This is a genomic window from Pannonibacter sp., assembly GCF_051860505.1.
Lineage (GTDB): Bacteria > Pseudomonadota > Alphaproteobacteria > Rhizobiales > Stappiaceae > Pannonibacter.
On record NZ_JBHYDX010000032.1, the window covers coordinates 1 to 54482 of the forward strand.

Below are 54482 nucleotides of genomic sequence, written 5' to 3' on the forward strand. Positions count from 1 at the left end.
CTCTCTCAAGACCCGACCGCGCAAGAACAACGCCGACCACGCTTCCCTTCCTTCAAAACATAAATTGTCAAAGAACCTAACCACTTAACTGGTTAGCCGTCCGAAAGAACGAGGCCGCTTATCCGGTACATCGCACCGGCTGTCAAGCCGCATTTTCCAGAATTTTCGGGAAGCAACTCCCCGACGCCGGCGACGTTGCCGCCGTCGTTGAGCCAGCTTATAGGGGGCGACAGACCCAACCGTCAATCGCAAATTTTGAAAAAAGTCGCGCCGCGCAAAAATTTCTCCGCCCGGTCTGTGGATAAGACACTAACGGCAGCCTGAGTAACGAATTGAAATAAAATAGAAAAATCTTAGGCTGACTTATCAACACTCTGAGCAAAAGAAAATGTGCGGCGCTGCACGGTCCCCGGGGGCCTGGCAAAGATACGGAGGTCTTGTGCCTCGCCCCCTTGTCAGAAGCGGACAGAACGAGGTGTCCGGCATCCGGAATGGCAACGTATCAGGCTGTTTCGAACGCAACAGCGGTGGCAAGGCCGCCAACGGCCGCAATCGCGGCCAGCCCCCGTGTCCCTCCCCGCATCGCGGTCAGCTCCCGGACAAGGCGGACGGCCAGGATCGCGCCCGACGCCCCGATCGGATGCCCCCGCGCCAGCGCTCCGCCGCCGGCATTCACCGCCGCGCTGGCAAAGCCGAAGCCGGACAGGCAGGCCAGCGCCTGAACGGCAAAGGCTTCCATCAGTTCGACACGTCCCAAAGACGCAGCGGTCCAGCCGAGACGCTGAAGCAGGTCCGCCATCGCCCGACGCGGCACCCTTGCCGGATCAGCCGGATCACCGCCGCACATCGACGCGCCGCAATACCGGGCGAGGACCGGCCAGCCGCGCGATCGTGCCAGTTCCTCTGCGGCCAGCACCAGCATTGCTGCTGCATCGGCTTCGACAGCAATCGTTGCAGCAGTCAGACCGTGCAGCGGATCTCCGGCCAGAACAGGGGCGCGATCCAAAAGCGCGGGCCGCAAGGATCGGGTGAAGGCATCCCGTTCCAGCCCTGCCAGAGGAACCAGTTCCCTCGTCAAGCGTCCGTCAGACTGGGCTTGCAGCGCCCTCCCATGGCTGGCGCTGGCATACTGGTCCTGCGCTGCCCGGGTCCAGCCCTCGGCAGCGGCCAGACGCGCGGCGGCCTCGAGCGGATCCGGATCCCGCTCCGGATCGGCAACGAAGGCCGGGCGATCATAGGAAACGGCAGGCGCTCCCGGCCGCAAGGGACGGTGCTGACGGATCGGCGCCCGGCTGAAACTCTCGATGCCGCCGGCAAGGATCACATTGGCCTCCCCGGCTGCGATGCTCCGGGCGGCCAGCACCAGCGCATCAAGACCGCTGCAGCACTGCCGGTCCAGGGTGAGGCCGCTGACCCTGTCGTCAAGCCCGGCCGCAAGGGCGACAAGGCGCGCGGGATTGCCGCCAGCCCCCAGTGCATTGCCGAGAATGACTTCGGTGACCTCAGCGGCGGCAGGACCGGCGTCCTGGAGCACTGCCTTGAGGACCGGAACGCCGAGACCGGCGAGATCGAGCCGGGACAGGGCCCCACCGCGCGGGGCCACCGGCGAGCGCCGCGCCGCCACAATGACGACGGACCGGTTCATGCGCGACGCCCGTCAGAGGTTGGACTGGACTGGCGGTTTGCCTCCAGGCCAGTGCCCACGTCAGTGTCCGGGCCAGTGTCCGGGCCAACCTCACAGCCAGAACTCCGGGCCGCCTCGCGGGCCAGAACCAGCGCCTCGAGCTGAGGCAGGTCGATCTTGCCGCCCGAGGTCAAGGGAAAAGCCTCTAAGAGATGGAACCGGCGCGGGCATCTGGAGCGGCCGAGCGCGGCAAGGCAGAGCCGGCGCAGATATCCCGGATCCGGGGCGCGCTCCTCCTCGAACAGGATCGCCGCCACGGGAACCCGGCCGCGCAGCCGGTCGGGTACGCCGAAAACAGCGGCCAGGGCGACACCGCCCGCTTCCCGCAGCACCTGCTCGGCCTCTTCGGGAAACAGATTGAGCCCGGCGCTGACAAACATGCGCTTGTCGCGCCCCGCCAGATAGAGATTGCCGTCGGCATCGCGCCAGCCCCGGTCACCGATTGTGAGAAACTCGCCGTCCCAGCGCACTTCCGTGCCGCCACCACAAATGTACCCGGAAAACAGCAGCGGACTGCGCACGAAGATTGTCCCCGTCGCGGTGCGGCCCAAGTTGTCGAGGACCGCCGTGCCGCAGTCACGGCCAGCCTCATCGCGCAGGGAAATCTCGACACCGGGAAAAGGCTTGCCGACGGAGCCGATGGGGGCGGGCTGCGGATCTGCAGACAGGGTCAGGAAACTCATTTCCGAGGCGCCGTAGAACTCGGCAAGGCGGGTGTGTGGCAGCGCGGCGCGCAAGCTGGCTTTCTCGCCGGCGCCCCAGGCCGCTCCACTGACCAGGCAGAGCCGGAGACCGGGCAGTGCCAGTCCGAGCCGCGTGATCTCGCGCTGCATCAGCACAAGTTGGGTTGGCGTCGCGTAAAGAACCGTGATGTCGGACTGCGCAAGGCTGCGTGCCAGCCGCCCGGGCAGAAAGCTCTCGGCCAGGGTCACGCGCGCGCCGCAATGCAGTGCCTCGACGGCGCCGTAAAGATGCAGCGAATGGGCAAGACTGCCGGGCACCAGCACGTGATCCTCCGCACCGATGGCGAAGATCTGGCGGCTGAGGGCAAAGCTGTCAGTCCAGGACCGGTGGCTCCGGGCATAGCCCTTGGGCTCACCGGTCGAACCGGAGGTAAAGCCGGCATAAAAGAGATGATCGCGGGACGGCTGGGGCCAGTCAGTCCCGGGCACAGGCCCCCTCCGCAGTTCCGACAGCCGGGCGGCATCCAGGTACACTGCAGGCGCTGTGGCCGCACGGATGGCCGCCTTGCGCGGTGCGGGCCAGGCCGGGTCCAGCACCAGCGCCACTGCCCCGGCGCGGACAACCGCGAGAAAGGAGACAAGCAGGTCCAGCGGATCGGCAAGGTCCAGCGCAACACGGGGCTGGCGCGTCAGGGCATCGCGGCCATCGAATGGCAAGACGGCGCCAGACAAGGCCTCAGATACGACAAGGGCGCCCGCCAGCGTGCTGGCAAGCGCCCGGATTTCGGCGTCAAGCGCCAAGTAAGTCAGTTGCCGCGCGCCACAGGACAGCGCGACGGCGTCGGGGCGGGCTGCCGCATGTCCGGCAAGCGCAGCCCCGACGAAGCTCATCCGCGCGAGACCAGGGCACTCGGGAAACCGCGCGAGACCGTTTCCGCGACAACAGCGGTGATCGCTACCTTGATCAGGTCACCGGGGATGTAGACGGCGCTGCCAAGCAGGGCCTTGTCAAGCGACAGGCTTGCCATCAGGGCAACACCCGGCACGCCGAAGAGATAGACGACACCGATGCCACCAACGGCTGCGGCGGCAGCGGCGGCGGGCAGAACAGCCAGCTTGCGGCTGCGCTGCATGATCAGGCCGGCAACAAAGGCGCCGACCGGAAAGCCGATCAGGAAGCCGACCGAGGGACCGGCAAAAACGGCAAGCCCGCCCCGGCCACCGGACAGAAGCGGCGCGCCCAGCGCCACCAGGAACAGGAAGAGGCAGACGGCAAGGGCGCCGCGCACAGGCCCGAGCATGACGCCGGCCAGCATGACGCCGAGCGACTGGGCGGTGATTGGCACGCCGCCGAGGAAAGGAATGGCAAAGGGCGGCAGAAGCCCCAGCACCGCGATCAGCGCGGCGTAGAAGGCGATCTGCACAAGGTTGTGGTCCCGTGAATCGGACATCAGTTTCTCCATGTCAGCCGCCAGTCTCGCGAGAACCGAGGCCTGGACGGCAGGGCCACTGGCAACAGGCGCGTGGCTGGACCCGCTCCTCATACCGGCAGTCCGGGGATCAGGCAAATCGGCAAAGCAGCGGAGGGGCGCCTAATGCTTCAGGACCAGCGGCGTGGCGGACGCGCCGGTGCACAGCGGCCAAGGCCATCGGCACCGCCGCGGGCAATCAGCGCTTCGGCGACATGATCGGACAGTTTCAGCGCTTGCAAGGCCAGCGGCGCAATCAGGCGCCAACTGGACGGGCGCCCGGTGCGCGCGCGCCAGGCCTCGGACAAGGCGGCATAGACCGCCAGCAGAACCGGGACGAAACGCAGCACCAATGTCACCGCCAGAGCCGGCCGGCGGGGGGATATGCCGACAAGGGCAAGAGGCCGGAACATCGGCGCAACTGCAGCCATCATGTCGTCCATCCGCGTTGTCAGCGTCACGAGATTGGCGAGCAGCACCATGGTGAGAAGCCGCAAGACAACGGTGACACCTTCCATGGCCGAGCCGGTGACCCCATGCAGAAGCAGCAGGATCACAAGGATTGGCACCAGCGGACGAACAAGCTGCACCTGGCGCAGGCCCTCGCGCCCAAGCAAGGCATAGAGAACGAGGGCAAGGACAAGCACGCCGGCCAGCACCAGCGGCTGGGCCACCGGCATCAGCACCGCACTGACGAGGGCAAGCAGCACCAGCTTCGCCCCGGCCGGCAGCCGGTGCAGAAAACTCTTGCCGGGAAGATAGAGCGAGAGCATCGCCGCACCTCCGCTCAGATGGAATCGGCAACGGCGGCAGCGCGCCGGTCAATGTCGTCCACATAGGCCGGCAGCACGGTGCCCGGCTCCCCGTCCATGCGCAGCAGACCGTCCTCGATCCACAGCACCCGGTCGAACCCCTGAATGAGCTGCAGATCGTGGCTGACCATGACCAGCTTTTGCGGCAGGGCGACGAGACGGCGCATCAGCTGCCGCGTGGCCAGGCCATCAAGGCTGGCGAAGGGCTCGTCCAGGACGACGAGATCCGGCCGCATGACCAGAACCGACAGGATGCAGACCAGTTGCTTCTGACCTTCGGAAAGATCATGAAACGGCCGCTCGGCCAGCGCCGCGCAACCGTGCTGGGCGAGGAATTTCAGGGCCCCCGCCCGCGCCGCCACCCGATCCTCGCCGAGCTGGGTGAGACCGAAGCCAACCTCCTCCGCCACGGTTGGAAAGATCGCCTGGTGGTCCGGGTTCTGGAAAACAAAGCCGACATGGCGCGGCAGGTCTGCCCGAACAAGCCGCGTGTCAGCGCCATAAACTTGGACTTCACCGCTGTCTGGCAGCAGCAGGCCGTTGAGCAGGCGCACAAAACTGGATTTGCCCGAACCATTGAGACCGATGACGGCAACCCGCCGCTCGCTGAGCGTCAGGGACAGGCCGGAGAGAACCGTCTTGCCGGATCGCAGCAGCGTGACATTGGAAAAGACGGCGTAGTCCGCCCGGCGCGGATCGCAGGCAACTGTCGTCTCCCCATGCGCGTTTCTTGACCAGAATGCCATGTCCTGTCCGTATCCTTACCTTAGCCGCCCGCTTATTGCCGCCCTGTCCGGGCATGTCAAAGGCCGGCCTCCGGTCATGCCGGGCCAAGGTCTCAGATCTGGACCGGCAGGCTTTCCTTGCCGCCCCGCGTTGCGGCGTAATAGGCCCAGAACAGACGCGCTGCAACGCCGCGCCAGGGCGACCAGGCGGCGGCGATCGCATCCAGTGTTTTCGGATCGGGCCGCGCCTCCAGGCCGAATGCATCCCGGACCGCATTTTGCAACGCGACATCACCACTTGGAAAGATATCCGGATGGCCGGCACAGAAGAGCAGGAAAATGTCCGAGGTCCAGCGCCCGATGCCTTTGATGGCACAGAGCTGCGCTTCCGCGTCGGCGGCCGGCACGGTGGCAAGATGGCCGAGGTCGAGGCCCGCGGCGACAGCATCGGCCATCGCCCGCATCGTGCGGATCTTCGGCCGGGACAGACCGGCCCCGGCGAAATCCTCGTCGGTGAACCGGCTGAGGCTCTCTGCCTCAAGCGGCGAGACAAGGGCCTCGAGCCGGGCAAAAATCGCCCGGGCACTCGCAACAGACACCTGCTGCGAGACGACAATTCCGACCAGAGCGGCAAAATTCGCCTCGCGCCGGCGCAGCGGCACATCTCCGGCAATGGCCAAGACCTCGGCCAGGCGAGCGTCAAGCTCCGGTAACGCGGCAAGCCCGGTGGCAATGTCGTCCAGCGATTCGATTGGCTGCATTCGTCGCTCCTGTCAGATGCAGCGCAGCTTCCGCTATCTGAGCAAAGGGAGCAATGGTGACAGCCGGCCTGCAGCACACGCCGACAAATCTGCAGCAGGGCTTGCAAAGCGCTGGCGGACAGAAACAATGCCGGCATGATTGAGACCTTCCGCTTTGCCCCCTCGCCCAACGGCCATCTGCACCTTGGCCACGCGCTGTCGGCCTTGCTCAATCTCGACATGGCCCGGGCCGTGAATGGCCGCGTGCTGCTGCGCATCGAGGACATCGATACGGTTCGCTGCACGCCGGATCTCGTATCCGCGATGCTGGAGGACCTCGACTGGATCGGATTCGATGCTGACCCGCCGCACCGGCGGCAATCGGAGCATTTTGCCGACTACGCGGACGCCTTGCGGCGGCTGGACGCGATGGGACTGATCTACAAGGCCTTTCTCACCCGGACTGAAATCCGCCATGTGGTGGCGCAACGAGAGGCAGCAGGCCGACCATGGCCGCGCGATCCGGACGGGGCGCCGATCTACCCGGGGGATGCGTCACTGCTGTCGGAAAAAGACGTCGCAGCCCGTCTGGCGCAAGAAGAGCCTTATGCCCTGCGGCTTGACATGGCCCGGGCGCTGCAGATGGCGGGGACATTGCTTGACTGGCAGGAAACCGGCGCAGGACCGGCTGGCGAGAGCGGCCGGGTTACCGCCGATGCCTCGGCCTGGGGCGATGTCATCCTGGCGCGCAAGGACACGCCGACGTCCTATCACCTGTCCGTCGTCGTGGACGACGCGCGGCAAGGCATCAGCCACGTGGTGCGGGGACATGACCTGTTTCACGCCACCTCGGTGCACCGCCTGCTGCAACATCTGCTGGACCTGCCCGCCCCGATCTACCACCACCACCGACTGATCACCGGACCAGATGGGCGCAAACTGTCGAAATCGGCGGGCGATACGGGATTGCGTGATTTGCGGGACGCCGGATGGACGCCGGCAGACATCCGGGCCCGGATCGGGCTCTGACGCGACGCTTGCAACCTGGCTCAGCCGGCGATTGCACCGACCAGCCCCATCGCGTCCAGCACCATGACCCACAAGCCGCAGGTGAGAACGGCTGCGGCCGTCGTCAGGGTGATCGAATTGGCCGACATCGCATGGCCGGTGCCATAGCGGTTGGCAAAGATGAAAGCGTTGACACCCGTCGGGCAGGCTGCCGTCAGGGTCATCACCGCGACCCAGAGGGGGGGCAGCTGGAAAACATAAAGCCCGAGCCCCAGAACCACAGCCGGCATCAACGCGACCTTGATCAGGCTCAGCAGCACGCCGGGCAAGAGATTGCCGCGAATGCCGTAGAGCACCATGCTCATGCCGAGTGACAGCAGCGCGATCGGCAGCGACGTGGCCGAAATCCGGGTGAGGACATCCTCGAAAATGCCGCTCAGCGGCAGGCCGGACAGCCGCCAGAGCACGGAACAGAGGATGGCAATCACGATCGGGTTCTGCGCCAGGCTGATGACGATGGATCTGACAACGGCCAAGGGAGAACGCGCCTCGGCCATACCATCGAGGGCAGCCGCCCGCTCCATCAGGATCGCGGTGACAATCGTCATGACCGGCAGATGCACGGAAATAAGCAGGATCAGTGGCACGAGGCCATCCTTGCCGAAGACGGCTGAAACCAGCGGAATTCCAACCATCACTGTATTGGCAAAGCCGGCCGAGATTCCACCAATGACCCCCGCCCGGGCTTCGCGGGCAAACAGCCGGCGGATCACCAGGGTGCCGGTGGTCCAGGCAACGGCGACACCACCGAAATAGGTCAGCCACATCGCCCACGGCGACGCATCGCCAATTGAAACAACCGCAAGCGTCTTGAAGATCAGGACCGGGATCGCGATGACATAGACAAACTGGCCCAGCGCCTCGCCGACGACGGCAGACAGAATTCCCGTTCGGGCCGTGGCATAGCCGATCCCCACCAGCAAAAACACGGGCAGGACGATGGTGAAAACCTGTGCAAACATCGGCACCCTGCGCCTGACAGAACTTGTGAGGATTTTTCGCCACACAGCCGGGCAGCGTGGACCAGACGAGCCGCCCGTGCGACACTTAAGTGGTGTGCAACGCACCGCAAAACCTTAGTCACGCCCTTTGAGCCGGTCAACCGGACAGGTCAGGGCATCCAGACCGGATCAACCACCGCATGACTGACGAGGGCAGCGACACGGATGCGGCCGACCGTAGTGCCGAGGCTGAACTGGCACTCGTTGCCCATGACTTGCGCACGCCGCTGAATGCCATGCGCCTGACGGCGGAACTCATCGCACAAGGGCCGCTGCAACCGCAGCAGCAGGAACGGCTCGGCATCCTGCTCGATGCCATCGATGCGCTGAGCGCCATGACAGGCGATCTGATCCAGCGTGGACGCCCGAGGCAAGGCAACGGCCCCCAGAGGCCAAACGAAGATGCGCGATTGATCCTGCAAAGCGTGCATGACCTCTTCGCCGCTGTTGCCGAGCGCAAGCGCCTCGACCTCATTGTCACACTGACTGAGCAACCTTTGCTGCTGACACAGCAGGTGGCCATCGCCTTCCGCCGCATTGTGACGATGCTCCTCGACAATGCCCTGAAGTACACCCAGCGCGGCAGCATCCGGCTTGACTTGGCTCCCGCTGGCGAACCCGGGCAATTGCTGCTTGTTGTCACAGATACGGGGCCGGGCATCGATGTGCTGGAACGCTCCAGGCTGTTCCGGCCGTTCACCCGGGGCACGGCCGGACGCGCGGGCGGCAGTGGGTCGGGGCTCGGACTTTGGGGGGCACGGGCGCTGGTTGAACAGACCGGCGGGCACCTCGACCTGACCACCGCACCAGGCGGTGGCTGCCGCTTTGCCATCGAGTTGCCTCTGGCAGTTCGCACGAGCGAAGGAGCGACCGCGTCGCGCGAAGCCAATGTCGAGGCGCATGTTCTGATCGTTGACGACAACGACACCAACCGGCGACTTCTCTCCGCCTTGCTGGAATCCTTTGCCATGACCAGCGACCAGGCCGGCAGCGGCGCTGCGGCCGTCGCGATGGCCGCACGGACCCCCTATGACGCGGTGCTGATGGACCTGCACATGCCGGGCATGACCGGAATGGAGGCGGCCGAAGCCCTGCGGCATGGACCGGATGGTGCGAGACTGCCGCTGATCGCCGTGACTGCGGCCCTCGAGGCAGTTGGCGACCGGCGTCTGCGGCAAGCCGGATTCCAGGAAGTTCTGGCCAAGCCGTTGTCCCCCTCGCATCTGTATCAGGCGCTTGAACTTGCCCGCCAACGGCGCAAGCTGCGCCTGGCCGAACTGAGCGTCGAGGCCTGAAAAAACAGTCAGGTGACGATCCGCAGTGCCCATTCGACGGCATCTTCCAGCCGGTCGTTGCCCCAATAGAGTTCACCGTCTTCGGTGACGAAACTCGGCGCCCCGAAAATGCCGAGAGTTTCGGCTTCGGCAACAGCGGCTCGAAGGCCGATCTTGACCTCGATGCTGTCGGCCGCCGCCATCACCGCCCGGGCATCCGCGCCAAGGTCCAGCAGCAGAGCGGCGATCAGGGCCGGATCGGAAATGTCGCGGCCTTCGCCGAATTCAGCCATGAATACAGCGCGAATGAACGCACCAGCCCAGTCCGCCTTGCGATTGGCATGGGCAATCCGCGCGGCAATCAGGCCATTCTGCGGGAACGGGTCTGGCTGGACGAGCGGCAGGCCGGCTTCTTCGGTCATTCGATCCATCTCGCGCCACATGTAGCGGCCCTTGGCTGGAAAAAGGTTGAACGGCGAGGTCGACCAACCCTGGCGGCTGAAGATGGGGCCCAGCAGGAAGGGCCGCCACGCGAGATCAAGACCGCGGTCCCTTGCCACCGTTTCGATGCGCATGGCGGTCAAGTAACTGTAGGTGGAGCCGAAATCGAACCAGAAGGAGAGTTTGGGCCGTTGCGCAGTCATGCTTGCTCTCCCACATGCGGGGCGGAAAGGACGGTCTCGCCGTCGCTGAAGAATTCAGATATTGAAGCCAGATGTCAGACAGGATCCGGATGTACCGCGAAAACGTTGGACGCGGAATGGCCCGCTTCGGTGGATGGGTCACCCGCCATCCCTTTCGTGCGACCCTTCTCTACATCGCGCTTGTGTCAGGCATATTCCTTGCTTTTCCGGGACTTGACCTGGCTGCAAGCGGCGTTTTCCATGATCCCGCGCTCGGCTTTTTCGCGCAAGGCGAACCTATCCTGCGCAAGCTCCGCTACCTTGGACCGCATATTGTCCAGATAATCGCGATTGTCAGCATCGGTGTCCTCTTGCTGAAGCTGCTCCTGCCGGGACGGGCACCGGTCATGCCCTTGAGAACACCGGTGTTTCTGCTGACAACGCTGATCCTGGGGCCAGGGCTGGTGGTCAATGCGCTGCTGAAGAACACCTGGGGCCGACCACGCCCGGTGATGGTGGAGCAGTTCGGCGGCGACATGCCCTATATCCCGGTCTGGCTGCCGAGCAACTGGTGCGACACCAACTGTTCCTTCGTCTCTGGCGAAGGGTCGGCGAGTGTCTGGCTGCTGACATTGGTGTTCATTGCACCGAAGGCCTGGCGCCCCGTGATCGTGGCCGCACTCGTGCCCTTGATCCTGGCCCTGTCCGCCAACAGGGTCGCGTTCGGAGGGCATTTTCTCTCCGACACGCTGCTGTCCTGGGGCGTGACTTTCCTTGTTATTCTGAGCGTTTATCACATCCTCTACCGTCGCCCCGGCCGCTGGTTGACCGACGAGGGACTTGACGAGGCGCTGACAAAGGCCGGACGTGCGCTGCAGCGCGCCGTTGCCGCCGTCACCACAACGGCATCGATCCGGGCCCGGTCCTTCCTGACAAAGTTCCGTTGAACCGGCCAGCCGTCAGACGCGAATTCCGATCTCTTCGGCCACCCGACGCGCACCGTCCTCCACCATCCGGAACACCGTCTCGAAGCCGGTCGGACCGCCATAATAAGGATCCGGCACGTCGCAGGGCGGGGCATCGAGGAACAGGCGCACCGTTGCTGTCGACTGGGCCGGCGCCATCCGGTTGAGATCCGACAAATTGCTGCCATCCATCGCCAAGATCAGGTCAAAGCGGGAGAAATCCGCGCCAATAACCTGCCGCGCCTTCTGGCCCGAAATATCGATGCCATGGCGGGCTGCAACCGCGATCGAACGGGGGTCCGGCGCCTCGCCCTGATGCCAGGCTCCGGTGCCAGCCGAATCGACCAGCAACGGTTCCCCGCCGGTGTGATGGCGGGTGAGATGACGAAACACGCCTTCAGCGAGCGGCGAGCGGCATATGTTGCCAAGGCAGACGAAGAGGACGGCAGGCATGGGCAGGTCCCGGCTGGCAGCTGAAGCGGTCGGTCCTTATATTCAGCGGCAACGGCGGCCGATGGCAAGCCGCGATCCGGGCAAAGGAGGCAAGGCATGGCGGAGCGACTGACTGCGGAGGCGCGTGAGCGGGAACTGGCGAAGCTGCCGCACTGGACTTTGGTCGATGGCCGGGAGGCCATCCACCGGCGCCTGGTGTTCGCCGACTTCTCGACGGCGTTCGCGTTCATGACGAAAGTGGCGCTGATGGCGGAAAAGATGGACCATCACCCCGAGTGGTCGAATGTTTACCGCACAGTCGACGTCACCCTGTCCACGCATGATGCAGGCGGGCTGACCGAGCTGGATGTGAAACTCGCTCGCAAGATCGACAAGGCCGCAGCCGGAACTGCAGCGGCCTGACCGTCAGGGGCGGTTGCCTTTCTCGATCGTGAACCGGATGATGTCGCCCTGGCGGTCCTGGGCAATCAGGCGATGACCATCCTCGTTGCACATGTGCGGAACATCGAGAACGGACATCGGATCGCTCGCTTCGACAACAAGCCGCGCGCCAGCCTCCAGGCGCATAAGAGCCTGTCGTGTACGCAGAACCGGAAGCGGGCACTTGAGGCCCTTCAGATCAAGACTGTGGCTGGACGTCATGCGTCCGTTCTGGGGGAGCCGCCCTGCCCCGTCAAGCATCCAGCAGAGAAGGAAACAGGCATGAGCGTGAATTCTATCGACCTCGACCCCTTGAGTGTTCTGGAGTTCTGGTGGCAGGCGGGGCCGAGCAAATGGTTTGCCCGCGATGATGCCTTCGACCATCAGATCCGCGACCGGTTTCTTTCGCACATGGATGCGGCCAAGGCGGGCGATCTCGACACATGGCTCGACACGCCACATGGCGCCCTGGCGCTGATCATTCTGACGGACCAGTTCCCCCGCAACGTCTACCGCAACGATCCGCGCGCCTTTGCAGCAGACCCCAAGGCCTGCGACGTCGCCGATATCGCATTGTCCCGCAGCTTTGACCTCGCCTTTCCCAAGTCGGTCCGTGTGTTTTTCTATCTTCCCTATGAACACGCCGAAGACATCGACCTGCAGGAAAAAGCCGTCGACCTATGCCGGCGCACCGGCGAGCAGACCTATTATCACTATGCCCTGCTGCACATGGATGTGATCCGCAGGTTCGGCCGTTTCCCCCATCGCAACACGGTGCTTGGCCGGGAAACCACAGCGGCAGAAGCGGCCTATCTGGCCGATGGCGGCTTTTCAGCCTGACATCAGCGGCGCGCCCAAAACTTGGGCACGCCCAAAGATGATTCAGGAAGTGATCACAAAATAGGCATTTTTAGTTCTCTGCCTGCAAAACAGGCAGTTTGCCTGCAGTATTCTTTTGCAACGCAGCACAATCCTGCCGCGACTGCCTGGATTGTCCCTCCAGACCCCGCAGAAAGCCTCGACTTTTTCCCGCCTCCGGCAAAGTGGCACGGTCCTTGTTTAAGAGATCATGAAGCCGGCCCGACCCAGGGCGGCTGTCACGGCGCGAAAGCCCCTGACAGCCCCCGCCCCGGGCCCGGTGGCCAAGCCGCGCAACGGGCGCGGCGAACGAGGGGAAACGGGAAACGAGCATGAAAATCGTGATGGCCATCATCAAGCCGTTCAAGCTCGACGAGGTGCGCGACGCCCTCACGAGCATCGGCGTTCACGGACTTACTGTCACTGAAGTCAAAGGCTACGGCCGCCAGAAAGGTCACACCGAGATCTATCGCGGCGCCGAGTATGCCGTGAACTTCCTGCCCAAGCTGAAGATCGAGGTCGCCGTATCGGGCGAAACCGCAGACCGGGTCGTGGAAGCAATCACCACCGCTGCCAAGACCGGCCAGATCGGCGACGGCAAGATCTTTGTCTATTCCATCGAACAGGCGGTCCGCATTCGCACAGGCGAGTCGGACACAGATGCGCTCTGACGTATGAGGGGTTGAGTAACATGAAGAAAATTCTCGCATACGGCGCCTGCGCGCTGGCTGTCCTCGGAGCGACCATCGATCCGTCCCTCGCCCAGGACCAGACTGCTGCGGCAACAGAAGCCGCACCGGAATTCGCCAAGGCAGCTGACGTTGCCTATATCTTCAACACCTTGTTGTTCCTCATCGGCGGCTTCCTCGTCATGTTTATGGCGGCCGGCTTTGCCATGCTCGAGGCGGGCCTGGTCCGCTCGAAAAACGTGTCGATGCAGTGCCTGAAGAACATCGCCCTCTACTCGGTGGCGGGCCTGATGTTCTGGATCACCGGCTACAGCCTGATGTACTCGGGCGTCGACGGCGGCTTCATGGGCTCCTTCGGTCCCTACGCCTTCGATCCGGTCGGCGGCAACAATCTCGACACCGGATATTCGACCGCGTCAGACTGGTTCTTCCAGATGGTGTTCTGCGCCACGACCGCCTCGATCGTCTCCGGCACACTGGCCGAACGCATCAAGCTGTGGCCGTTCATGCTGTTCACGGTTCTCCTGACCGGCATCCTGTATCCGATTGCCGGCTCCTGGGTCTGGGGCGGCGGCTGGCTGAAAGGCATGGGTTTCTCGGACTTCGCCGGCTCGACCCTGGTTCACTCGGTCGGCGGCTGGGCCGCACTTGCCGGTGCCCTGATCCTGGGCGCACGCAAGGGCAAGTACACGGCAACCGGGCAGGTTATCCCGATGCCGGGCTCGTCGATCCCGCTCGCGACACTCGGCACCTTCATCCTGTGGCTCGGCTGGTTCGGCTTCAATGGCGCATCGCAGCTCGCCATGGGCACGATCAATGACGTTTCCGACATCTCCCGCATCTTCGCCAACACCAACATGGCGGCGGCAGCCGGCGTCGTTGTCGCGATGGCGCTGACGCAGGTCCTCTACAAGAAGGTCGACGTGACCATGGCCCTGAACGGCGCTCTTGCCGGCCTGGTCTCCATCACGGCCGAACCGCTCGCCCCCAGCGTCTGGCAGGCCGTGTTCATCGGCGGCGTCGGCGGTGCAATTGTTGTCTTTGCCGTTCCGCTGCTCGACAAGCTGAAAATCGACGATGTGGTCGGTGCAATCCCGGTTCACCTGCTCTGCGGCATCTGGGGCACGCTGATCGTTCCGCTGTCCAATGACGGCACGTCCTACGGCACCCAGTTCATCGGCATCCTTGCCTATGGCGTCTTCATCTTCGTTGCCTCGGCCATCCTGTGGACCATCCTCAAGTCCACGATCGGGATCCGCGTCAGCCCCGAAGAAGAAGCCCTCGGCCTCGACAAGGTGGAAATCGGCGTCGAAGCCTATCCGGAGTTCGGCCAGGGTTCCGCCCGGATGTAATCCAGACCTCCCAAGCGAATGGTCGTACTCGGCCACACCTTTGAAGCCCGGGGTTCGCCCCGGGCTTTTTTTGTCGGCAGCAAAGCTCGACCTCGACCTCGGCATCCGGCCAAGCGATGCGCCGAGCCGGCGCCGGAGAGCCGAGGTAAAATATTTCAATGAGTTGTCACCCGAGAGGCTTTGGCTCTCCGGTCCCGGGTCTTCGCTTCGCTGCGCCCGGGATGACGATTGTGGGTGTGTCCGCAGTCTGGACCCGGGGATTGCTCCAGGCTTTTCGAGGCGGCAAAGCTTGGACCATGCGTGATCAGCGAAAAGCCGCAGCGGGACGGCTCTGCATCACACGTTCAAAGCACCACGATTCCGGAGTGCTTGGCCTTGTGTTCCGGTTCAACATGGATGGTGACGCGGGCGCCGGGAAGAGCTTCCGCGATGGCCTGCTCGATCCGGTCGCAAATGTCATGCGCTGCAACGACGGTCATCTCGCCGGGAACCACCAGATGGAAATCAACGAAGGTGAGCTTTCCGGCAAGGCGTGTGCGCATGTCATGCGCTTCGATTGCGCCGACGCCATGCTCGGAAATCAGGCCGCGCAACTTCTCCTGAACATCGCCAGAGGCCGCCTCGTCCATCAACCCGCTGACAGACTCCTTCATCAAGATCCAGCCCGACCACAGGACATTCAGACCGACGAGACCGGCCAGCAGGGCATCGAACTGCTGCCATCCGGTCAGCCAGACCAGCCCGACGCCAACGAGGACAGCAACCGAGGTCGCGACATCGGTAAAAAGATGGCGGCCATCCGCAGCCAAAGCAGGTGAGCTATGGGCGCGGCCGAATCGCACGAGATAGAACGCCCAGCCGGCATTGATCACGCTGGCCAACGCGTTCATGCCAAGACCTTGCCAGGTGTAATCGGCCGGGACCGGGGCCTGCAGCCCGCGCCAGGCCGCCTCGAAGATCGACAGCGCAGCAAGCACGATCATCACGCCCACCAGAACGGCCGCGAAATACTCGGCCTTGTCATGGCCATAGGGGTGATTGGAATCCGCCGGCTTGGAGGCGAACCAGACCGCAACCAGCGCCGCGACGGATGAGGCGACGTTGACGATCGATTCAAGCGCATCCGAATAAAGGGCGATGGATCCAGTCAGGGCGTAGGCGAAATATTTCAACCCCAGTACGCCGAGACCGATCAGGACACTGCCCAGGGCAATGCGTACACGCAGGCTCATGGGTCCCCCTTGCAAGGCTCGCGAACAGGCCGGCAGGGACAGGCGCGGCCCGGCCGGGGTGCCTTCCGGCGGGGACAGGCCTAGCAGCTTTCAATGAAGAAACAAGAAGCGGGTGGCACTCAGCCGGATTACATCCCGTTATCCCACAGCATACCGGCCGCGCCGATGATCCTGCCGGGGCCATCTTCGCCGGTCAGCTGGATAAGGACGACGCATTTCTCGCCGCCGGTTTTCTTCAGCTCGACGCGCGGCATGCGGAAGGTTTCGCTGCCACCGGACCACATGCCAACCGTCTGCTGGCGCCGGACGACATTCGCATAAGTGATGGTGCGGCCGCTGTTTTCGCCGCGCTCCACCGTAATTTCCTCGCGCGGGCTGACCTGCAGGATCGACACAGACGCCATGCGCGCCCCTTTCGGCAGCAGACCCGCCACGGAGACTTCAAGCGCATCTGGGGTGTAGCGAAGGGTCACGTCTGCGGTCAGCGGATCCGCGCGCTCCAGCGCATCGGCCAGGGCCTTGCTGTTCGAGCCGACCACGTGCTGCTCGCCATTGACGACAATCTGCGGGGTGTAGACAGAACGGTCGCCGCGCCGGGCGGCATAGGCGCGCTGGCGCTCGGAATTCCCTGGCGAGGCGAGCGTGTCCTTCCAGCCAAGGTAATCCCAATAGTCAACCGGCAGGGTGAGCGCGAGCACATCGGGGTCTGACGCCAGGCCGGTGACGATCTCGTCGGCCGGCGGGCAGGAGGAACAGCCCTGGCTGGTGAACAGTTCGATGACGCGGGTGGGGCCAGCAAGCGCTGATCCGGGGAGAAGAGCGACGGCAAGCGCTGCAAGGACCAGACCGAGGCTCGCGCAGCGGACAGGTCGATGCCGGCTGCGCACCGATGCGGCGCGGGTGGCAAGCCGTTGCCAGCATCCCGGTTGTGCAGCTGAATTCATGTCCGAACCACCCACTGATATGCCCTGTCCCTGCCGGCACGATACGCCGACCTGACATCCTGTCCAGTCACGAGCGGGTGAGACATTTCACCGGTTTGTGTGATCCGGAACCCGGACCAGCACACCGGGTCAGGTTCGCGGCAGGCCCAGCACCCGCTCGAGCTGCGGCAGGAAGACATCCCGGTAACTCTCCGGCGTCAGCGGGCCAATATACTTGAACCGGATCACTCCGGCCGCATCGATGATGTAGGTTTCCGGCACCCCGTAGACACCCCACTCGATGGCCGCACGGCCCGTGTCATCGGCGCCGATCCGGTCAAAGGGATTGCCGAGGCTGCCGAGAAAGCGGCGGGCGTTTTCCGGCTTGTCCTTGTAGTTGATGGCGAACAGGCGGACGCGATCATCCTGGCCGAGTTGCTCCAGCAGCGGATGCTCCTGGCGGCAGGGCACGCACCAGGAGGCAAAGACATTGACCACGGTGACGCCGCCGGTCAGATCCGCGCCGGAAAAGCCGGGGATCTGCTGACCGTCCCGCATCAGGCCTTCGACCGGGCCGAGCGCCATCGTAGGAGCCGGCTTGTCGAGCAGGGCCGAGGGAATGGTCGAGGGATCGCGGCCAAGGACGAGCTGGAACAGGAACAGACCCGCCAGCGCCAGAAACACGACCAGCGGCAACAGGGCGAACAGCGGCAGACGGCGGCGCGGGCCGGCCGGCGGCGTCTCTGCATCCGGGGCCGGGACGCTCATGCCTGTGTCCTTGTGCCGGAACGCCGGCCGATGCCCTGGGCCTCCAGATCGCGCAGCGCCGCCTCCTGACGGGCGCGGTCGATGCGGACCCAGGCAATGAGACCGATCACGACGGCCAGACAGATGCCATAGGACCACAGGATGAAGGCCGCATGCGGGCCAAGATCGAGAAATTCGAGAAGGGCCATGGGTTTACTCCGCAGCGGCAGATCGGACGGATGCCGTCGCCGTAGCCGGCCGGAGGGCAGCGGCACGCTGGCGCAGGGCCATCACCCGGCGGCGCAGGATCTCGTTCTGCATCGCCATCAGGTGCAGGACGAAGAACAGCAGCGTGAAGGCCAGGGCCATCACCAGCAGCGGCCACAGGATATCCGGGTGAATGGTCGGGCCATCCATGCGCATGACGCTGGCAGGCTGATGCAGCGTGTTCCACCAGTCGACGGAAAACTTGATGATCGGCAGGTTCAGCGCACCGACCAGGGTCAGGACAGCGGCTGCCTTGCCGGCCTTGATCGGGTCTTCCATCGTGCGCCACAGGGCCATCAGGCCCAGATACATGATGAACAGAACCAGCACCGAGGTCAGGCGGGCGTCCCATACCCAATACGTGCCCCACATCGGCTTGCCCCACAGGGAGCCGGTGATCAGCGACATAAAGGTGAAGGCAGCTCCGAGCGGCGCTGCGGCCTTGGCCGAGACATCAGCCAGCGGATGTTTCCAGACCAGCGTGCCAAGTGAGGACAGGGCCATGATCGAGTAGCACATCATCGCCAGCCAGGCGGCCGGCACATGGATATACATGATCCGCACGGTGTCGCCCTGCTGGTAGTCCTCCGGTGCCACGAAAAAGGCCATGTAGAGCCCAACGGCAAAGGCAAGGACGCAAAGCCCCGTCAGCCAGGGCAGAAGCGCGCGGCTGAGAGACAGGAAACGGGTCGGGTTCGCCAGATCGATGAGTGCCATGTAACCGTTCTAAACCGGAAGCCAGCTTGCGTCCATTGGCGCAAGCTTCACTTCATTGCGCAGGCGATGTAGGCGCGCCTTGTCCTGAATCAATCACGCGGCCCCGTCAATCAGCGGAAAAGCGCAGTGCAGCGGCTGCGGCAACCGGTCCCACCACGGCGGAAATCAGGCTGAGGGCACACAGGATCAGGAATGGCGTCATGAAGGGCATCGGCTCGCTGATGGCGGCATCGGCGGCGCTGACCCCGAAGATCAGCACCGGAATGGCCAGGGGCACGACGAGGACGGCCAGCAGCAAACCGCCACGCCGCAGCGAAACGGTCAGGGCCGCACCAATCGCGCCGATCAGCGTCAGCGCCGGCGTGCCGACGAGCAGCGTCAGCGTCACGGCACCGATGGCCACCGGCTCAAGGTTCAGGAACACGGCGAGCACGGGAGCTGCCAGCACCAGCGGCACGCCGGTCGCCACCCAGTGGGCGAGGCACTTGGCCAGCACCACCAGTTCCATCGGCCGCCCTGCCATCAGGACGAGATCAAGCGAGCCGTCGTCCCGGTCGGCCTGAAACAACCGGTCGAGACCCAGCAGCGTCGACAGCAGCGCACCGATCCACAGGATCGCCGGGCCGACGCGGGACAGGAGATTGAGATCCGGTCCCATGCCGAAAGGCACGACCGTGACGACTGCGAGAAAGAACAGGACGCCGATCAGAGCACCGCCGCCGACCCGAAGCGCCAGCCGCAGTTCACGGGCAACGAGGGCGGAAAACCAGCCACTCATGCCGGCTCCCCCTCTGTGTCCTCATGTGCGTCCGGTATCACGGAGGCCGAAAGATGCAGCGTCGTCGCGGGAGACAGCGCCAGCCTTGAATGCGTGGCCGTGATGATCAGCCCGCCGTCGGCAAGGTGTCCATTCATGAAGCCGAGCAACTGCGCCTCCGACGCCGTATCCAGCGCTGACGTCGGCTCATCCATCAGCCAGATCGGGCGCGGCGAGACGAACAGCCGGGCCAGCGCCAGCCGCCGTGTCTGTCCGGCGGAGAGATAGGCGGCCGGAAGGTTCACCGTGTGGCCAATCCCGAGGCGGTCGAGAATTTCTCGCGACGACAGGACCGTGCCCGCAAATCCCTGTGGCCGCGCCGGTGCGGTGAAGTCGCGCCAGAATTCGAGGTTTTCCATGACGGTCAGCGCCCGTTTGACCGCGCTGTCATGGCCGAAATAGTGGGCATGCTCGGCAACACTGCGCTCGGGCTCACCGCCCTCCAGCGTCAGCTGGCCTTCACCCGGCGGGACAAGACCTGCCAGCGTGCGCAGCAGCGTCGACTTGCCAACGCCATTTGCGCCCGTGATCACCAGCGCATGGCCGGCGGTCAAGGAGAACCCCAGCCCGGTAAAGACACGTCGTCCGCCCCGGTCGACAGCAAGATGTTCAGCGATCAGCTTCAGGGGACGGCTCCGCAGGTTGGTTCCGTCCTTGTTAGGGTGGGCTCCGGAGGATGGCAAGCAGCGAGTATTGCGTAGAGGGGAAGGGCGGCCCGAGTTCAGTCGCTCACCCGACTGCCATGCCCGTTTCTTAAACAAGGCCTCTCCGCCCCTCTCCCCCTCATGGGGAGGGGTGGGGGGGCACGGTGGCCGTTTGATCGCAAAGTGCGTGAAACACGCCCAGTCAGGAACGCAGGTTACCTGGATTGCAGTCTGTTCCCCCCACCCCCAACCCCTCCCCACGAGGGGGAGGGGGGCTGAGAGGCAGAGCCGAAAGCCAGCCATATGCATCCCCAAAGCACTTGCGGCCGCCCGGGTGGGCGGCCGCAATCTGGGTCAGACTGTCAGTCCGCTCAGAACTGGATCGAGCGGGCTGTCGCCATCTTTTCGAGCGGCGGGGAGAACTTGGTCAGGTCGATGCCTTCCACCGCTGCCTTGTACTCATCAATGTTCGGGGTGCGCCCGAGGATCGCGGCAAGGACAACGACCGGGGTCGAGGCAAGGAGGGATTCGCCCTTCTTCTCGGACGAGTCTTCCACGACGCGGCCCTGGAACAGGCGGGTCGAGGTGGCCAGAACGGTGTCGCCCTTGGCCGCCTTTTCCTGGTTGCCCATGCAGAGGTTGCAGCCCGGACGCTCGAGATACAGGATGTTCTCGTACTCGGTGCGGGCCTTGCTCTTGGGTGCGCTGTCGTCGAACTCAAAGCCGGAGTACTTCTGCAGCACATCCCAATCGCCCTCGGCCTTCAGCTCGTCGATGATGTTGTAGGTCGGCGCTGCCACCACCAGCGGGGCCTTGAACTCGACCTTGCCATTGGCCTTTTCGAGGTTCTTCAGCATCTGGGCGACGATCTTCATGTCGCCCTTGTGCACCATGCAGGAGCCGACGAAGCCGAGGTCGACCTTCTTCTCGCCGCCGTAGTAGGACACCGGACGGATCGTGTCGTGGGTGTAGCGCTTGGACACATCCGGGTTGTTGACGTCCGGGTCGGCGATCATCGGCTCGTCGATCTGGTCGAGATCGACGACGACTTCGGCGAAATACTTGGCGTTCTCGTCCGGAGCCAGCGCCGGCTTCTCGCCGGAACGGATCTCGGCAATGCGCCGGTCTGCCTTGGCAATCAGGCCCTTCAGCACGCCGGCGTCATTGTCCATGCCCTTGTCGATCATCACCTGGATGCGCGACTTGGCCAGTTCCAGCGAGCCGATCAGGGTGGCATCATCGGAGATGCAGATGGAGGCCTTGGCCTTCATCTCGGCAGACCAGTCGGTGAAGGTGAAGGCCTGGTCGGCGAGCAGCGTCCCGATATGCACTTCGATGACGCGGCCCTGGAAGACGTTGTCGCCGAACTGCTTCAGCATCTGCGCCTGGGTTGCATGCACCACGTCGCGGAAGTCGACGTGGTCCTTCATGGTTCCCTTGAACACCACCTTGACCGAGTCCGGGATCTGCATGGTGGCTTCACCGGTCGCAAGGGCCAGGGCCACGGTGCCGGAATCCGCACCGAAAGCCACGCCCTTGGACATGCGGGTGTGCGAATCGCCGCCGATGATGATGTCCCAGTCATCCACGGTGATGTCGTTCAGCACCTTGTGGATCACGTCGGTCATGGCGTGATAGTCGCCCTTGGGGTCACGCGCGGTGATCAGGCCGAACTTGTTCATGAAGCTCATCAGTTTCGGGATGTTGGCCTGCGCCTTCAGATCCCAGACCGAGGCCGTGTGGCAGCCGGACTGATAGGCGCCGTCAACCAGCGGCGAAATGACCGTTGCGGCCATCGCTTCCAGTTCCTGCGCCGTCATCAGGCCGGTGGTGTCCTGCGACCCGACGATGTTGACGCGCACGCGGGCGTCAGAGCCAGCATGAAGCACCTTGCCCGGCGCCACGCCGACCGCATTGCGATTGAAGATCTTCTCGACGGCGGTCAGGCCCTGGTCCGGATGGGAGACTTCCTTGGCGGGCGAGAACACGACCGGCGCCTCGATGCCCAGCGTCTCGGCCGCAAATGTCTGCAGCTTCTTGCCGAAGACGATGGCATAGGAGCCACCGGCGCGCATGGATTCCACCTTCTGCGGCCGGAATGAAGCTGCAACGTCAGCCAGTTCCTCGCTGCCGTCTTCGCTGAGAAGCTTCTTCGTCTTGGTGTTGATCTTCAGCACCGTGCCGGTGTCGACCGAGTATTTTTGCACCAGGATCGGGTTGCCGGCGTTGTCGATGATCGGATTGCCGTTCTCGTCCAGCTTCTTGACCCAGTTCTTCAGGTCGATGCCGATGCCGCCGGTCACGTCAACGGTGGTCAGGAAGATCGGCGAGATACCGTTGGTGCCGGCCACGATCGGAGCGATGTTGACGAAGGGAACATAGGGGCTGGCCGGCTTGCCGGTCCAAAGCGCCACGTTGTTGACGCCGGACATGCGCGAGGAGCCGACGCCCATGGTGCCCTTTTCGGCGATCATCATGACGCGCTTGTCGGGATGCTGCGCCTGCAACGCGCGGATTTCAGCCTGCGCGGCCTCCGAGATCATACACTTGCCATGCAGCTCGCGGTCCGAGCGCGAATGCGCCTGGTTGCCCGGCGACAGGAGGTCGGTGGAAATGTCACCTTCTGCGGCAACATAGGTGACGACCTTGATTTCATCCTCGACAGGCGGGAGCTTGGTGAAGAACTCGGCCTTGGCGTAGCTTTCCAGGATGTCGCGGGCGACCGGGTTGCCGGCCTCGAAAGCGACCTTCAGACGGTCGGTGTCAGCGGCATACAGATACACCTGGGTCTTCAGAACCTCGGCAGCATCACGGGCGATGGAGATATCCTCACCAAAGGCCAGGTCGAGCAGGACCTTGATCGACGGGCCACCCTTCATGTGCGACAGCAGCTCGAAGGCGAACGCGCGGGAGATTTCCGCAACCGTTTCGGTGCCGAGGACGATCTCCTTGAGGAACTGCGCCTTCTCGCCAGCCGCCGTCGTGGTGCCGGGAATGGTGTTGTAGATGAAGAACTTGAGGCAATCGGCGCGGTGTTCGCTGCCGAGGTCCTTGATGTGAGCGATCACTTCGCTGAGCAGCGCCGCATCCTCAATCGGCTTGGGATGCAGGCCCTGGCCCTTACGGGCTTCGATTTCTTTCAGATAGTCTTGATAGAGGCTCATGATGGTCCTGGAGTCCTTGTTCTTGTTAAGGCCCGCCTTGCGGAGCACCATTCGGACAGGCGCGCCGGGACAAGCGTGTTGGATGCGATTTTACGACCGTATACAATCGTATGCAATATGGTTTCGACCGTTCGCCGATGATCCTGCCTGATTGCGTCGTTTGCGTGTGAAACCTGTTTGTCCCGTCAAGATCAGCCCTAAATATCTGAACAAAGCGTGACGCTGGTGCGTCGCCGGCCCAGGGCGCAGAAATTGGCTGCGGCAGGGGTCCGACTCGCGGCGACGCCGGAAATTCGCTATAGGAACAACAACGCGCTTCTGTGTCCCGCTGCTCGCCCAAAGTGCATCAGCCAGGACGCGGCGGCAGCACGCGCAAGGCCCGACAAGAGGCCGAACGACCCGGCAAAAGCCGGGAAACCAGAGATCTTTGGTCCCCGGGCAGCCACACTCCCGACGCTGTGCCGGACGCAAGAGGAGAGCGCACGTCGTGACCCAGTCCCTCGACAGCTTCAAGTGCAAGAAGACCCTTGCGGTCAATGGCAAGACCTACACCTACTTCTCGATCCCCGAGGCCGAGAAGAACGGCCTTGCCGGCGTCTCGCGCCTGCCTGCCTCGCTCAAGGTGGTGCTGGAAAACCTGCTGCGCTTCGAAGACGGCCGGACGGTGAAAAGGCAAGACATTCTGGCTTGCGCTGAATGGCTGAAGACCCGCACGTCCGAGCACGAGATTTCCTATCGTCCGGCGCGTGTGCTGATGCAGGACTTCACCGGCGTTCCGGCCGTTGTGGATCTCGCCGCCATGCGCGATGCAGCCGTGAAGCTCGGCGGCGACCCGAAGAAGGTGAACCCGCTGGTGCCCGTCGATCTCGTCATCGACCACTCGGTGATGATCGACTATTTCGGCACGCGTGATGCCTTCACCCGCAATGTCGAGCTGGAGTACCAGCGCAACGGCGAGCGCTATGAGTTCCTGCGCTGGGGCCAGTCCGCCTTCGACAATTTCCGCGCCGTGCCGCCCGGCACCGGCATCTGCCATCAGGTCAACCTAGAATACCTGGCCCAGACCGTCTGGACCAAAGAGGAGGGCGGCGAAACCATCGCCTATCCCGACACGCTGGTCGGCACCGATTCGCACACCACGATGGTCAATGGCCTCGCCGTTCTTGGCTGGGGCGTCGGCGGCATCGAAGCGGAAGCCGCCATGCTTGGCCAGCCCATCTCGATGCTGATCCCGGAAGTCGTCGGCTTCAAGCTGACGGGCAAGCTGAACGAGGGCATCACCGCCACGGACCTGGTGCTGCGCGTCACCGAAATGCTGCGCAAGAAGGGCGTGGTCGGCAAGTTCGTCGAGTTCTTCGGCCCCGGCCTCGACAGTCTCAGCCTGGAAGACGCGGCCACCATCGCCAACATGGCGCCGGAATATGGCGCGACCTGCGGCTTCTTCCCCGTGGACCGGGAGACCCTTGGCTATCTGAAGGCGACCGGCCGCGATCCGCAGCGCGTTGCCCTGGTCGAAGTTTATTCGAAGGCGCAGGGCATGTTCCGCGACGCCGCCACGCCGGAGCCGGTGTTCACCGACACGCTGGAACTGGATATTTCTACCGTCGTCCCGGCGCTGTCCGGCCCGAAGCGGCCGCAGGACCGGGTCAATCTGGATGCGGTTGCAGCCGGTTTTGCCAAGACCATGGCGGACGAGTTCAAGAAGGCGGAGGAAATGGGCCGGCGCGTCGCCGTCGAGGGCCGGACGCATGACCTTGGCCATGGCGACGTCGTCATCGCCGCCATCACCTCCTGCACCAACACCTCCAACCCGAGCGTGCTGATCGGCGCGGGGCTCGTGGCGCGCAATGCCCGCCGCAAGGGCCTCACCGTGAAGCCCTGGGTGAAGACCTCGCTGGCACCGGGCTCCCAGGTGGTGACGGACTACCTCGCCAAGGCCGGCCTGCAGGAGGATCTCGATGCGCTGGGCTTCAACCTCGCCGGCTATGGCTGCACCACCTGCATCGGCAACTCGGGTCCGCTGGCGCCGGAACTGTCGAAGGCCGTCTCCGACAATGACCTCGTCGTCGCCGCCGTTCTCTCCGGCAACCGCAACTTCGAGGGCCGCGTGAACCCGGATGTGCGCGCCAATTACCTGGCCTCGCCGCCGCTGGTGGTGGCCTATGCCATTGCCGGCAGCATGACCATCAACGTCGCCACCGATCCGCTCGGCACGGATCAGGACGGCAACCCGGTCTATCTGAAGGACATCTGGCCAACGACCGGGGAGATCACCCAGCTGATCCGGACCTCGATCACCGATGACATGTTCCGCTCGCGCTATTCGGACGTGTTCAAGGGCGATGCCCATTGGCAGGCGATCAAGGTCGAAGGCGGCATGACCTACAAGTGGCCGGTTGCCTCCACCTATGTGGCCAATCCGCCCTATTTCGAGGGCATGACCATGGAGCCGAAGCCGCTGACCGACATCGAGAACGCGGCTGTTATGGGCCTGTTCCTCGATTCGATCACCACCGACCATATCTCGCCGGCCGGCAACATCAAGGCGAGCAGCCCGGCCGGCACCTATCTAGCCGAACACCAGGTGGCGGTGGCCGATTTCAACAGCTACGGCGCCCGCCGCGGCAACCATGAAGTCATGATGCGCGGTACATTCGCCAACATCCGCATCAAGAACCAGATGGTGCCGGGCGTCGAAGGCGGCGTCACCATGAAGGACGGCCAGCAGAAGTGGATCTATGACGCCTGCATGGAATACCAGGCCGAGGGCACGCCGCTGGTGATCTTCGCCGGCAAAGAATATGGCACCGGCTCCTCGCGCGACTGGGCGGCCAAGGGCACCAACCTTCTTGGTGTCCGCGCGGTCATCGCCCAGTCCTTCGAGCGCATCCACCGCTCCAACCTGGTCGGCATGGGCGTCATCCCGTTGACCTTCAAGGAGGGCGAGAGCTGGCAGTCGCACGGAATCACCGGCACGGAGCGCGTGACCATCAGGGGCATCGCCGACATCACGCCGCGCCAGATGATGGCTGTCGACGTCACCCGCGAAGATAGCACGTCCTTCGTCATCGAATGCCTCTGCCGGGTCGATACGCTGGACGAGCTGGAATACATCCGCGCCGGCGGCATCCTCCACTACGTCCTGCGCAACCTCGTCCGCAGCTGATGCGCAAGGCGGATAACAACGATAAAGGCCGCCTCGGAAGGGGCGGCCTTTTTCACAGTCTGTGGGCTTGCCGGAGCAACAGGCGAGGTCAGGCCCAGGGGCGGGACTGGGCGGCCTTGGCTTCGAAACTGTCGATCGAGGCGGCCTTTTCCATGGTCAGGCCGATGTCGTCGAGGCCGTTCATCAGGCAGTGCTTGCGGAACGGGTCGATCTCGAAACGGATCGTGCCGCCGTCCGGGCCCTTGATCTCCTGGGCTTCGAGGTCGACCGTCATGGTGGAGTTGGCGCCGCGCGAGGCGTCGTCGAGGAGCTTGTCGTGCTCCTCCTTGCTGACGACGACCGGCAGGATGCCGTTCTTGAAGCAGTTGTTGTAGAAGATGTCGGCGAAGGACGTGGAGATCACGCAGCGGATGCCGAAATCGAGCAGCGCCCAGGGGGCATGTTCACGCGAGGAGCCGCAGCCGAAATTGTCACCGGCCACGAGAATGCTGGCGCCCTTGTAGGCCGGCTTGTTCAGGACAAAATCGGCATTGTCCGAACCATCCTCGTTGTAGCGCATCTCGGAGAACAGCGCGGTGCCGAGGCCGGTGCGCTTGATCGTCTTCAGATACTGCTTCGGGATGATCATATCGGTGTCGATGTTGATGATCGGCAGCGGCGCAGCAACGCCGGTGAGCGTGGTGAACTTCAGCAAGGCGGTTACTCCAAGGTCTCTGGTCTTGTTTTTGTGGTCCGCCGTCAGGCGGAAAGGCTGGTGGTCGGATCAACGCCCAGCATCAGATTGAGGTTCTGGACAGCAGCGCCCGAGGCGCCCTTGCCGAGATTGTCATAGACGGCAATGACCGCAGCCTGGGCCCGGGCGTCATTGGCAAAGACGTAGAGCCGCAGGGAGTTGGTACCGTTCAGTGCCTCCGGGTTCAGTTCCGAAGCGCGGTCGAGCGGCGACAGCGGCGCAACCTCGACAAAGCCTCCGGACTGGCTGACGGACGCAAAATGATCGGCAATTGCCGCATGGATCTCGGCGCCCGTCGGCACCTTCGGCAGGCGGGCAAGGTTCAGCGGCACGCTGGTGATCATGCCCTTGTAGTAGTTGCCGACCGACGGCACGAACAACGGCGCACCGGCAAGGCCCGCATAAAGTTGCATCTCCGGCAGGTGCTTGTGGCCGAAGCCAAGGCCATAGGGCTGGAACACATTGGCAGATGCGCCGCGAGCCTCGTAGTCCTCGATCATCGACTTGCCGCCGCCGGAATAGCCGGAGATGCCGTTGACCGTGACCGGGAAATCAGCCGGCAGCAGGCCAGCAGAGACCAGCGGCCTGAGCGCCGCAATCACGCCCTGCGGCCAACAGCCCGGATTGGACACGCGCTTCGAGGCGGCAATAGCCGCCGGCTGCGCCTTGTCCATCTCGGCAAAGCCATAGGTCCAGCCGTCGGCAACCCGATAGGCGGTCGAGGCATCGATGACGGCGGTGGTGTCGTTGGTGACCAGCGACACGCTTTCCTTGGCCGCCTCGTCCGGCAGGCAGAGGATCGCCACATCGGCAGCGTTCAGCAATTCGGCGCGGGCTGAGAGATCCTTGCGGCGCTCCTGGGAAATGGACAGCAGCTCGATGTCGCGGCGCTCGGCAAGGCGCTCGCGGATCTGCAGACCCGTGGTTCCAGCCTCACCATCAATGAATACCCGCGCCACCATGGGCCTGTTCCTTTTCTGCACGCAAAATTCCACGTCAGCGGCGGGTTTTACACGCAATCGCCCAGCCTGTCACGGCGCGTGCCCTGTCTGACCGCGCACAGGAACTCAACGGGCCATTGAGTGATACTCATCATTCGGGCGCATGTCGGTGGCAGCCGCCACCCGGTTCGACATGTTGAAGAAGGCGGCAACGGAGGCGATATCCCAGATGTCCCGGTCGCTGAAACCGGCATCGCGCAGGGCCTGGCGGTCATGCTCCTCGATCTCGGCCGGGCGCTCCGTCAACTTTTGGGCGAAATCCAGCATGGCCCTCTGGCGCGGCGGCAGATCGGCGGCGCGGTAATTCATGACCATCAGCTCGCCCAGCTTCGGATCTTCGGAGAGCTGGCGCACAGCGGCACCATGGACGGTCAAACAATAGAAACAGCGGTTCACCGATGACACCACGACCGCAATCATTTCGCGTTCGAGCTTGCTCAGGGCCGAAGCGCCAAGCATCAGGTCGTTGTACATGTCGGTGAAGGCGCGCAATTTTGTATCATCGAAGGCGTAGGCAATCAGAACATTCGGAACAAGACCGAGCTTTTCCTGACATTTTTCAAAATACCGCTGCGTCGTCTCGCTAAATTCAGCCGCCCCCTGAAGGTCCAAGGCAATGACCGGCACGTTCGACATTTTGTAATCCCTCCCTGATATCGTCATTTTTTAGGCGATTTAGCCATTCTAGCATGCAGGCGACTGAGTCGCGGGCCAGGAGGAACATGATGCCGCACGCAAGGGAACACCGGAAAGCCGAACTGATTGCGGAGGTGCGGCAGGCACTTGCAAACGGGCAGCCGGGCCTGGCGGATTTCGCCGGGGAACTTTACCTGCGCGGCGCGGCAGAAGATCTCGTCGCCTACACGGCCGACGAACTGGCGGCCTTCGCCAAGGCCGCCTTCGAGGACTTCGAAATCCATACCCCCGGCACTCACCGGGTGACCGTAAGCAACCCCTCGTTCAAGGCCAAGGGCAAGATGGCCAACGAGGTGACGGTCATCGAGCTGGTCAACGACAACATGCCGTTCCTGGTCGATTCGGTGATGGCCGAACTGCAGGACAGCCGCCTGGAAGTGCATCTGGTGCTGCATCCGATCTACTCGGTGGCCCGCGATGCCGAAGGCCGGCTGATCTCGGCCGCCGGCCGCAAGAAGGCCGGCACCCGCGAGGACAACGAGGAAAGCCTCATCCACATTCATGTCGGCCGCATCGGCACGGAAGAGGGACGCAAGGCCCTGGCCGACCGGCTGAACACGATCATGAATGACGCCCGTGCCGCCGTCACAGACTGGAAGCCCATGCGCAAGCGGCTTACTGCTGCGATCAATACCTACAAGACGGCCGTGGTGAACGGGCGCGACGAGCTGTGGGAAGCGATCCATTTTCTGGAGTGGATGGCCAATGACAATTTCATCTTCCTCGGCATGCGCGATTACACCTTCAACGGCAGTGTCGAGGATGGCGAACTGACCCCGATTGACGGCAGCGGCCTCGGCACGCTGGCCGACCCTGATGTGCGCGTACTACGCCGGGGCAACGAATTCGTTCAGATCACACCGGAAATCCGCGAGTTCCTGAAGCGCCCCGATCCGCTGATCATTGCCAAGGCCAATGTGAAGAGCCGGGTGCATCGCCGCGTCTACATGGACTACATCGGCACCAAGCTCTTCGACGACAACGGCACGATGGTCGGTGAATTGCGGGTCGTCGGTCTGTTTGCCTCGACCGCCTACAATGAGCCGACCGGCAAGATCCCGTTCCTGCGCCGCAAGGTGGCAAGCGTGCTTGCCAAGGCTGGTCTCGATCCGGACAGCCATTCCGGCCGCGCACTGACCAACGTCATGGAAACCTTCCCGCGCGACGAGCTGTTCCAGATCGATCAGGAAACCCTGTTCGACTTCTCGATGTCGATCCTGCAGCTCGACGAGCGGCCACGCATCCGCGTGCTGGCCCGCGCCGAGAAGTTCGACCGTTACGTGTCGATCCTCTGCTACATCCCGCGTGACCGCTACACCACCGAGGTACGGCTCAATGTCGGCACCTATTTCGCCTCGGCCTTCGATGGCCGCCTGTCGGCCTGGTACGTGACTTACCCGGAAGGCCCGCTGGCGCGTGTTCACTTCATCATCGGCCGCGACAAGGGCAAGACCCCGGTGGTGGCGCAGGAAGATCTGGAACGCGCCGTCGCCTCCATCGTGCGCACCTGGCCCGACGGCCTGCGCGACGCCTTCAAGGAACAGTTTGACGTCGACACGGCGCACCGCCTGTCCGAGCGTTATGCCCTCGCCTTCCATGGTGGCTACAAGGAAGTTTACTCTGCCGAGATGGCAATGGCCGACGTGCTCAAGATCGAGACCCTGTCCGAGGAGCGCAGGACAACCATCACCTTCGCCCGCGCCTCGGCCAGCCAGGCCGAGCGGCTGTCGCTGAAGGTCTATAATCTCGGAGCCCCGATCCCGCTGTCGGCCCGCGTGCCGCTGCTGGAGAACATGGGCTTCCGGGTCATCAACGAACGCACCTACCGCATCACGCCGACGGACATGTCCATGTCCTACCTGCACGAGATGACGCTGGAGGCGAGCCGCAACGGCGCGTTCGACCTGACGGCCAACCTGAAGGACCGGCTGGAAGCCCTGTTCATGGCGGTCTGGTTGGGACAGGCGGAAAACGACGGCTACAACGCCCTGGTGCTGAACGCGGGCCTCGGCTGGCGCGACATCGCCATGCTGCGGGCCCTGTCGAAATACCTGCGTCAGGTCGGCATCCGCTACTCCGAAGACTACATGTGGACGACGCTGAACAACTATCCGGTCATTGCGGCCGCGCTGGTCGAACTGTTCCACATCCGCTTCAACCCGGCCCTCTCGGACAGCGACCGCACGCTGAAGACAGCCAAGCTGGAAGACGAGCTGAGCAGCGCTTTCGACGCGGTTGTCAGCCTGGATGATGACCGCATCCTGCGCCGGTTCCAGAATGTCATCGACGCAACGCTGCGGACCAATTTCTTCCAGCTCGGCAGCGACGGCAAACCGAAGCCGACCTTTGCCTTCAAAATCAACTCCCGCGCCATCGAGGACATGCCGCAGCCGCGGCCGTTCCGCGAAATCTCTGTCTACAGTCCCCGCGTCGAGGGCATTCACCTGCGCTTCGGCAAGGTGGCGCGTGGCGGCCTGCGCTGGTCTGACCGGCCGCAGGACTTCCGCACCGAAGTGCTGGGCCTCGTCAAGGCGCAGCAGGTGAAGAATGCGGTGATCGTGCCAGTCGGCTCCAAGGGCGGCTTCGTGCCCAAGCGCCTGCCGGTGGGCGGAGACCGTGAGGCGGTGTTTGCCGAAGGAACGGAAGCCTACAAGATCTTCATCGGATCGCTGCTGGACGTGACCGACAACCTCAAGGGCGACACCGTTTTGCCGCCGTTGGAGGTTGTGCGCCACGACGAGGACGATCCGTATCTGGTGGTCGCCGCCGACAAGGGCACCGCGACCTTCTCGGATACAGCCAACGGCATCTCGACGAGCCGCGACTTCTGGCTCGGTGACGCCTTCGCCTCGGGCGGTTCGGCCGGCTATGACCACAAGAAAATGGCCATCACGGCCCGTGGTGCGTGGGAAGCAGTCAAGCGCCACTTCCGCGAAATGAACCGCGATATCCAGCGGGAACCCTTCACGGTTGCCGGTGTTGGCGACATGTCGGGCGATGTCTTCGGCAATGGCATGCTGCTGTCGACGGAAATTCGGCTGGTGGCAGCCTTCGATCATCGCGACATCTTCCTTGATCCCAATCCGGACACGGAAACCAGCTTTGCCGAGCGGCAGCGGCTGTTCAACATGGGTCGATCATCCTGGGCGGACTACAACAGCGAGCTGATCTCCGCTGGCGGCGGCGTGTTCTCGCGCCAGCTCAAGTCGATCCCGCTCAGCGACGAGGTGCAGGCGATGCTCGGCCTTCACAAGGCCAAGGCAACGCCGCAGGAGGTGATGACGGCGATCCTGAAGCTTGATGTCGACCTGATGTGGTTCGGCGGCATCGGCACCTATATCCGCGCAAGCGGCGAGACCGATGCGGATGCCGGCGACCGCGCCAATGACGCCATCCGCATCACCGCCAAGGATGTGCGCGCCAAGGTGATTGGCGAAGGCGCCAACCTCGGCATGACCCAGCGGGCCCGCATCGAGTTCGGCCGCAAGGGTGGCCGCTCCAACTCCGACGCCATCGACAACTCTGCCGGCGTGAACTCGTCCGACATGGAGGTGAACATCAAGATCGCCTTCGGCGCGGCGGTGCAGGCGGGCAAGCTGGACATCCCGGCCCGCAACGTGATCCTGGCCGAAATGACCAATGAGGTCGCAGGACTGGTGCTGCGCAACAATTACCTGCAGACGCTGGCGATCTCGATGACCGAACGGCGCGGCATGGAGGATTTCGGCTATCAGGTGCGCATGATGCGCCAGCTTGAAAGCGCGGGACTGCTCGACCGGCAGGTCGAGTATCTGCCGGATGACGCTGCCATCACCGAGCTGGAGAAATCCGGCCTTGGCCTGACCCGCCCCGAACTTGGCGTGTTGCTGGCCTATGCCAAGATCACGTTGTATGACGCGCTGCTGGGCAGCGATGTTCCGGATGACGACTACTTGTCGCTGGAGCTGTTCCGCTACTTCCCCGACCGCATGGACGTGGAATTTGCGGACGAAATCCGTGGCCACAGGCTGCGGCGCGAGATCATCGCCACGATGCTGGCGAACTCCATGGTCAATCGGGGCGGGCCGACCTTCGTCACCCGGATTGCCGACCAGACCGGGGCCAGCGAAGCCGATATCGCCCGGTGCTTCGTCGCCGTGCGCAACTCCTTCGGCTTGACCGCCCTGAACGAGGCAATCGATGCGCTGGATGCGCGCATCGACGGCGAACTGCAGCTGGAACTCTACGCCGAGGTGCAGGACCTGTTCCTGGAGCAGGTGCTGTGGTTCAAGCGGCATGTGTCCTTCCGCGATGGCATTGCCGCCGTGGTCGAGCGCTTCTCCGACGGGATCGCAGCACTGGGCGGCCGGCTCGTTGATGCGGTGACGCCAGCGCAGGCCGAGGTGTTGCTGGGCCGCGTCGCCAGCTATGCCGCCCGTGGCATTCCGGAGGATCTGGCCCGGCGCATCGCCTTCCTGCCGGTCGAGGCAACCATTCCGGACATCGTCCTGGTGGCCGGGGACGTCGGTGCCCCGCTCGACACGGCGGCAAAGACCTTCTTCGAGGTGGCGCAGCATTTCCGCATCGGCGCCATGGACGCGTTCGCCCGCGACCTGACGATCTCCGACTACTACGACGGGCTGGCGCTGGACCGCGCCCGCGCAACCCTCGCCAACGCCCACCGCGACCTAACAGCAGCAGCCGTGAAGGCCGGCGGGTTCGACAACTGGCTTGGCGCCCGTGAGGCAGAGGTCACCCGTACGACACGGGCTGTCGGCGAAATCCTGGAAGGCGCAATCAGCGTCTCCAAGTTCTCCGTCGCCGCCAGCCTTCTGGCGGAAGTCGCCCGCTAGACCTAACTGACCCGCTCGCATCTGCTTGCCCCGCCCCTCCACCACAGGGGGCGGGGTTTTTGCTGGCTTGGCCCGATCATCCGCCCCTTGCGATTGCAGCTGCAATCGGCACACTGCCCGGATCGAACCAGCCGCGCGGAGACAGGTGTGTTGACATCAAGCATGAGGCAGACGGACCCAACGACACGGCGCGGGCTTGTCGGCTGGGTGTTGTTCGACTGTGCCGCGCAGCCGTTCTTTACCCTTGTGACGACCTTCGTCTTTGCTCCGTTCTTTGCGTCGAGCCTTGCGGCCACGCCGGCGGAGGGACAGACCCTGTGGGGCTATGCAACGGCGGCAGCCGGCCTGATGACCGCACTCCTGGCACCTTTGATGGGCTCGATTGCCGATGCAAGCGGGGCCCGCAAACTCTGGATCGCGGCCTTTGCCCTGCCCTATCTGGCGGCCTGCCTTGCCCTGTGGTTCACCGCTCCGGGCGAGCCCTGGTCCATTGCCATTGCCCTTTCCGCCTTCGCCATCGGAACCATCGCCATCGAGTTCGCGACGCTGTTCAACAATGCCATGATGGGAGATCTGGTTCCAAAGGACCGGCTTGGACGCCTGTCCGGCACCGGCTGGGCCATGGGCTATGCCGGCGGCCTCGCCAGCCTCGTCCTCACATTGGGATTCCTTGCGGCAAGTCCCGAAACCGGCCGCACGCTGCTGGGATTTGACCCGCTGTTCGGACTGGACCCGACGACGCGCGCCGGCGACCGGGCCTCTGGCCCGCTGTCCGCATTGTGGTTCCTGGTCTTCGTGCTGCCGCTGTTCCTGTTCACACCGGACGCGCCGCGCCGGATGGGCTATGCCGCTGCGATCCGGCAGGGCCGCGCCCGGTTGTGGCAAGCGCTGATGGAGGTGCGGCAGGCGCCTAATGTCGGCCGCTTTCTCATCGCCAACATGATCTTTGCTGACGGGCTCGTCGCGCTGTTTGCCTTTGGCGGCATCTATGCGGCCGGGGTGCTGGGCTGGGGAACCATCCAGATCGGCAGCTTCGGCATCCTGCTGACCATCACCGGTACGGCAGGCGCACTGATCGGCGGCTGGCTCGACGACAGGATCGGGGCGAAACCCGTGATTCTCGGTGCCCTCGCCGGTCTTATCCTATGCGGCCTCGGCATTGTCTCGATTGACAGGGATACGATCCTGTTTGTGCTGGATGTAACGCCTGCCCCGGCCGGCGCCTTGTTCGGGTCCGCTGCGGACCTGATGTTCCTGGGGCTTGGCGCGGTGATCGGCGCCATGGCCGGTCCGCTGCAGGCCTCGGCGCGCAGCCTGCTGGTGCATCTGAGCCCACCCGGACGCGGCGGGGCCTATTTTGGTCTCTTTGCCCTGTCCGGCAAGGTGACGAGCTTTCTGGCGCCGCTGTCCGTTGCGCTGGTGACCGCTGCCACCGGCAGCCAGGCCGCAGGCATGGCGGTGATCCTGGTGTTCTTCACGGCCGGCGCCCTCGTGCTGAGCGGCGTCAGGGTCAACCGCTGAAACAGAGAAAGCCGGCGGAGACCGCCGGCTTTCGAAATCAGTTGCAAGGGGCCAGTGTCGCGATCAGGCGCTCTGGCGGACGTTGGCAAGGAACACCTGAACCTCGTTGCGCAACTGTTCGGCTTCCTTCTGCAGGACAGCCGCGGAGGAGCTGACCTTGCGGGCTGTCTCGCCCGTGTCATTCGCCGCCGCAGAAACCGCGACGATGTTCCGCGCGACTTCCTGGGTACCGTTCGAGGCTTCCTGGATGTTGCGGGCAATCTCGCGGGTGGCGATGCCCTGCTGGTCGACGGAGGTCTGAATGCCGCTGGAAATCTCGTTCATCCGCTCGATGGTGGCCGAGATGCCCTTGATCGCCGTGACCGCGCCATCGGTCTCCGACTGCACCGACTGGATCTGGGTCGAGATTTCTTCCGTGGCCTTGGCGGTCTGATTGGCCAGTTCCTTCACTTCCGCCGCCACGACCGCAAAGCCGCGACCGGCCTCGCCAGCGCGGGCGGCCTCGATGGTGGCATTCAGCGCCAGAAGGTTGGTCTGTTCGGCAATCGCCTGGATCAGGCTGACCACCTCGTTGATGCGGCTGGCCGCGCCGGCGAGTGCCTCGATCTTGCTGTTGGTCTGATGCGCCTGGGCAACGGCCTGCTGCGCAATCTGGCTCGACTGATCCATCTGGCGGCCGATCTCGCCGACCGAGGCCAGCAGTTCCTCGGCCGCCGAAGCAACAGCCTCAACGTTGGACGAGGCTTCTTCGGAGGCAGCGGCCACGGTCGTGCTCTTGGAGCTGGTGTCATCCGCGCCGCGCGTCAGGGTGACGGATGCGGCATTCAGGTCTCCGACCAGCGTCGATACGGTTTCGGTGAGGCGGGAGATCTTGGCATCGAAGTCCTGCGACACGCCGCGAATGGTCTCCGCCCGGGCGACACGCTGACGCTGCTGCTCGTCCTGCTCGGCGGCCAGAAGTTCGGCCTGCTGTGCCTTATCGCGGAAGACTTCAAGCGCCTTGCTGATCTGCCCGATCTCGTCACCGCGTTCGGTATCGGCGATGCGCACGTCGTAACGACGCTCGATCAAGGCATTGATCGTGGTGACGGCACGTTCAAGCGGACGGCGGACGATGGCGTTGCCGACCAACTGGATAGACAGGGCCACGACAATCAGCAGGACAAACCCGACACCGATGATCGTGTACATGATCTCGGTCGAGGCGGCGTTCAGCGTTGCGGTCGGCACGCTGACGACCACGGACAGGCTCGAACCGGTCTCGCCGATCTTCACCGGGACGATGATACTCATGACTTCCTGGCCGGCAGCGGCAGAAAACGCGGTGTAGGAATGGGGCTGTGCAGCCTTGACGGCGGCGAGCACCTTGCTGACGACATCGGCGGACTGACCATCAGCCGCCTCAGCCATCGACTTGCCGCGCGCTTCCGGATCCGCATTGGAGACCCATACGCCCCCCTGGGACAGCAAGGAGACATTGCCAGTGCCCAGCGGGCGCTGTTGCGCCAGGGTGTCCGCAAGGGCCGTCAGAATGATGTCAGTTCCCACAACGCCAATGACCTTGTTGCCATCGCGCAGCGGAACGCTGAAGGAAACGCCGGTGATCTTCTTGCCCTCGACATCCCAGCTGTAGGGTTCCGTTACCCGGTCCTTGCCGGAGTTGTAGGCATCATAGAACCAGGCATCGTCAGGATTGGTGGCCGAGACAGCGGCGATCGGGCGATAGCCGATCTTGCCATCGGGGAGCCGGTAATAGTAGGGACGCCAGGCGCCGCCCTCGTCATGCTTGTCGGCATTGGCGAATTCGGCGTCACGGCCGTCGAGCTGATTGTCCACCACCATGCCCCAGGCGCCCGAAAGCTCCGTGTTGCGGGTCGCAACGTCCTCGATCACATTGGTCCAGGCGATGCGGTCAGGCGGGCCAGAGCGCTTCAGCGCATTCAGGCTGTTGGCAAGCCCCTGGGCGACATAGAGACCGTTTTCCATCGTGCGGCGGACATATTCCGCCTGTTCACGTGCGACAGCTTCAGCCTGTTCGATGGCCAACGTCTGTGTGGCGTCAGATGCCTTCCAGCCAATGAAGCCGATGCCGACCACGAGAACCGCAGCCAGCGCAGAAACGCTGACACTGACCAGCTTGGTGGTCACTTTGGCATTCTTGAACATTCCGCGTCTCCAGCTCGCCCTGCACAAGACCCTGTCACTTTTCTGGTGGCAGGCTTGCAAGTTGAGAGAAGTAAACGCTGATACTGTTAAAAAAAGCTTCCGAAGTCGCAAGGAACCGCAACTTCGGAAGCTATAAGATAAACAACTCAGAATTGCTTTATCTACAGAAATGCACGTTAATGGCGGAAGTGCCGCATGCCGGTCAACACCATCGCAAGACCGGCTGCATCTGCGGCAGCGATGACTTCATCATCGCGCAAGGAGCCGCCCGGCTGGATCACCGCCGTCGCGCCGGCTTCGGCTGCCGACAACAGACCATCGGCAAAGGGGAAGAAGGCGTCTGAGGCCACAACGCAACCCTTGGTGAGCGGAGTGGAAAGGCCTGCGGCTTCAGTCGCGTCCAACGCCTTGCGGGCCGCGATGCGGGCGCTGTCGATACGACTCATCTGGCCGGCGCCGACACCGACGGTGGCCCCATCCCTGGCGTAGACGATGGCATTGGACTTCACGTGCTTGGCGACGCGGAAGGCGAACTTGAGATCCGTCAGTTCCTGGGCGGTCGGGGCGCGCTTGGTCACGACCTTCAGGTCGAGATCATCGACGACGCCATTGTCGCGCGACTGGACCAGCAGGCCTCCGGCGACGGACTTGACTGCCAGGCCCGGAGCGCGCGGATCAGCCAGACCACCAGTGACGAGAAGACGCAGGTTCTTCTTCTTCGCCACGATCTCTACGGCTTCGTCGGTCGCGGCCGGGGCGATGATCACCTCGGTAAAGATCTTGACGATCTCCTCGGCAGCTTCCGCGTCCAGAATGTCGTTCAGCGCCACGATGCCGCCGAAGGCCGAGACCGGGTCACAGCGCAGGGCCATGTCATAAGCAGTTTTGATCGTCGCAGCTTCTGCGACACCGCAAGGATTGGCGTGCTTGATGATGGCAACGGCCCTGGTGCGCGCGGGATCGAACTCGCTCACCAGCTCAAATGCAGCATCGGTATCGTTGATGTTGTTGTAGGACAGGGTCTTGCCCTGCAGCTGGCGGGCAGTAGCGACACCAAACCGGCGTTCGCCATTGGTGTAGAAGCCGGCAGACTGGTGCGGGTTCTCGCCGTAGCGCATCACTTCGGCGAGTTTGCCGCCCATGGCGCGGTAGTCCGGGGCCGCGTTGCCGATCTCGGCAGCCAGCCAGTTCGACACGGCAGCGTCATAGGCGGCGGTGCGGGCAAAGGCCTTCTGCGCCAGACGCTTGCGCAGGGTAATCGGCGACTGGCCGTTGTTCTCGTCCAGGGCCGCGATCACGGCGGCGTAATCGGCCGGGTCGACAACCACGGTGACATAAGCGTGGTTCTTGGCGGCCGCGCGCGTCATGGCCGGGCCGCCGATGTCGATGTTCTCGACGCCAGTGGCGTAGTCAGCACCCGAAGCCACGGTGTCCTCGAAGGGATAGAGATTGACGCAGAGCAGGTCGATGCCGCCGATGCTGTGTGCCTGCATCGCTGCGGTGTGCTCGGCGTCATCGCGGATGGCGAGAAGGCCGCCATGCACCATCGGATGCAGCGTCTTGACCCGGCCATCCATGATTTCCGGGAAGCCGGTAACTTCGGAAATGTCCTTCACCGGCAAGCCGGCATCGGCCAGCGCCTTGCGGGTGCCGCCGGTAGAGATCAGCTCAATGCCTCGATCGGCAAGGTCCTTGGCGAACTCCAGCAGTCCGGTCTTGTCAGAGACGGAAAGAAGCGCGCGCTTGACGGAAACGAGCGGGGGAACGGGAACCCCCTTGGACACCACGGCCATGGCCTTGCCTCGCGGAACTGAGGTTGAAAAGTGGCCGAGCCCCTAACACGAATGTGGACGGAACGGAAGGACGCAAGGACAGCGCCTGACGCATCACTCCTCTGCAGCCGTATGGATGTCCATGTCGGAACCTTGGAACCGCCGCTGTGGCCGGGGCAGAACGGTGCGGCGGAACTGCCAGGCGACCTGGCTGTTCTGGCTGATGCGACCGTAGATCACCAGTTGCTGCGTGCGGCGATGGCCGTGAACGTCCGAGAGATAAACAGATTCCTCAAGCGCCAGTTCGCCGCCGCTGGCATCGAATTCCCAGACCTCGCCATCGGCGCAGACCAGCGCCGCACCCGTGCCGCCACGAAGAAGCTCTGCCTTGACCAGCGGGTGCAGATGGAAGCGCACGGTGTAGTGATCGTGTTCGCTCAAGGCACCGGTGGTCGAGAACAGATCCAGCCCATCCAGGACGGAACCGTCGGACGCCAGCCGGATATCGCGCTCGTGCAGCACATGGAACCGCGCGGCATAGCCGTTGTGGGATGCGGTCACGCGGGTGCCCATGGCGTCCTCCATCCGCTCGACCGGGACACTGGTCGGACCCGAGATCACCGGCACGCCGAGCCAGCGGCCGAAAGGCTTTTCAGCCAGGAAGCGACAAGAGGAACTGTCTTCAAAACCGGCGGTCGAATGAGCCGCCGTCGAGCGGGCAACCTGGCGCCACCCCTCACCGGCCCGGCCGGACACACCGCAATTGACGACGATCCGGTTCCGGCCAGAGGACATCTCGAGTGACAGGCAACCCGCATGCGCGGCTTCACTCAGATGCACGGGCGGCGGCAGGCCCGTATCCATCAGCACGACGGTTTCGCCGCCGGCCAGCCGCTGGTAACCGACGTGAGGCGCATTGCCCGGGGGGGCGCCGCGCGCATCGTCATAGGCGAGGATCGTGGCGACGAGATCATTCGGCGTCGAGCCCATGCCGTTGAAATGGGCGAAGGCCCCGTCCGCATGACGGAAGAAGCGGACCATCGGCATCATCCGGTCCACCGCCTGCATCATGGCCGGCGGCGTTTCGAGGCCTTGCGTGACAAAGGCCTGCCGGATCGGCAGAAGGTCCGTCAGGATTTCAAGAATAGCGCCCGGATTGCGCGAAACATGGCCACCGTCCGGCAGGATCTGGCGCTGCAATTCGTACTCAAGACGGCGCAGGCTCTGGCGCACGAAGCGCCCCTGGCCAGCCATCGAAACGCTGGCAGCCGCCACCGCCAGCACCGCCTGCAGGCGCGGAACCCCGTCCGGGGTTTCATTCAGCGTATGGCGCAGGAAACGAACCTGGCGACCAAGCGAACGCAGGAACCGGCGATAGAACTCGGCATCGCCCTCTTCCAGCACCAGCGGCGACTGCGCCAGCCAGGACAGGACGCGGCGCGCCACGACCGGCTGTTCCCAGCCGATGTCATGCCAGCGGCCGCAATGCTTGATCCAGTCATCGACCAGCGCGCGCGCGTTCTGCCGGGCGACCCGGCTTTCGGCAGCCCGCAGATCGCGCAGCCAGCCGAAGCTGTGCAGGTCACGCTGCCAGCCCGGGTCCTCGCCCTTCAGTTCGAAGGGCGAGCGGCCGCGCGCCTCCACCACCTGGCCGCTGAACAGGAACCGGCCGCCATAGATATCCATGGCATTGGTCTGGTCCGCGGTGCGCAGATCCTGGGGTGCGATGAGCAAACGGGTAGGCGCTCCCGCGAAGGGCTGCAGGCGGAACAAGGGTCCACCGTGCAGCCATCGCAGGCTGGTCTGCCAGAGATGGTGAGCCAGCAGGCGCCAGATGCGCCCCTGTTCGCCGACCGTCTTCAGGGCCATGCCGGGCTCCTGCCCTTGATGCGCCGTTGCCGACTGGAAATGGGTATGTCCTCGTGGTCTTTTGGGACGTAACGTTTTGTTAGGGTTAGCGCCGTGTTTTCCAATTGCGCGGATGAACGGTTACGGGGCCGTTAAAGGCGCCGCAAACGGGCGGCAAAAAAGCCGTCCAGCCCGCCATCCGGCGCCTCGCCACCGCCAAAATGACAAGGCAGCGTGCGAAGATAGCCCTCCGGTGTAATGCATTCGGCCAGGCCGCCGATTTCCTCCGACCGGACAGGCACCAGCTCGTAACCGGGCACTTCGGTCAGGAACGAGACAATCTGCTGCTCACCTTCTTCCGGTTCCATGGAGCAGGTGCAGAAGACGATCTCCCCGCCCGGCTTCAGCCAGCCGGCGGACCGGCGCAGCAGCTCGGCCTGGAGAGCCGCCAGGGTGACGATGTCCGATGGACGCTTGGTCCAGGCCACATCGGGATGGCGACGCATGGTTCCGGTGGCGCTGCAGGGGGCGTCAAGCAGGATCGCGTCGAAAGGGGTTTCTGGCGTATAGGCACGAACATCCGCCGCCACCACGTCAGCCGACAGGCCGAGGCGAGCGAGGTTCTCACGCACCCGGCCAAGCCGCTTCTCGGAAATGTCGAGGGCCGTAACCTCGGCCCCGGCGGCCGCAAGCTGGGCCGTCTTGCCGCCGGGCGCCGCGCACAGGTCAATGACGCGCTTGCCCGCTATGTCACCAAGGAGCCGCGCCGGCAAGGCGGCGGCAGCGTCTTGAACCCACCAACCGCCTTCATCAAAACCGTCGAACTCGTCGACGGCACCCTTGCGCTGCAAACGCACCGAGCCGGCGGCGACAACCCGGCCGCCCAGCCGCTCGGCCCAGCCGGCAGCATCGGACTTCACGCTGAGATCCAGCGCCGGTTCGCTCGCCTGGGCTGCCAGGATCTGGCCGAGGCGCGCCTCGCCATAGGTCTCCGTCCAGCGGGTGGCGAGCCAAAGCGGAAGTCCAGCGGCCCCGGCAACCGGCTCAGCCAGCATGGCGTCCTTCTCACGCCCGAGCCGGCGCAGGACACCATTGACCAGACCCTTGTAGAGCCGGGCGCGCTTGTCGGCAGAGGCCATGTCAACGGCCAGCGACACGGCGGCCCGATCGGGAATGTCGAGAAACAGCATTTGCGCGGCGGCCACATGCAGGATGTCCATCACACGGCCGGACTTTTCCGGAACAGGCCGGTCCAGCAGGCTCTGCAGGATCGATTCGATCTGGCTGCGCCGGCGCAAGGCCGCGCCGAGGATGGCCCGGACGAGGCTCCGGTCCTTCGGCTCCAGCGCCCGGAACCCGGGATGACCGCCGGACAGGTCCAGCTCCAGATCAAGGGGGCGATGCTTGTGGACGATGTTGCCGAGCACATCGACCGCCGTGCGGCGTGCCGCCATTCCCGGAACAGGCGCACCTGGCCCTGGGCCTTTGGTTGTGCCTTTTGCAGGACCTCGAACCGGCGTGCGTGTTGCCCCCATATCGGATGACGGGCGGCGGCGCGGCGGTTTCTGCGGAGTGTCGGTCAAGGCGCGGTCTCATCCTTTGGCGGCTGAACGAGTCAGAACGCCGCGAACCGTCTCCAGCTCGCGGCGTCGTCACTCAAGTGTTAACCGTCATTTACCTTTGACGGAAGATCAATCAAGCCCCTTGATGACAGCACAACCAGCGACCCACAAGGGCTTGCGTGCTCCGCCATGCCTTTTGCTGCGGGATCACTCCAGGGCCTAACCCGCGCCCTCAGCCCCAGGGACCCTTGCGCGGCGGGGTACCGGAGCCACTGCCTCGCGAACCGGAACCGCCCCAGGGACCTGTGGCACGGGTGGCGGGGCGGGCGGATGACGGACTGGCGGTGAACCCGCCGGCACCAGCCGGGCGGCCTGAATCCAGAGAAGCCGAACCCGTCTGTCCCATCTCCTGCTGCAGCTTGCGCAGGGCGGCGATGCGGTTGCCGGTATCCGGATGGGTGGAGAAGAGATTGTCCATCCGCTCGCCTGACAAGGGATTGATGATGAACATATGCGCCGTCGCCGGGCTGCGTTCCGCGTCCGGGTTGTGGATATGTTCGACGCCGCCGGCGATCTTGGCCAGCGCCGAGGCCAGCCACATCGGCTGGCCGCAGATTTCGGCACCAAGCCGGTCGGCGGAATATTCCCGGGTGCGGGAAATCGCCATCTGCACCAGCATCGCCGCCAGCGGCGCGACAATCATGGCGACCAGCACACCGATAAAGCCGAGCGGATTGTTGTTCTCCCGGTTGCCACCGAAGAAGAACGCGAAGTTGCCGAGCATCGAGATGGCGCCGGCAATCGTCGCCGTGATCGTCATGATCAGCGTGTCGTGGTTCTTGATATGCGCCAGTTCATGCGCCATCACGCCGGCGACTTCCTCGCGCGTCAGCGTCTCGAGCAGGCCGGTGGTTGCCGCAACGGCGGCGTTCTGCGGGTTGCGGCCGGTGGCAAAGGCGTTCGGCTGCGGGTTGTTGATGATGTAGACCTTCGGCATCGGCAGCTGAGCATTGGCCGCCAGCTGCCGCACCATGTGGAACAGTTCCGGCGCCGAGCGCTCGTCGACCTCCTGCGCATGGTGCATGGACAGGACCATCTTGTCCGAGTTCCAGTAGCTGAAGAGGTTCATGCCCGCGGCAATCACGAGGGCAATCATCATGCCGCTCTGGCCGCCGATGAGAAAACCGACACCCATGAAGAGCGCCGTCAGCGCGGCCAGGAGCATGGCTGTGCGGAAATAGTTCATCGACGCAAGCTCCATTGACAGGCGTCCGCAGGTTTTCAGCAGGGCGGACCTGCCTATATAATGGGGAGACAGATCCGCCACCGCAAGTGGACAGCCATTTCCTGCCGGCGGCCACCCTATCGCCGCCGCAGGACAGTTCGGGAGTTCAGACGATGCACGAAGAGGACCATCACCACGGCGAACAGACCGCTGCCGGCACGGAACCGGCACAGGAAGGCGCGGTGGTCCTGGCGTTTCCGGAGCGCACCTTGCGCGTGCCAGCGGCCGAGATGGAAGCGGAGCCCGAACCGCGCCGGCGATTCGAGGATCTGCCGCCGGCCGCCCAGCGCGCGCTAAAGGAAGCCGAAGCCCGCCGCGCCGAGATCGATGCGCGCCAAAAGGCTTTGGAGGCAGAGGTTTCCGGGCGTGGCGGCCTCGAGCCGACGCGCTACGAGGATTGGGAAATCAAGGGATTGACCGTGGATTTCTGAGCCGAAGCCGCGCTGCCTGCCGTTGGTTAATGAGAGCTTTACCAACGGCGGGCTAGGGTCGGGCGATTGACTCATGATTTGTCCGGAACGCGCGATGACGTCCAATGAAGCTGCCGGGGCCCACAGCCAGGCCAAGGTCCAGGCCCTGCCCGACGCCAATCCTTTTCAGCGTCTTGCCGCGCTGCTCGGCGACACACGCCCGGGTGCAGACCCGATCATCCTGACCATCGGTGAACCGCAGCACGCGCTGCCGCTGTTCACCGCCGAGGTCCTGATGGAAAACCTCGGCGATTTCCGCCGCTATCCGCCCATCGAAGGCACGCCGGTGTTCCGTGCCGCCATTGCCAGCTGGCTCGACCGGCGCTACGGCCTTGGCAACACGATCGACAAGGACAGGGGCGTACTGCCGCTGAACGGCTCTCGTGAAGGATTGTCCTTTGGCGCACTTGCCGCGCGCGATCAGCTGGCCAAGGACGTCGCCCGTCCGGCGGTGATCCTGCCAAACCCGTTTTATCAGACCTATGCGGCAGCCGCGCATATCGCCGGAGCCGAGGCGGTGCTGCTCGACAGTGATGCAGCAACCGGATTCCTGCCGGATCTGGACAGCCTGTCGCCGGAGCTTTTGGACCGGACCATTGCGTTTTATGTCGCCTCGCCGGCCAATCCGCAGGGCGCGGTGGCGAGCCTTGCCTACTGGCAGCAACTGATCGGCCTGGCGCGCAAACACGCGTTCTTCATCTTCGCTGACGAGTGCTATTCGGAAATCTACCGCGAAACGCCGCCTCCCGGCGTGCTGGAGGCCGCCCATGCGATGGGTGAGGGATACGGGCGGGTGATTGCCCTGAACTCCCTGTCGAAGCGGTCGAATCTCGCCGGCCTGCGCTGTGGCTTTGCTGCTGGCGACCCGGACTTCCTCAGCCGCTGGGTGAAATTCCGCGGCCTTGCCGCGCCGCAGGTGCCTATGCCGGCCCAGGCCGTAGCTGTCCGCGCCTATGCGGACGAAGCGCATGTGATCGAGAACCGGCGGCTCTACAACGAAAAATACGCTATCGCCGAAGCCCTGCTCGCCCCGATCCTCGGGCCGGTCACGCCGGAGGGCGGGTTCTTCCTGTGGCTGGACGTCTCCCGCTGGGGCTCCGGCATCGCCGTCACGCAACGATTGTGGAGCGAGGCGGGCCTGAAAGTCATTCCGGGCGCCTATCTGGCCATGTCAGGACCAGACGGCAGCAACCCCGGTGACCGCTATATCCGCATCAGCCTGTGCGCGCCCGTCGGGCTGACCCGCGAGGCGCTGGAGAGGCTTGCCAAGTGGCTCGGAGACAACGCATGAGACGCGCCACCGCAACGCGCGGCTCCGGACGCGGCGCCGCCCATATGCTTGATACCGAAAGCCCGCTGAAGCGCTTCATCCGGCGCAATCTGGTGGGCCTTGCCGGCCTGTGTGTGATCGGCCTGGCCGCGGCCCTTGCCGCCGCACTCGCCACCTGGTCAGTGACGGATCCAAGCCTCAACCATGCGACCAGCGAGCCGGTGCGCAATGCCCTGGGCACGCCCGGCGCAATCCTGTCGGACCTGCTGATGCAGTCCATCGGGCTTGCCACGGCGGTGTTCCTGGTGCCGGTTGTCCTGTGGGGCTGGCGTCTCCTGGCTGGCAAGCCGATGCGGATTGCCGGACGGCGCATCCTGTTCTGGTTCACCGGCACGCTGCTGGCGGCCGGTGCCGTCGCCGCCTTGCCGGTGCCGGAGACCTGGCCACTGCCAACCGGGCTCGGCGGGTTCCTGGGCGATGCCATGCAGTATCTGCCGCAGAAGCTGACCCAGAACATGGCCCCCGGCACGGCGATGATCATCGGCTCCATCGGGCTCGGCCTGCCAGCCGTGTTTTTGCTGATTGCCGCCGGCGGCTGGTTCGGCAAAGCCAAGGTCGAGGATGACCCGCTGCCGATGCCGGCCAAGGGCAAGCGCTTGCCGGTGCAGCAGCAGCTGTTTGACGACGAGGATGATGACGACGACCACGATACATCACGCTTCTCCGCCCTGATGGGTGCCGCCGGTCACTGGCGCTTGCAGATCCAGTCGACATGGCAGCGCATGACCGGCCGGGGCCGGCCAACCGGACGCAGTCATCGCGAAATGGCTGACACCTTCGACGAGGACGATGACATCGAAGCCTATGACGACACCCCGCGCCGGCGCGGAATTGGCGGCTTCGGCCGCGGCCTCGTCGGACGGCTGCTGCCCGGTGACGAGGACGACGGCCTGGACGAGCTGTATCCGGCCGAGACCGGGCGACGCCGGACCGAGTACAGTCTCGACCGCGCATCGGTGACCGGACCACGCATCGGCGGCACGGGCCGCAAGGCGCCCGCCCTCGACGACGAAGACGCCTACGAAGCAGATGCTTTTGCAGAGGACGGGTTCGACGCTGACGACGACCGCGACGCCGGATATGACGACGTGCCGTTTGACCTCGATGATGAAGACGAGGCGGACGCCCGGCTGGCGCATGGCCGCGACAGCCGGACCCAGCCTGACCGCGCGCCGCTTGACCGGGCTCCCCTGCCCCGCCCGGTTGGCATTGCCGGTCCCGCTGCCCCGGCCTCGCGCGGGCCGGCCGCCCGTGTCGTGCCGCCGGCGGCAAAGCCACAGCCCGGACGCCGGCTGCAGCAGGAATCGCAGGCCTCCCTGCTCAGCGCTCCGGAGGTCTACGAGTTTCCGCCGTTGCGGCTCCTGGCCGAGCCGAAGCCGGCCGGCAAGACGCCAGGTCTGTCTGCCGACGCTCTGGAACAGAATGCCCGCATTCTCGAGGGCGTGCTGGAAGACTTCGGCGTGCGCGGCGAGATCATCGAGGTTCGTCCCGGTCCGGTGGTGACGCTTTATGAGCTGGAGCCAGCTCCGGGCATCAAGTCGTCCCGTGTCATTGGTCTCGCCGATGACATCGCCCGTTCGATGAGTGCGATCTCGGCGCGCGTGGCTGTCATCCCCGGCAAGAATGCCATCGGTATCGAGCTGCCGAACCAGAAGCGCGAGACGGTGTATCTGCGCGAACTTCTGGCCGCCCAGGACTTCGAGAAGTCAAAGGCCAAGCTGGCGCTGGCGCTCGGTAAGACGATCAATGGCGAGAGCGTGATCGCCGACCTTGCCCGCATGCCACACCTGCTGGTGGCCGGAACCACCGGCTCGGGCAAGTCTGTTTCGATCAACACCATGATCCTGTCGCTGCTGTACCGGCTGACGCCGGACCAGTGCAAGATGATCATGATCGATCCAAAAATGCTGGAACTCTCCATCTATGACGGCATTCCGCACCTGCTGACACCGGTGGTGACGGACCCGAAGAAGGCCGTCGTCGCGCTCAAGTGGACCGTGCGCGAGATGGAGGAGCGCTACAAGAAAATGTCGAAGATGGGCGTGCGCAACATCGACGGCTACAACATGCGCGTGAAGCAGGCGCTGGAGAAAGGCGAGAGCTTCTCCCGCACCGTGCAGACCGGCTTCGACCGCGAAACCGGCCAGCCGATCTACGAGGAAGAAGATCTGCCGCTTGAGCCGATGCCCTTCATCGTGGTCATCGTCGACGAGATGGCCGACCTGATGATGGTCGCCGGCAAGGACATCGAAGGTGCGATCCAGCGCCTGGCCCAGATGGCCCGCGCCGCCGGCATCCATATCATCATGGCGACCCAGCGCCCGTCGGTGGACGTCATTACCGGGACGATCAAGGCAAACTTCCCGACCCGCATCTCGTTCCAGGTGACATCGAAGATCGACAGCCGGACCATTCTGGGTGAGCAGGGGGCCGAGCAGCTGCTCGGCATGGGCGACATGCTCTACATGGCCGGCGGCGGCCGCATCCAGCGCGTTCACGGGCCCTTCGTCGCCGACGAGGAAGTCGAGCATATCGTGGCGCATCTGAAGCTTCAGGGCTCGCCGCAATATCTGGAGGCGGTAACCGAGGAAGAGGACCTGTCCGAAAGCCCCTATGACGCCGTGTCGAGCGGGGACGAGAGCAACGATCTCTATGACAAGGCGGTTGCCGTGGTGCTGCGCGACAAGAAGGTGTCCACATCCTATGTCCAGCGCCGCCTTGGCATCGGCTACAATCGGGCGGCCTCGCTGATCGAGCGCATGGAGAAGGAAGGCCTGATCAGCGCCGCCAACCATGCCGGCAAGCGTGAGCTGCTGGTCAAGAACGGCGTGGACGAGGATTATTGAGCGGGCCAGGGGCTTGACCCCTGCCGCAACCTTGCCACAAGCAGGGTCTAGGTGAGATGCGATGGAGGGCCAGGCATGATGATCAGTGACCATGCCTTGCCTATTAGATGGAGCTGCGCCCGATCATGAGGTTTTCCCGTTTACCCCGGCTGCGCGCCAAAATCGCTGCTCTTGCGCTGTCCCTTGCTGCTGCCCTTGCCACCCTGCCACTGAGCGCCGCAGGCACTCCTGCGGGCCAGCTATCAGCGGCCGAGCAGGAAACGCTGGGCGAGATCAACACCTATTTCAACTCGGTAAAGACGATGCACGGCGACTTCGTGCAGTTCGGCCCCGATGGCGATCAGGTGGAAGGCAAGTTCTATCTCGAGCGTCCGGGCAAGATCCGCTTCTACTACAACCCGCCGGCCCAGCTCGACATCATCGCCGACGGCAAGTCGGTGTCGGTGAAGGACCGCAAGCTCAACACCCAGGACATCTGGCCGTTGAACGAGACGCCGCTGCGCTTCCTGCTGGCGGAAAAGACGGACCTCACCAAAGACACCAGCGTGGTTGGCGTGGTGGTTGAAAGCGACCTTGTCACGGTCGTGGTCGAGGACCGCACGACCTTCAACTCCGGCAAGCTGACGCTGATCTTTGACGCCCAGACCTTCGACCTGAAGCAGTGGACCGTCACGGACGCACAGGGTCAGGACACCTCGGTGGCAATCTACAACATCACCGCGAACGGTCCGTCGAACCCGAAGCTGTTCGTCATCGACTATCTGGCCAATGCGCGCCAGAACAGCGCCCACTAAGTTCACCGGTTGCCGCAACCTCCATGGCTGACCAGCCCGCTACCGGCCGCCGCGAACCGCTGGCGCTGCAATTGCTGCGGCGCTTCTGCGCCACTGAGGGCCTGCATCTCGTTGCCGAGCCCGAGTATGGCTATGCCGGCTATGTCGAAGCGCGGAGCGGACGCCGGCATTTCTTCAAGGGAGCCGGCTTCGACCTGAACGGCGCCGGCGCTGCGGCCATTGCCCGCGACAAGGGCTACAGCGCAGACTTTCTGGCGCGGGCAGGACTGAATGTGCCGGCAACGCTGCTGGTCACCACGCCGCGCTTCGTCGCCGACATCCGCATGAAAAACCCGGGCGTGGCCGACCGGCTCGCCGGCCCCGAGACCGCGCAGGCGTTTGCCGCCCGGGTCGGCTTTCCCGTCTTCGTCAAGCCGAACGAGGAATCCGAGGGGCGCGGCGTGTTGCGTGCGGCAACACCAGACCAGCTTCGTGGAGCGCTGGAGCAGCTTGGCAATGCCTATGACCGGCTGCTGGTGCAGGAAGAGGCCAAGGGGCGGGACTACCGGATCCTGATGCTCGACGGCGAATGTCTCGCCGTCTTCGAGCGCTGGCCGTTTCGGGTTACCGGGGATGGCCGCAACACGCTGGCAGCGCTGATCGATGCCGCGACCCAAGGCTTTGCGTCCGACGGCAAGGGCCGCAAGATCAGTGCCGAGGACCCACGCATCCGGACCCATCTGGCCGCCTGCGGACTGACACTCGATCACGTGCCGGCAGCAGGAATTCCGGTGCCATTGCTGCCGAATTCCAACCTGTCATCCGGCGGAACGGCTGTCGATGTGAGTGACCGGATCGCGCCGGAGCTGACATCAATTGCAGCGGCGGCGGGACGGGCCATCGGCCTGCGCTTCTACGGCCTCGACCTGATGGCGCCCGATATTGCCTCAGCAGAAGACTACAAAATCCTCGAACTGAATGCAGCGCCAGGTCTCAGCCATTTCCACCGGATCGGCCCCTCTGAAGCTGCCAAGGTTGAGGCGATCTACGAACGGGTGTTCGAGGCGATTGCCCGGGACTTGCAAGCGGGGACGTGAAAACCCCGGCAGCGGGCCAGTTTGACCCTGCACGCCGGGGCAATCGCATCAGTAGTCGCCGAGCTTGATGTCCGGGGAATAGTCGCCCGGCACTTCCTTGGTGACGGCCTGGCCGCAGATGGTCAGCCCGCGCGTGGCGTCATAGGTCAGCTGCGGCGCACCGGCCAGTTCCCAGCCCTTGTTGAGGGCCTGGGTGACGCGGTGGCAGAACTGGCTGTCATCGGGGCCGGTGATGAAGCGATAGAGTTTCATGTCTTGCGGTTCCTCATGAAGCGTCGGGGCTGGTCAGAACACCAAAGCGGGAATTGTTCTAGCCGCGGGCAGCGATCGCCTCGGCAATCGCCAGCACGCGCCGTCCCATGTCGGCATGTAACCGCTCCACCATCTTGCCGTCGATCTGGATTGCACCCTTGTCCGCGTTTTCCGGCAGGGCGAAGGCCTCGTTGATGCGCCGGGCCCAGGCAATCTCGGCCTCCGACGGGCTGAAGGCGGCATGGCAGGCCTCGACCTGCTTGGGATGAACCAGCGTCTTGCCGTCCATGCCCATCTCCGCGCCCTGCGCGCATTCGGCCGCGAACCCGTCCAGATCGTTGAAGTCGTTGTAGACGCCGTCGAGGATGTCGATGCCGCTGGTGCGGGCGGCCGCGACGCAGGTCATCAGCCAGGGCAGCATGACTGCGCGACCCGGTACCAGCCGGGCGCGGGTTTCCTTGGCCAGATCATTCGTCCCCATGACGAAGCAGGACAGCCGCACGTTCGGATCGCGTCCGGCGGAGGCAATCGAGGCTGCATCGAGCATGGCCTGCGGCGTCTCCATCATCGCCCACAGCTTCAGCGACTGCGGCGCGCCGGCCAGCGCCAACCGGTGGGCGACGCGTTCCAGGTCGGAAAGGCTGTTGACCTTCGGAAGCAGGATCGCATCCGGTCTTGCGGTCACGGCTGCTGCAATGTCGGCCTCGCCCCAGGGCGTATCGAGCCCGTTGACCCGGATCACAACCTCACGCGGACCATAGCCACCGGCTGTCACAGCCTCGACGATCTGCTGCCGGGCGATGTCCTTGGCATCGGGGGCGACGGCGTCCTCCAGATCGAGAATCAGGCAGTCGACGTCGAGCGTCCGGGCCTTTTCCAGCGCACGGGCGTTGGAGCCGGGCATGTAAAGGGCAGAGCGGCGCGGGCGGAATGTCTGGCTCATCGCGGGATCCTTGCAGGCGTTGGGTGCAGTGCGGCAAGGCTAGTGGCCGCCGTCCTGATTTTCCACTCGTCTTTAGGATCAGGCCGAACGATCAGACAGGCTTGCGCAGGATCATGTCCTTTGCGGCAATCACCGCGCCGATGGTGATCAACAGGCAGGCCAATGCGACAGTGACGGTAAAGGCCCCGAAGCCAAAGGCGATCAGCAGCAGGGTGGACAGCAATGGCGCAGAATAGGCAGCTGCCCCCAGCACCTGGATGTCGCCCTTCTTCACCCCGACATCCCAGGTGAAGAACGCAAGACCGACAGGGAACAGGCCGAGGGCGACGACGCTGCCCCACTGGATCACGCCGGACGGCCAGACAGTCTCTTCCAGTGCCAGATGGCAGGCCAGCGACAGGACCGCTGTCATCAGGCAGAAACCGGCGACCGCGCCGGTCGGAACTTCGCCGAGCCGGCGTGACAGCACGGAATAGATCGACCAGAACAGGGCGGAGGCGACTGCTGCGCCATAGCCAAGCGCAAAGGCCGGATCAAAGGAAACCGATCCTCCGCGCGTGACAAGCAGTGCTGCGCCAGCAAGTCCGAGGACCGCGCCGATGACGTGATGCAGTTTCAGCCGCTCGCCCGGCAGCAGCGCGGAAAACACGACGATCAGCAGTGGCCAGGTGTAATTGATCAGATTGGCATCGACCGGCGGCGCGTTGCGGATGGCCGTGAAATAAAAGAAGTGGAAGCCGAACAGGCCGATGGTCCCAAAGGTCCAGACGCGCAGCGGCTGTGCCAGCACCTTGAGTTCGCCCCGGCCGGCGAGCCAGGCCAGCGCCAGCACCCCGGACAGGCCGAAGCAGAGCGCATTGAGCAGAAACGGCGGCACAGCGCCCGAGCCGGCACCGAAGACACCAAGCGTTGCCCACATCAGAATGGCCGTCATGCCGATGAGCGTGGCACGGGTGCGGGTAGCGGCAGGAGAGTGGCCAGACATCGGTAAGGGATTCCGCAACAGGAGAGAATAGGCGACCACACAGCGGGCGCAACCGGCAGCGCAAGGCAGGGACATGCAGCTCGCATCGTTGTGCCGCAAGGCCTGCCGCCCGGCAAGCCCGCTCGCCACAAAGCGCCAGGGTTCTGGGCTTTCCGGTAGAACGCAGATGTCCCTGTCGCTTTGCCGCGCAAGGAGGTGCTTGTCGGGGGAGCGTTTTTTGGACATGGTGCGAGCCGTGTAACCGGTCCGACTGCTTCGCGGAGATCCAATTGAGCAAGCTCGACATCAAGGCGCTTGGCCCTGACGATGCCCTTCACCTCGCCCCGCTGATCGCGGAAAACGCACAGGCGCTGAAGCGCGGTGCGCCGCGCCGTCCCGACCAGTTCTATGCTGAAAAGATCCTCGGTGATCGCAGCGCCGAAGTGATTGGCGCTTTCGAAAACGGGGAACTGGTCGGCTTTGCCGTGTTCTTCGATCTGCCTGAGCTGATCACCGGCCTGCGCGCCGGCCAGATGGACCATATCTACGTCCGGCCCCAGTCGCGCCAGAAGGGCATTGCCCGCAGGATGATCGAGACCCTGGTGACTGAAGGCCAGAGCCGCGGCTGGCTGCAGCTGCGCTGGATGGTTCCGGGCAAGAACGCCCCGGCGCTGGCCCTCTATGAACGCATCGCCGAGCCGGACGACTACAAGAGCTACATCATCCGCATCGACCGCATCGGCGGCTGACCGGAAACGGCCCGATAGCCCGGACGGCAGCACCGCCCGGGCCGTGATCACAGTCACAGTTTCGGCATTGATTTCCCACTACCGTCGCGGACAGGCTGCAGGCTTGGCTGGGGCGGGAGGCGCTTTCATGTGGGATTTCAGTTTTGCAACGGCACTTGGCTTGATGGTGCGCACGGCACCCTATGTCCTGTTCCGCATTGTTGTGTATTTCGCCATTGCCGTCGCCTATGTGCTGGTCACGGGTACGGGGGCCGGCATCGGCTATGGCGTAGGTGCTTTCGCGGGACCGGATGACCAGGCCGGATACGCGGCCTGGGGCGGCATTATCGGCTTCGGCGCCACGGCCGGCGTGATCTACCTGCTGCGAGAATATCTGCTCTATACGGTGAAGGCCGGTCATATTGCCGTGCTTGTCGAACTGATGGATGGCCGGCCCCTGCCGAATGGAAAAGGTCAGATTGCCTACGGCGCGAGCGTCGTCCGCGAACGCTTTGTCGAGGCAAGTGTGCTGTTTGGCATCGACCAGCTGATCAAGGGCGTCATCGGTGCCATCACCGGTTTGATGCAGGGCCTCTTTTCCCTGCTGCCCATTCCCGGGCTGGACACGATCGCGCGGCTGCTGCGCGCCTTTCTCAACGTCGCCGTCGGCTTCATCGACGAGGTGATCCTTGCGCATGCGATTCGCACCCGCTCGGACAATCCCTATGCCTCTGCCCGCGACGCCCTGGTGCTTTACGGCCAGAACGCCAAGGTGATGATGAAGAACGCCGCCTTTGTCGCGGTGCTGGTCTATCTGTTTGCCTTTGTCGTCTTCCTCGTCATGCTGGCCCCCGCAGCAGCAATTGCCTATCTGTTGCCCGGCGGATGGAGCGCCGGCGGCATCGTATTTGCCCTTCTGTTCGCCTGGGCCGTCAAGGCAGCCGTGCTCGAACCGCTGGCGATCACCTGCATGATGCAGGTCTATTTCAAGGCAACCGCCGGCCAGACACCGGATCCGGCCTGGGAAGCCAAGCTGGACGGTCTGTCCAGCCGCTTCGGCGACCTGAAACACAAAGCCATGGCCTGGTCCGGACTAGGTTTCAGACCCATAAAATAGCTATGCAAGTTGTTTGAAATTTGATTCAAGCTCCTGAACAGGAGTTTGGTGAT

At 64.1% G+C, this 54482-nt stretch carries 45 protein-coding genes and 1 pseudogene; 17 read left to right on the forward strand and 29 right to left on the reverse strand.

Annotated elements, in window-relative coordinates:
- Window positions 1–502: 502 nt before the first annotated feature.
- The 6 genes from ACTIFE_RS18610 to ACTIFE_RS18635 form a co-directional block, all read right to left on the reverse strand.
- The gene (locus ACTIFE_RS18610) at window positions 503–1645 is read right to left on the reverse strand and encodes a thiolase family protein (protein WP_439530638.1); all 1143 of its coding nucleotides are present in this window, start codon (window positions 1643–1645) and stop codon (window positions 503–505) included.
- Complete coding sequence (locus ACTIFE_RS18615) at window positions 1642–3258, reverse strand: AMP-binding protein (protein ID WP_439530639.1); 1617 nt, start codon at window positions 3256–3258, stop codon at window positions 1642–1644. Before ACTIFE_RS18615 ends, ACTIFE_RS18610 begins: the two co-directional genes overlap by 4 nt.
- A complete protein-coding gene (locus ACTIFE_RS18620; protein ID WP_439530640.1) occupies window positions 3255–3818 on the reverse strand; it encodes a biotin transporter BioY in 564 nt (187 codons plus the stop codon). Before ACTIFE_RS18620 ends, ACTIFE_RS18615 begins: the two co-directional genes overlap by 4 nt.
- A 149-nt stretch (window positions 3819–3967) precedes the next feature.
- Complete coding sequence (locus ACTIFE_RS18625; RefSeq protein WP_439530641.1) at window positions 3968–4609, reverse strand: energy-coupling factor transporter transmembrane component T family protein; 642 nt, start codon at window positions 4607–4609, stop codon at window positions 3968–3970.
- A 14-nt stretch (window positions 4610–4623) separates the two neighbouring features.
- Complete coding sequence (locus ACTIFE_RS18630; RefSeq protein ID WP_439530642.1) at window positions 4624–5394, reverse strand: energy-coupling factor ABC transporter ATP-binding protein; 771 nt, start codon at window positions 5392–5394, stop codon at window positions 4624–4626.
- 92 nt (window positions 5395–5486) lie between these two features.
- A complete protein-coding gene (locus tag ACTIFE_RS18635) occupies window positions 5487–6134 on the reverse strand; it encodes a DNA-3-methyladenine glycosylase family protein (protein ID WP_439530643.1) in 648 nt (215 codons plus the stop codon).
- Between the two features lie 135 nt (window positions 6135–6269).
- Between ACTIFE_RS18635 and gluQRS the strand changes: the two genes are divergently transcribed.
- Window positions 6270–7142, forward strand: coding sequence for a tRNA glutamyl-Q(34) synthetase GluQRS (gene gluQRS / locus ACTIFE_RS18640; RefSeq protein ID WP_439530644.1), 873 nt, complete (start codon window positions 6270–6272; stop codon window positions 7140–7142).
- A 20-nt stretch (window positions 7143–7162) separates the two neighbouring features.
- Here the strand turns inward: gluQRS and ACTIFE_RS18645 are convergent, their stop codons facing one another.
- A complete protein-coding gene (locus ACTIFE_RS18645; RefSeq protein ID WP_439530645.1) occupies window positions 7163–8143 on the reverse strand; it encodes an AEC family transporter in 981 nt (326 codons plus the stop codon).
- Between the two features lie 179 nt (window positions 8144–8322).
- Between ACTIFE_RS18645 and ACTIFE_RS18650 the strand changes: the two genes are divergently transcribed.
- Window positions 8323–9477 (forward strand): hybrid sensor histidine kinase/response regulator, encoded by a 1155-nt coding sequence (locus ACTIFE_RS18650; RefSeq protein WP_439530646.1) that lies wholly within the window; start codon window positions 8323–8325, stop codon window positions 9475–9477.
- A gap of 8 nt (window positions 9478–9485) precedes the next feature.
- Here ACTIFE_RS18650 and ACTIFE_RS18655 read toward each other — a convergent pair whose 3' ends face one another.
- The gene (locus ACTIFE_RS18655; protein ID WP_439530647.1) at window positions 9486–10100 is read right to left on the reverse strand and encodes a 2-hydroxychromene-2-carboxylate isomerase; all 615 of its coding nucleotides are present in this window, start codon (window positions 10098–10100) and stop codon (window positions 9486–9488) included.
- 116 nt (window positions 10101–10216) lie between these two features.
- Between ACTIFE_RS18655 and ACTIFE_RS18660 the strand changes: the two genes are divergently transcribed.
- On the forward strand, window positions 10217–11026 hold the full coding sequence (locus ACTIFE_RS18660; protein ID WP_439530648.1) for a phosphatase PAP2 family protein: 810 nt from the start codon (window positions 10217–10219) through the stop codon (window positions 11024–11026).
- Between the two features lie 12 nt (window positions 11027–11038).
- On the opposite strand, the gene ACTIFE_RS18665 is transcribed toward ACTIFE_RS18660, so the two are convergent.
- Window positions 11039–11497, reverse strand: a complete 459-nt coding sequence (locus ACTIFE_RS18665; RefSeq protein WP_439530649.1) for a low molecular weight protein-tyrosine-phosphatase — start codon at window positions 11495–11497, stop codon at window positions 11039–11041.
- Window positions 11498–11590: 93 nt separating this feature from the next.
- On the opposite strand from ACTIFE_RS18665, the pseudogene ACTIFE_RS18670 reads away from it, so the two are divergent.
- A pseudogene (locus tag ACTIFE_RS18670) lies at window positions 11591–11899 on the forward strand (4a-hydroxytetrahydrobiopterin dehydratase); the annotation flags it as partial.
- A gap of 3 nt (window positions 11900–11902) precedes the next feature.
- On the opposite strand, the gene ACTIFE_RS18675 reads toward ACTIFE_RS18670, so the two are convergent.
- Window positions 11903–12139 (reverse strand): sulfurtransferase TusA family protein, encoded by a 237-nt coding sequence (locus ACTIFE_RS18675; RefSeq protein WP_439530650.1) that lies wholly within the window; start codon window positions 12137–12139, stop codon window positions 11903–11905.
- A gap of 60 nt (window positions 12140–12199) precedes the next feature.
- Between ACTIFE_RS18675 and ACTIFE_RS18680 the strand changes: the two genes are divergently transcribed.
- The 3 genes from ACTIFE_RS18680 (at window position 12200) to ACTIFE_RS18690 (ending at window position 14816) form a co-directional block, all read left to right on the forward strand.
- The gene (locus ACTIFE_RS18680; protein ID WP_439530651.1) at window positions 12200–12757 is read left to right on the forward strand and encodes a DUF924 family protein; all 558 of its coding nucleotides are present in this window, start codon (window positions 12200–12202) and stop codon (window positions 12755–12757) included.
- Window positions 12758–13107: 350 nt separating this feature from the next.
- On the forward strand, window positions 13108–13446 hold the full coding sequence (locus ACTIFE_RS18685) for a P-II family nitrogen regulator (protein WP_439530652.1): 339 nt from the start codon (window positions 13108–13110) through the stop codon (window positions 13444–13446).
- Between the two features lie 20 nt (window positions 13447–13466).
- A complete protein-coding gene (locus ACTIFE_RS18690) occupies window positions 13467–14816 on the forward strand; it encodes an ammonium transporter (protein ID WP_439530653.1) in 1350 nt (449 codons plus the stop codon).
- A 344-nt stretch (window positions 14817–15160) separates the two neighbouring features.
- On the opposite strand, the gene ACTIFE_RS18695 is transcribed toward ACTIFE_RS18690, so the two are convergent.
- The 8 genes from ACTIFE_RS18695 to ACTIFE_RS18730 form a co-directional block, all read right to left on the reverse strand.
- Window positions 15161–16048, reverse strand: a complete 888-nt coding sequence (locus ACTIFE_RS18695) for a cation diffusion facilitator family transporter (RefSeq protein WP_439530654.1) — start codon at window positions 16046–16048, stop codon at window positions 15161–15163.
- Between the two features lie 128 nt (window positions 16049–16176).
- A complete protein-coding gene (locus tag ACTIFE_RS18700; protein ID WP_439530655.1) occupies window positions 16177–16992 on the reverse strand; it encodes a DUF1223 domain-containing protein in 816 nt (271 codons plus the stop codon).
- Window positions 16993–17121: 129 nt separating this feature from the next.
- Window positions 17122–17739 carry a DsbE family thiol:disulfide interchange protein gene (locus ACTIFE_RS18705; protein ID WP_439530656.1) on the reverse strand — a complete coding sequence of 206 codons (618 nt, stop codon included), beginning with the start codon at window positions 17737–17739 and terminating at the stop codon, window positions 17122–17124.
- On the reverse strand, window positions 17736–17927 hold the full coding sequence (ccmD, locus tag ACTIFE_RS18710; protein WP_439530657.1) for a heme exporter protein CcmD: 192 nt from the start codon (window positions 17925–17927) through the stop codon (window positions 17736–17738). The genes ACTIFE_RS18705 and ccmD overlap by 4 nt, the downstream gene beginning before the upstream one ends.
- Window positions 17928–17931: 4 nt before the next feature.
- Window positions 17932–18702, reverse strand: coding sequence for a heme ABC transporter permease (locus ACTIFE_RS18715; protein WP_439530658.1), 771 nt, complete (start codon window positions 18700–18702; stop codon window positions 17932–17934).
- A 106-nt stretch (window positions 18703–18808) separates the two neighbouring features.
- Window positions 18809–19480 carry a heme exporter protein CcmB gene (gene ccmB, locus ACTIFE_RS18720; RefSeq protein ID WP_439530659.1) on the reverse strand — a complete coding sequence of 224 codons (672 nt, stop codon included), beginning with the start codon at window positions 19478–19480 and terminating at the stop codon, window positions 18809–18811.
- Window positions 19477–20145 carry a heme ABC exporter ATP-binding protein CcmA gene (gene ccmA / locus ACTIFE_RS18725; protein WP_439530680.1) on the reverse strand — a complete coding sequence of 223 codons (669 nt, stop codon included), beginning with the start codon at window positions 20143–20145 and terminating at the stop codon, window positions 19477–19479. Before ccmA ends, ccmB begins: the two co-directional genes overlap by 4 nt.
- 389 nt (window positions 20146–20534) lie before the next feature.
- Complete coding sequence (locus ACTIFE_RS18730; protein ID WP_439530660.1) at window positions 20535–23327, reverse strand: bifunctional aconitate hydratase 2/2-methylisocitrate dehydratase; 2793 nt, start codon at window positions 23325–23327, stop codon at window positions 20535–20537.
- Between the two features lie 487 nt (window positions 23328–23814).
- Between ACTIFE_RS18730 and acnA the strand changes: the two genes are divergently transcribed.
- Entirely contained in the window at window positions 23815–26493 is a 2679-nt protein-coding gene (gene acnA / locus ACTIFE_RS18735; RefSeq protein ID WP_439530661.1) for an aconitate hydratase AcnA, read from the forward strand.
- Between the two features lie 88 nt (window positions 26494–26581).
- Here the strand turns inward: acnA and leuD are convergent, their stop codons facing one another.
- The 3 genes from leuD to ACTIFE_RS18750 all read right to left on the reverse strand — a co-directional run bounded on the left by leuD (window position 26582) and on the right by ACTIFE_RS18750 (window position 28863).
- Window positions 26582–27187 (reverse strand): 3-isopropylmalate dehydratase small subunit, encoded by a 606-nt coding sequence (gene leuD / locus ACTIFE_RS18740; RefSeq protein WP_439530662.1) that lies wholly within the window; start codon window positions 27185–27187, stop codon window positions 26582–26584.
- 44 nt (window positions 27188–27231) lie between these two features.
- Window positions 27232–28188, reverse strand: coding sequence for an N-acetyl-gamma-glutamyl-phosphate reductase (gene argC, locus ACTIFE_RS18745; protein WP_439530663.1), 957 nt, complete (start codon window positions 28186–28188; stop codon window positions 27232–27234).
- A gap of 105 nt (window positions 28189–28293) precedes the next feature.
- Window positions 28294–28863, reverse strand: a complete 570-nt coding sequence (locus tag ACTIFE_RS18750; protein ID WP_439530664.1) for a peroxidase-related enzyme — start codon at window positions 28861–28863, stop codon at window positions 28294–28296.
- A gap of 89 nt (window positions 28864–28952) precedes the next feature.
- Between ACTIFE_RS18750 and ACTIFE_RS18755 the strand changes: the two genes are divergently transcribed.
- Together ACTIFE_RS18755 and ACTIFE_RS18760 are read left to right on the forward strand one after the other, a co-directional pair.
- Window positions 28953–33755 (forward strand): NAD-glutamate dehydrogenase, encoded by a 4803-nt coding sequence (locus tag ACTIFE_RS18755; RefSeq protein ID WP_439530665.1) that lies wholly within the window; start codon window positions 28953–28955, stop codon window positions 33753–33755.
- A 162-nt stretch (window positions 33756–33917) separates the two neighbouring features.
- Complete coding sequence (locus ACTIFE_RS18760; RefSeq protein ID WP_439530666.1) at window positions 33918–35276, forward strand: MFS transporter; 1359 nt, start codon at window positions 33918–33920, stop codon at window positions 35274–35276.
- Window positions 35277–35339: 63 nt separating this feature from the next.
- Here ACTIFE_RS18760 and ACTIFE_RS18765 read toward each other — a convergent pair whose 3' ends face one another.
- The 5 genes from ACTIFE_RS18765 to htpX form a co-directional block, all read right to left on the reverse strand.
- Window positions 35340–37442, reverse strand: a complete 2103-nt coding sequence (locus tag ACTIFE_RS18765) for a methyl-accepting chemotaxis protein (RefSeq protein ID WP_439530667.1) — start codon at window positions 37440–37442, stop codon at window positions 35340–35342.
- 176 nt (window positions 37443–37618) lie between these two features.
- Window positions 37619–39235, reverse strand: coding sequence for a bifunctional phosphoribosylaminoimidazolecarboxamide formyltransferase/IMP cyclohydrolase (gene purH / locus ACTIFE_RS18770; protein ID WP_439530668.1), 1617 nt, complete (start codon window positions 39233–39235; stop codon window positions 37619–37621).
- Window positions 39236–39328: 93 nt separating this feature from the next.
- The gene (locus ACTIFE_RS18775) at window positions 39329–41083 is read right to left on the reverse strand and encodes a heparinase II/III family protein (protein ID WP_439530669.1); all 1755 of its coding nucleotides are present in this window, start codon (window positions 41081–41083) and stop codon (window positions 39329–39331) included.
- 131 nt (window positions 41084–41214) lie between these two features.
- Window positions 41215–42516: a 16S rRNA (cytosine(967)-C(5))-methyltransferase RsmB gene (gene rsmB, locus ACTIFE_RS18780; RefSeq protein WP_439530670.1), complete on the reverse strand. Its 1302-nt coding sequence runs from the start codon at window positions 42514–42516 to the stop codon at window positions 41215–41217.
- Between the two features lie 340 nt (window positions 42517–42856).
- A complete protein-coding gene (gene htpX / locus ACTIFE_RS18785) occupies window positions 42857–43870 on the reverse strand; it encodes a zinc metalloprotease HtpX (protein WP_439530671.1) in 1014 nt (337 codons plus the stop codon).
- Between the two features lie 269 nt (window positions 43871–44139).
- Here htpX and ACTIFE_RS18790 point away from each other — a divergent pair, with 269 nt between their 5' ends.
- The 5 genes from ACTIFE_RS18790 (at window position 44140) to ACTIFE_RS18810 (ending at window position 50425) form a co-directional block, all read left to right on the forward strand.
- Complete coding sequence (locus ACTIFE_RS18790; protein WP_439530681.1) at window positions 44140–44340, forward strand: DUF1674 domain-containing protein; 201 nt, start codon at window positions 44140–44142, stop codon at window positions 44338–44340.
- Between the two features lie 94 nt (window positions 44341–44434).
- Window positions 44435–45670 (forward strand): aminotransferase class I/II-fold pyridoxal phosphate-dependent enzyme, encoded by a 1236-nt coding sequence (locus ACTIFE_RS18795; protein WP_439530672.1) that lies wholly within the window; start codon window positions 44435–44437, stop codon window positions 45668–45670.
- The gene (locus tag ACTIFE_RS18800; RefSeq protein WP_439530673.1) at window positions 45667–48555 is read left to right on the forward strand and encodes a DNA translocase FtsK 4TM domain-containing protein; all 2889 of its coding nucleotides are present in this window, start codon (window positions 45667–45669) and stop codon (window positions 48553–48555) included. Before ACTIFE_RS18795 ends, ACTIFE_RS18800 begins: the two co-directional genes overlap by 4 nt.
- 125 nt (window positions 48556–48680) lie before the next feature.
- Entirely contained in the window at window positions 48681–49349 is a 669-nt protein-coding gene (locus tag ACTIFE_RS18805; protein ID WP_439530674.1) for an outer-membrane lipoprotein carrier protein LolA, read from the forward strand.
- Window positions 49350–49372: 23 nt separating this feature from the next.
- Window positions 49373–50425 carry an ATP-dependent carboxylate-amine ligase gene (locus ACTIFE_RS18810; protein ID WP_439530675.1) on the forward strand — a complete coding sequence of 351 codons (1053 nt, stop codon included), beginning with the start codon at window positions 49373–49375 and terminating at the stop codon, window positions 50423–50425.
- A 48-nt stretch (window positions 50426–50473) separates the two neighbouring features.
- Here the strand turns inward: ACTIFE_RS18810 and ACTIFE_RS18815 are convergent, their stop codons facing one another.
- The 3 genes from ACTIFE_RS18815 to yddG form a co-directional block, all read right to left on the reverse strand.
- Window positions 50474–50677 (reverse strand): DUF1737 domain-containing protein, encoded by a 204-nt coding sequence (locus ACTIFE_RS18815; RefSeq protein ID WP_106754526.1) that lies wholly within the window; start codon window positions 50675–50677, stop codon window positions 50474–50476.
- A gap of 58 nt (window positions 50678–50735) precedes the next feature.
- Window positions 50736–51620 carry an HpcH/HpaI aldolase/citrate lyase family protein gene (locus tag ACTIFE_RS18820; protein WP_439530676.1) on the reverse strand — a complete coding sequence of 295 codons (885 nt, stop codon included), beginning with the start codon at window positions 51618–51620 and terminating at the stop codon, window positions 50736–50738.
- 91 nt (window positions 51621–51711) lie between these two features.
- The gene (gene yddG, locus ACTIFE_RS18825; RefSeq protein WP_439530677.1) at window positions 51712–52605 is read right to left on the reverse strand and encodes an aromatic amino acid exporter YddG; all 894 of its coding nucleotides are present in this window, start codon (window positions 52603–52605) and stop codon (window positions 51712–51714) included.
- 269 nt (window positions 52606–52874) lie between these two features.
- Between yddG and ACTIFE_RS18830 the strand changes: the two genes are divergently transcribed.
- Both ACTIFE_RS18830 and ACTIFE_RS18835 read left to right on the forward strand, forming a co-directional pair.
- Entirely contained in the window at window positions 52875–53333 is a 459-nt protein-coding gene (locus ACTIFE_RS18830; RefSeq protein WP_439530678.1) for a GNAT family N-acetyltransferase, read from the forward strand.
- Between the two features lie 127 nt (window positions 53334–53460).
- Window positions 53461–54429 (forward strand): hypothetical protein, encoded by a 969-nt coding sequence (locus ACTIFE_RS18835; protein ID WP_439530679.1) that lies wholly within the window; start codon window positions 53461–53463, stop codon window positions 54427–54429.
- The last annotated feature ends 53 nt before the right edge of the window (window positions 54430–54482 follow it).

Coding starts and splice junctions, on each gene's coding strand:
- ACTIFE_RS18610 (WP_439530638.1), bottom strand. CDS start 1,645: ATGAACCGGTCCGTCGTCATTGTGGCGGCGCGGCGCTCGCCGGTGGCC.
- ACTIFE_RS18615 (WP_439530639.1), bottom strand. CDS start 3,258: ATGAGCTTCGTCGGGGCTGCGCTTGCCGGACATGCGGCAGCCCGCCCC.
- ACTIFE_RS18620 (WP_439530640.1), bottom strand. CDS start 3,818: ATGTCCGATTCACGGGACCACAACCTTGTGCAGATCGCCTTCTACGCC.
- ACTIFE_RS18625 (WP_439530641.1), bottom strand. CDS start 4,609: ATGCTCTCGCTCTATCTTCCCGGCAAGAGTTTTCTGCACCGGCTGCCG.
- ACTIFE_RS18630 (WP_439530642.1), bottom strand. CDS start 5,394: ATGGCATTCTGGTCAAGAAACGCGCATGGGGAGACGACAGTTGCCTGC.
- ACTIFE_RS18635 (WP_439530643.1), bottom strand. CDS start 6,134: ATGCAGCCAATCGAATCGCTGGACGACATTGCCACCGGGCTTGCCGCG.
- gluQRS (WP_439530644.1), top strand. CDS start 6,270: ATGATTGAGACCTTCCGCTTTGCCCCCTCGCCCAACGGCCATCTGCAC.
- ACTIFE_RS18645 (WP_439530645.1), bottom strand. CDS start 8,143: ATGTTTGCACAGGTTTTCACCATCGTCCTGCCCGTGTTTTTGCTGGTG.
- ACTIFE_RS18650 (WP_439530646.1), top strand. CDS start 8,323: ATGACTGACGAGGGCAGCGACACGGATGCGGCCGACCGTAGTGCCGAG.
- ACTIFE_RS18655 (WP_439530647.1), bottom strand. CDS start 10,100: ATGACTGCGCAACGGCCCAAACTCTCCTTCTGGTTCGATTTCGGCTCC.
- ACTIFE_RS18660 (WP_439530648.1), top strand. CDS start 10,217: ATGGCCCGCTTCGGTGGATGGGTCACCCGCCATCCCTTTCGTGCGACC.
- ACTIFE_RS18665 (WP_439530649.1), bottom strand. CDS start 11,497: ATGCCTGCCGTCCTCTTCGTCTGCCTTGGCAACATATGCCGCTCGCCG.
- ACTIFE_RS18675 (WP_439530650.1), bottom strand. CDS start 12,139: ATGACGTCCAGCCACAGTCTTGATCTGAAGGGCCTCAAGTGCCCGCTT.
- ACTIFE_RS18680 (WP_439530651.1), top strand. CDS start 12,200: ATGAGCGTGAATTCTATCGACCTCGACCCCTTGAGTGTTCTGGAGTTC.
- ACTIFE_RS18685 (WP_439530652.1), top strand. CDS start 13,108: ATGAAAATCGTGATGGCCATCATCAAGCCGTTCAAGCTCGACGAGGTG.
- ACTIFE_RS18690 (WP_439530653.1), top strand. CDS start 13,467: ATGAAGAAAATTCTCGCATACGGCGCCTGCGCGCTGGCTGTCCTCGGA.
- ACTIFE_RS18695 (WP_439530654.1), bottom strand. CDS start 16,048: ATGAGCCTGCGTGTACGCATTGCCCTGGGCAGTGTCCTGATCGGTCTC.
- ACTIFE_RS18700 (WP_439530655.1), bottom strand. CDS start 16,992: ATGAATTCAGCTGCACAACCGGGATGCTGGCAACGGCTTGCCACCCGC.
- ACTIFE_RS18705 (WP_439530656.1), bottom strand. CDS start 17,739: ATGAGCGTCCCGGCCCCGGATGCAGAGACGCCGCCGGCCGGCCCGCGC.
- ccmD (WP_439530657.1), bottom strand. CDS start 17,927: ATGGCCCTTCTCGAATTTCTCGATCTTGGCCCGCATGCGGCCTTCATC.
- ACTIFE_RS18715 (WP_439530658.1), bottom strand. CDS start 18,702: ATGGCACTCATCGATCTGGCGAACCCGACCCGTTTCCTGTCTCTCAGC.
- ccmB (WP_439530659.1), bottom strand. CDS start 19,480: ATGAGTGGCTGGTTTTCCGCCCTCGTTGCCCGTGAACTGCGGCTGGCG.
- ACTIFE_RS18730 (WP_439530660.1), bottom strand. CDS start 23,327: ATGAGCCTCTATCAAGACTATCTGAAAGAAATCGAAGCCCGTAAGGGC.
- argC (WP_439530663.1), bottom strand. CDS start 28,188: ATGGTGGCGCGGGTATTCATTGATGGTGAGGCTGGAACCACGGGTCTG.
- ACTIFE_RS18750 (WP_439530664.1), bottom strand. CDS start 28,863: ATGTCGAACGTGCCGGTCATTGCCTTGGACCTTCAGGGGGCGGCTGAA.
- ACTIFE_RS18755 (WP_439530665.1), top strand. CDS start 28,953: ATGCCGCACGCAAGGGAACACCGGAAAGCCGAACTGATTGCGGAGGTG.
- ACTIFE_RS18760 (WP_439530666.1), top strand. CDS start 33,918: ATGAGGCAGACGGACCCAACGACACGGCGCGGGCTTGTCGGCTGGGTG.
- ACTIFE_RS18765 (WP_439530667.1), bottom strand. CDS start 37,442: ATGTTCAAGAATGCCAAAGTGACCACCAAGCTGGTCAGTGTCAGCGTT.
- purH (WP_439530668.1), bottom strand. CDS start 39,235: ATGGCCGTGGTGTCCAAGGGGGTTCCCGTTCCCCCGCTCGTTTCCGTC.
- ACTIFE_RS18775 (WP_439530669.1), bottom strand. CDS start 41,083: ATGGCCCTGAAGACGGTCGGCGAACAGGGGCGCATCTGGCGCCTGCTG.
- rsmB (WP_439530670.1), bottom strand. CDS start 42,516: ATGGCGGCACGCCGCACGGCGGTCGATGTGCTCGGCAACATCGTCCAC.
- htpX (WP_439530671.1), bottom strand. CDS start 43,870: ATGAACTATTTCCGCACAGCCATGCTCCTGGCCGCGCTGACGGCGCTC.
- ACTIFE_RS18790 (WP_439530681.1), top strand. CDS start 44,140: ATGGAAGCGGAGCCCGAACCGCGCCGGCGATTCGAGGATCTGCCGCCG.
- ACTIFE_RS18795 (WP_439530672.1), top strand. CDS start 44,435: ATGACGTCCAATGAAGCTGCCGGGGCCCACAGCCAGGCCAAGGTCCAG.
- ACTIFE_RS18800 (WP_439530673.1), top strand. CDS start 45,667: ATGAGACGCGCCACCGCAACGCGCGGCTCCGGACGCGGCGCCGCCCAT.
- ACTIFE_RS18805 (WP_439530674.1), top strand. CDS start 48,681: ATGAGGTTTTCCCGTTTACCCCGGCTGCGCGCCAAAATCGCTGCTCTT.
- ACTIFE_RS18810 (WP_439530675.1), top strand. CDS start 49,373: ATGGCTGACCAGCCCGCTACCGGCCGCCGCGAACCGCTGGCGCTGCAA.
- ACTIFE_RS18815 (WP_106754526.1), bottom strand. CDS start 50,677: ATGAAACTCTATCGCTTCATCACCGGCCCCGATGACAGCCAGTTCTGC.
- ACTIFE_RS18820 (WP_439530676.1), bottom strand. CDS start 51,620: ATGAGCCAGACATTCCGCCCGCGCCGCTCTGCCCTTTACATGCCCGGC.
- yddG (WP_439530677.1), bottom strand. CDS start 52,605: ATGTCTGGCCACTCTCCTGCCGCTACCCGCACCCGTGCCACGCTCATC.
- ACTIFE_RS18835 (WP_439530679.1), top strand. CDS start 53,461: ATGTGGGATTTCAGTTTTGCAACGGCACTTGGCTTGATGGTGCGCACG.